Source organism: Bacillota bacterium, assembly GCA_018818595.1.
Classification (GTDB): domain Bacteria; phylum Bacillota_I; class Bacilli_A; order Izemoplasmatales; family Hujiaoplasmataceae; genus JAHIRM01.
On record JAHIRM010000009.1, the window covers coordinates 1 to 56341 of the forward strand.

Sequence of the window (56341 nt, forward strand, 5' to 3'; positions counted from 1 at the left end):
AAATAAGGAATCTTTAAAAATGAAAGATTTTCATAAAGAACTAGGATATTCATTTGAAAAGCCCTATTTATTTGAAAAAAAGACAGTGTATCAAAATTTAACGTATTACAGTAAACTATATCAAAAATCACTTAACATTGATTCGTTTTTAAAATCCGTTAATTATTCCAAGTTTCGGAACACACCAATCAAAAACTTATCTAATTCTTCAAAAATATTTGTAAATATTTTGCGATCAATGATTTCTGAACCAAAATTAATGATATTTGATAATTTGTTTGAAGATATGTTTTTAGATGAAAGAGAGTTAATTTTTGATTTCTTATTGAAGAATGCTAGAAATAGAAGTACAATAGTACTGTTAGATAGACATATGTTTTTTCCTTTAAAAATAGCGGATAGAATCACTTTTGTGGTTAATAATGAGATTCATAAAATCACTTCAACCGCTACTCTAAAATCAAAGTATCAAAATCAACAAGTTACCATTACTTATGAAAAAAATAATAGTTTATACGAAGAATGTTTTTCTAAATCAATTTTTCGCGAAGATACTTTTTTACAGTTTTTAAAAGAAGTATCCATTCAAGAAATAACGACAAAAAATATTATCGATGATGAATTATATAAATTAGAAACGGGAGTTGATCTAAATGAATAATTGTAAAATTTTAATCGTATCAGACTTAAAAAGACTCTTAGAGTATCGAATAATTCATTTTGTAATTATTTTAACTGCTCTATTTGGGGCTTCAATGGCATTTTTTCCTGATATCAATCCATCCAATTTTATCTATATAACCATTTTTATTTTACCGGTTATTATCTTTTCGATTTCCATGTTTATCGAAAGAGAAGAAAACACCTTGATTCCAATCCTAAAATCGAAATGTAATACCTTGACGATTGTAGTAGCTAAAATCCTTTCTTCCATGATCATTCAACTCATTCCAATTGTCACTTTTATCCTTGTTTTAGCATTTATTAATAAACTCCCCATAAATTACCTATATTTGTTTTTGGTTTATATCTTAGGGGTTCTGGTACACATTTTAATTGGATTGTCCTTATCGATTATTAGCAAGTCCAATCAAGTGTTATCCCTTAGTTATGTTGCCTATATCTTAGTTTTTTCGATGCTTCCAATTTTCTTTAGCAATGGATTCATTCCATTAAAATTTCAGTACTATTTGATTATTTCTCCTGCATTTTTATCTGGAGTTCTAATTGATAATATTATGGCTGGAATGGCTTATTCAAGCACTTGGCTGATTGTTTTATCTGTGGTGTTACAGTTTGTATATGGTTTCGTTTTGGTCTATTTTGTCATAAGACCATATTTTAAAACATTTCTACTTTCTTCTGAAAAATAAAAAATTATTTTCTTAAAGGCGGAGACAGACGATGTCAAAAAAATACTTTGTAGGAATCGATGGAGGAGGGACTAAAACTCACCTTGTTGTGATTGATGAATCAAGAAATCAAATTGCAGAAGGATTTAGTCAAGCGTCCTCGATTGATACAGTATCCTATCAAACATCTATTTCTCAAATTATAGATGCATTTTTAAATGCAAACATAAACGTTACCGTATCTTCCATCTATGCAGGAATCGGTGGAATTGCATCTATTCAAGATTCAATGGATTATAAAGCATTACTTCAAGAACTTTCATTTGTAGATCAAAACTGTGAAATCGAGTGTTATAACGATGTTGTCGGCGCTTTAGCATCAGGAGAAGGCAAACTGGAAGGAATAGCCCTTATTTTAGGAACAGGATCGGTTTGCTATGGTGCAATTGATCATCAAACGTGGAGATGTGGTGGCTATCACTATAAAGAAGGCGATGCTGGATCTGCATTTGATATAGGATTTCAAGCCTTAAAATATTATGCAAGAGTCCTTGATAAAAGATACCCTGTATCGAATTTTAGTGAAGCAATAAAAGACTATTTACAAATCGATGATTTTAGTAGTTTTGTTAAATATTTTGATTGCTTAAGTCGAACAGAAGTGGCTCAAATTGCAAAAATAGTTACAACATTTGGTACAGTTAATCAATATGCCTATAAAATATTAGTTGATGCTGCAAATGAAGTTAGATTACTTGTAGAAGGAGTCTATCGAAAGCTTTCATTTGATAAGACAAAACTTGTGGTAGTTGGCGGATTAGGAACCGCAAATACAATTTACAAACAGCTATATACTCAAAACATAAAAAAAATATCTCCTAATATTGAGATTATTTCTTCTATGTATACTCCTGCATTTGCTTTAGCCAAAATAGCAATGGAGAGTTATAACAAACATCATACAACTTCTCAAACAGGTTTGGAGGAACACAAATGATTATTTATAATGAATCTGAAAAATACTTTCATCTTAAAACTCAAAATTCCTCATATATCATAAATATACTGCCATCAAAACATGTTGGTCACTTATACTATGGTAAAAAAATATCTGTCGAAAAAAATGCTTTCAATTTAAATTTACAATATCAAATAGAAGTTGGAAATCAAGTTATTTATGATGAAACAGACAAAACATTTAATTTAAATCTAGCAATGTTAGAATTATCAACGTATGGAAAAGGCGATTTTCGAGATCCCATGCTTCATTTCCGGTTAGAAGATAATTCAAGCATTACAAACTTTTTATATAAAAGTCATGAAATATTGCCACAAAAGCCTAGTTTTAGTGAAATGCCTGAAACGTTTGGATCAGATTCAAATGAAATTGAAACATTAAAAATTACAGTAAGTGATCCGATTGCATTCATTGAAATCGATTTATATTACTCCGTGTTTTACGATATTGATGTTATTACTAGAAGAACTGTGATTCGAAACGGATCTTTTCAATCAATAACAATTGAAAAAGCGATGAGTTTTAATTTGGACTTATTGAATCAAAACTATCAAATTTTAAGTCTTGATGGTGCATGGATAAGAGAAAGACAACTCACAACCCATGACCTTAAATTTGGTCTATTAAAAATTGATTCAAAAAAAGGAGTTTCCTCAAACGACCACAATCCTTTTATCGCTCTAAAAGAAAAGCATACGGATGAAGAAGTTGGAGCTTGTTATGGATTTTCACTGCTTTATAGCGGTAATTTTGAAGCCACTTTAGAAGTTTCTCCTCACTCGATTTTAAGAGTATTAATGGGGATAAATTCGTTTGATTTCTCTTATTTACTAGAAAAAGAACAAACTTTTGTTACTCCAGAAGCGGTACTGACATATTCAGATACAGGATTGTCTACTTTAAGTCAACACTTTCATGATTTAGTAAAAAAACATATCATTTCAAAAACGTGGCAAAATAAAGTAAGACCCATTTTAATCAACAATTGGGAAGCCACTTATTTTGATTTTTCTGAGCGAAAACTACTAAAATTGGCAAGAAAGGCAAAAAACCTAGGCATGGAATTATTTGTGTTAGATGATGGCTGGTTTGGAAAAAGAAACGATGATACATCTTCTCTTGGCGATTGGGTTGTTAATCGAGCTAAGCTACCATCTGGAATTTCAGGAATTGCAAATAAGATTAATAAAATCGGACTTGATTTTGGAATTTGGGTAGAACCAGAAATGGTGAATCCAGACAGTGATTTATTTAGATCACATCCAGAATGGGCGATACAGCACCCATTAAGAAAACCCAGTCTTGGACGAAATCAATTAATTTTAGATTTAACAAATCCTGATGTCAGAAGGTATATTATCGGATTTTTAACTGATTTGTTTCAAAATGCAAATATTTCCTACTGTAAATGGGATATGAATCGAAATTTTTCAGATGTATATTCTTCTTATTTGCCAAAGAAAAATCAAGGTTCTTTTTTTCACTTATATACATTAGGACTATATGAGATTTTAAAAGAAATCACTTCGAAATTTCCAAATATTTTATTTGAATCTTGTGCAAGTGGAGGTAATCGATATGACCTTGGCATGCTTTATTACATGCCACAAACCTGGACAAGTGATAATACAGATGGCATCGAAAGACTTTCGATACAATATGGAACCTCATTTGTTTATCCCTTATCTACTATGGGCTGCCATGTCAGTAACATTCCGAACCAACAAACCTTACGGAAAACTCCTTTGGAGACAAGATTCAATACCGCAATTTTCGGACTGTTAGGTTATGAACTAGATTTAACTAAATTATCTCGTTATGAGAAAAAAGTCATTCAAAAGCAAGTCATTTTTTATAAGATGCATCGAGAATTATTACAATTTGGAACAATGGTTCGATTTATTAGTCCTTTTGAAACGAATCAATGTATTTGGGCGTGTATTAAAGAAAACAAAGAAGAAGCAATCATTGGTGTTTATCAATTATTGACTCATCCGAATGGTCCCTTAGAAAAAATACCTATGAGAGGTCTAAATGACGAGTTAACGTATAAAATTAGCAATCGAATTCAGTATTTTAATTTGGAAATGTTTGGTGATTTAGTAAAGCATGCACTTCCAATCAAATTGAATGCCAACGGGATTCTATTTCATTTGTTAAAGAACAGATATTTGATGAAGGCAGAAGAAGAGAATGTAGAATATTCAGGTTCAACGTTAAATCATTTTGGATTTGTACCAAAACAAAAGTTTATCGGCAGTGGATACAATCAATCTGTTAGATTAATGGGTGATTTTGGTTCTAGAATTTATTATATTTCAATTTAAAAGGAGTAAATGATGAGAAAAGACATACATTTAAATTTTGATTGGTACTACCTTCCTGATTTTGACCCTAAATATATCAAAAAGGACGCTTCTTTATCTGACTTTAAAAAAGTCATGATTCCGCACACATTAAAAGAAATTCCGTTTCAATATTTTAAAGAAACGGATTATCAATTTATTGGGTCCTATGTAAAGCATTTTACAGTGGAAAAAGAACTTCAAGAAAGCAACGTGCTTCTAAAATTTTTTGGTGTTATGAATGTATGTGAAGTATTCTTAAATGAAGTGTCACTTGGCATACATGAAGGGGGATATACTCCTTTTTCCTATGATATTTCTTCTTTAATCGATTTTGAACATGAAAACACTATATTTGTCAAAGTAGACGCAACTGAAATTTCAAATGTTCCTCCATTTGGAGATGTAGTAGATTATTTAGGATATGGAGGAATTTACCGAGAAGTTTGCCTCGAAATTAGACCAATTTTTTTTATTCATGACTTATTTATCACTACAATAGAATCTCCTAATTTAAGCGAAGAAGAAATGTTGTTATTAGCAAAAATCAGATGGAATAAAACCCCTGAAGCAGAACATGACATCAATCTTTCGCTTTACCTAAAAGATGAAGTGATTTTATCAAAAGTAATCAAAGGCGAACTAGCTTTTGAAAGTGGTATTCAAGAATTAGTTGTAAATATTAAACGATGGACATTAGACAATCCCGTCTTATATAAATTAGAATTAGTTGTTTTAGAAAACGGAAAAGAAATCGATCACATTACCGAATCCTTCGGTTTTAGAAGCGCTAATTTTACAAGCGAAGGGTTTATCTTAAATAACAAATTAGTCAAGTTAATTGGCTTAAATCGTCATCAATCTTATCCATACGTAGGATATGCAATGCCTTCCCGAATGCAAGCAAGAGACGCAGAAATTCTTAAATTCGAATTAGGTTGTAATATCGTCAGAACTTCTCATTACATGCAAAGTGATCATTTCATCAAGAGATGTGATGAAGTCGGATTATTGGTATTTGAAGAAATTCCAGGTTGGCAATACATTGGTGACGATCACTTTAAAGAATTGTCTTTAAAAGCGCTTGAAACGATGATAGAACATCACTTTAATCATCCATCCATTGTTTTATGGGGAGTTCGAATCAATGAATCTGCAGATGATCATGACTTTTATGAAAAAACCAATGAACTAGCCTATAAATTAGATAAAGTAAGACAAACCGGTGGCGTTCGTAATATGAAAAACAGTGAATTTTTAGAAGATGTGTATACTTACAATGATTTTTCTCATACCGGAGACAATCCAGGGCTTGAAAACCCAAGAAAAATCATCCATAAAATCGTTCCATATTTAGTGACAGAACACAATGGACATGTTTTCCCAACCAAAAAATGGGACTCAGAAAGCAAACGTTGTGAACAAGCTTTAAGACATTTAGAAGTGATGAATTCCAGTTTCCAATATCTTACAGTCAGTGGAGCAATTGGATGGTGCATGACCGATTACAATACCCATAAAGAATTTGGTTCAGGCGATCATATCTGTCATCACGGGGTCATGGATATGTTTCGTATTCCTAAATATGCAAGTTACGCATACGCCTCTCAACAAATGAAAAAACCAGTTTTAATGGTCGCTTCCAATATGATGATGGGAGAATATTCAAAAAGTATTGTTCCACCAACCGTCATTTTTACTAATTGTGATTATTTAAAAATTTATCACAACGACCAACTTGTTGGTACCTTTTATTCTGATTGGGAAAAATTCCCTTATATTCCAAATGCTCCAGTTATCATTGATGACTATATTGGAGACCGAATTTTAGAAAACGAATCCTATTCTAAAAAAGTAGCTAAAAAGATTAAACAAGTGCTTTTAGCTTACAATCGTTATGGAACGGATATGCCTTTAAAAGACAAATTAAGCATGGCTAATTTAATGAGTGTTCATAAATTCACCATGAAAGATGCAATGGATTTATATAGCAAATACATTGGTGGATGGGCAAAAGAAGGCTGTCTTTACAAGTATGAAGGGTACATGGATGATAAATTAGTTGCAACTTCAATTAGAGGACAATCCAAAGAAGTCTTCTTAAAAGCTGAACTTGACGATAAAATACTCTTACACGATATCACCTATGATGTGACAAGACTTGTGGTTTCATTAAAAGACGAATTTGATAATATTTTACCTTTTGCTAGCAACGTCATTGAAATTGAAACATCAAAAGAATTACAAATCATTGGACCTAATAAACTTTCGCTCCTTGGAGGCTCAACAGGAATCTATCTTAAAACAACCGGAATCCTTGGAAAAGCTTCCATTCGTATTCAATCAGTAGGATTTAAACCAATTTCGTTAAAACTTGAAATCAAATAAAAAAGGAGAAATTCTCCTTTTTTTTTAAATTATTCCATTATTTATTAAAAACATATAAATGATATAAATCGGTACGGAAAAGGAATACTCATCGGTTGTGCTATATCCCCAGGTGTTAAGACCTAACAAGTTACCATCGACATCAACCAATGCTCCACCACTTGAACCCTCATGAATGGAAGCGTTATGGAGAATCACTTTAAAATCAGCATTTTCAATCGTTTCCATGCCTCTAAATTCACCGAAGGTAACATTATTTAAAACAGACAAAGGATTTCCTACAGCTAAGACTAATTCCCCTTCTGTAAACTTTGTATAAAGCCTTGTGGATATATCCATTAAATGGATGTCTTGACGATCATTTTTTAAAAACTTAACTACAGCTAAATCCAAACTTTCATCAAAACAAACAAGAATAGCTTCTGATTCATCGCTATCTTCAAATGCTTTTATTTGATAGGTGGCATCGTAGATATCATTATCAATAACATGATGATTGGTTAAGGCATAATAATAGGTTTCATCTTCTAAGAAAATCACACCAGATCCAAGACTTGAGCCAACCGCTGTCCTTACAGTTTGCGTTGACCAAGGGTATACTTTTGCTTCTGTATAAAGAGTTGTAAGGATTTCAACATTGGATTTTCTTATCATATCTCTTGTGTTAAGTAATACATCATTGTATTCATCTACATTAGTAATGAGATAGGTGTCTGATTCATAGTAAGAAAAAGTAGAATACTCTAAGTCTCCTAAACTAATGGTACCATTAATTGTATTAGGCATTGTGGTTGTAAGTGTAGTTGTGGTTGTGGTAGGAAAATCAAAAGTCATTGTTAAAAAAGAACATCCACTTAAAAATGTTCCAAACAATAAGATTACAAGCAGTACTAGTAGTTTTTTCAAAATCATCACCTCAACTTATAATATACGTTTATTATATATCATTTTATTGGAAAAGGTTATACATTGACCTATTTATTTTCTTTTCAGGTTAATTTTTTGACAAGGTTGCTTTCATTATGGTATAAATGATATATAATATTAATATATATTTTTTCAGCACTTTAGTTAGAGGGGGAAAATTATGCAAATTCCTGAAAATTTAGATTTTGTTTTATATTTTAATATAGCCTTTTTTTCAATGCTCGGTCTTGGAATGTTTTTTGGATTTCTAAGAGGATTTAAAAAATCGCTATATTCTTTTATTACGACATTAATCTTCTATGTTTTCTTTTTCTTAACCATCAATATTGTAATTAATTTTCTATGGACATTGAGTATGCCGTGGCTTGGAGGAGCAGTTGGAGGATTTCTTCCTGCACTTGCGGATGTAACAAGTTTAAAAGATGCCTTGCCTATTTTACTTCAAAATTTTCTTCCCGAACAATTTACTCAAGTTCTTGAAAATGATGAATTCCTCGCTTTTACGACTGGAGTCAGTCTTTTTGTCATTAAAATTGTTTACACTATTTTATATTTTACCGTAATTCAAGTGATCTATAAATTGCTTTTCTTCTTTATTCGTATCATTTTCTTTGGATCAAGTAAAAAAGAAGATAAATATAGATCTAAAAATAGAGGATTTGGTGCACTATTTGGTTTATTAAGTGGAGCAATCAGTGTATTTGTAATGTTAATCATTGTTGGTGGACTAATCAGCATGGGTGAAAGTTTAGTATCTTTACTTCCTTCAACCGATGATACTCAAACCGTTTCAATTGATTTTCCAAGACAAAACATCTACGAAGCAAGTTATTCCGTTATTCCTCTTGCATCCCCAATCGAAATCCCGGAAGAATTCACTGCCGCAATTGACATGATGAACTCAATGGTTGAAGCTTTCAATACAAATATTGTCGTGTCTACCACTTCTCAATTTACTATAATTGATGAAGCAACAGGCATCGACTTGCCATTAAATCTATACTTGTTTGACTCGGTATTGTCTTTTACGTATCGAGATGAAAAAATTTCCGTTCGTAACGAATTAGCAGTTGTATCACAAATAGCAGGTATTGCTATAAATTCAGCGTATATGGATACAAAGAATGTAAGCGATATTTCAGGAGATGACGTTAGCTTAGTTTTTGATACACTTTCATACTCTGATTTATTTACTTCGATAATGCCTTTAGCTATCGAAGTTGCTGCAGATTATTTTGATACTGAAATTACTATTCCAACAGAAGAACTCTATGCAATCGATTGGCAACTGGAATTAGAACAATTAGGAGACATCGCTGCTATTGTTTTTGATTTAGTGAATAGCGCAGGAATCTTTAACGATGAAATGGATTTAGAAACCGTTACAATTGATGGAGATACCGTAAGAGATTTGTTTGATTCCTTAGGAAATTCGGAACTAATAACGCTTGGTGCCTACGTTGCGGTCGAGCCAGTTTTACTTCAAGCAACAGAACAAATTCAAGCCATAATAACCGTTCCAACTGACCTTGTTTGGGAAGATGAGTTTGTAGCAATTGGCGCTGTAATAGGAGCAATTCTTGATACAGATATTACAGTAGGTCAAATTCAATCTGGAGACGCTATGCTCATCATTGGTGCTTTGGCTCAACTTGATTTTACCGTATTACTCGATTCAAAAATTATTACAAACGCTTTGAAGAACGTTTTATCTGGTGCTGCGGGCATTGAAGGATTAGATATGCTTGTTATCCCAGATGATATTATTTGGTTTGATGAACTAGATGATGATGGAAACGTCATCTTAAATGGTGAATTGCGAAATATTTTACTTGCAGTTAATTCCATTGCGAGTCAAACAGAAGATATAGATATTAATAACATTGACATCTATATGATTGCAGATTTAGATGTAGAAGCAATTAATTCCTTGTTTGAGTCTAAAATACTTGTTGCTACCTTATCTAGTTATATTTTAGAACAAGATTTTGGTGACCTTGTCTTAGTGATCCCTGATTCTGTATTTGATGAGAATGACTATTTATTAAAAGAGGAATTACAAGCTTTAGCATCTTCTATAAAACTTGTTTTCACTGATTTGGCCTGTGAGGTAGAAGATACTACTTGTGCTGAAACTGGATTTGATCTTTCCAAAGCATTATCGTTAAGCGAAGCATCCATCGATACTTTATTAGCATCCGATATCGTAGCTGCTACGGTTGGCGATTTAGTTATCGATATGGGAGCGGATAATTTAACCATCCCAAGTTCTGCATTGATTGAAATCTTTGTTGGAGGAATCGGGCAAGATGTTATTTCCAAACCAGAAATTAAAAATGCATTTCTAGCCATTTCTGTTTTAGGAATTACCGACATCAACAATTTAGAAGTTGATGCATCTATCTTATCAAATTTAGGTACAGAACTAGATCCAACTATTCTTGATAATGATAAAACCGATAAATTATTTGCTTCAAGCATTCTTCATGCAACACTTTCCACTATATTATTAGATTTAACTACTGAAGATGAATCAGTGATTTTGGTTCCTTATAAAAATATAGACGAAGAAGACATCCGTTATACCAACGTAACCGATTCGATTGAATATATTTCAACCGAAGAATTGACTGCGCTAATAGGAGCAATCTTGGTGCTAGATATTACTGATTTTGCTAATTTTGATACATTGAATTTAAATTTAGTGATAGATAATTCAGATACTTTATTGGAATCTGCTATTTTGCATGCGACCATTTCCAAACAACTATTTGACATGGTTAGTGATGGATTTGTAACAGTACCTTATATTGATGAACACGAAAACCCAATTCGGGTCACTGTAGGTGACGCTGGATTTGAAACAGAATATATTGAAAAGGAAGAATTAACAAATGCTTTTGATGCATTAGGTGTACTAGGAATTACGGACATTACCTTGTTTGATGGAAACATCGATTTATCAGTAGTAGCACAAGATGATAATGCATCAATCTTGCTTTCGTCTTCCATTATTCAAGCAACCGTTTCTAAAACCATTTTGGATTTAGAAGTAGATGATACACTTGATGTGCCTTATGTTGCAGATGATGACATAACAGAGATTCGAGTGACGGTAGGTTCTTTTGGTTTTGAAACAGAATACATTGTATCTTCGGAAATCGAAGCCATTATTAAAGCACTTGATGTCTTAGAAATTACGGACATGGAAAGTTTTACTGGAACAATTGATTTAAGTGTATTAGCAGACGATACGAATTCACAAACCGTATTAGCATCTTCTGTAATTCAAGCAACCATTTCAGCTCAAATAATCGATTTAGACACAAATTTAACTTTAAACGCACCTTACGTTTCAGAAGATGACATAACACCAATTAGAATAACAGTCGGTCCTCTTGGATACGAAACAGAATATATCACAAAAATAGAACTAGATGCCATTTTTGAAGCATTGAACATTCTCGGAATTACTGATGTTGAATCCTTTACTGGAACCGTTGATTTAGGTGTACTAGCAGAAGGAGATAATGCTTCGATTGTATTAGAATCTTCTGTAATCCAAGCGACGATTTCTAAAACCATTTTAGACTTAGATTTGGATGGAACCTTAGACGTTCCTTATTTTGCACAAGACGATTCTACTTTAATCAGAATAACCGTTGGAGCCCTTTTGGAAGAGTTTGAATACATTTCAGCTCAAGAATTAGAATCGGTTATTTTAGCCCTTGATGTTCTTGAAATTACCAATGTAGAATTGTTTACTGGAAGCGTCGATTTAAGTTTACTTGCAGATGATACCAATTCACAAATCGTTTTATCTTCTTCCATCATTCAAGCGACGATTTCAACCCAAATCATTGACTTAGATGTTGCTGGAACGTTAGATGCACCTTACCTTGCAGATGATGATATTACCGCAATTCGGGTAACGGTTGGAACTTTAGGATTTGAAACGGAATATATTATTAAGACGGAATTAGATTCCATTTTTGACGCATTAAATGTTTTAGGAATTACCGATGTTGAATCTTTCACTGGAAGTGTAGATTTAAGTCTTTTAGCGGAAGGAAACAATGCTGCAATCGTTTTAGCCTCTTCAGTTATTCAAGCTACTGTCTCAACTCAAGTTTTAGAATTGGATGTAGCAGGAACCATTGAAGTTCCATACGTTGCAGACGATGATTTAACGCTTATACGAGTTAGTGTGGGCCTTGGACTTACCGCTACCGAATATGTGGTAAAAACCGAACTAGAAGCCATGATTTTTGGACTTGATATATTAGAAATTACCGATGTTGAAAGTTTTGATGGATCGATTGATTTAACATCATTTTATGATGAAACAAATCGAAATATTTTACTCTCATCTTCAACCATGCAAGCTACCATTTCAAAACAATTACTCGATTTAGGTTCAGCATCCCTTACTGTGCCATACGTTGACGCTTCAAGCGTTGTGATTCGACTTACCGTTGGCACGTTAGGATTTGAAACCGAATACGTAACTAAACTAGAAATTGGAGCTATTTTTGAAGCTTTAGAAATACTTGAAATCACAGATGTCACTACTTTCTCAGGAGACATTGATTTAACAAGTTTCTATATAGAAGACACTCGCACTGTTTTATTGACTTCAGCATCCATGCATGCGACTGTTTCAAAACAATTACTTGATTTAGGATCTGACGTTTTAAACATTCCATACACTGCATCAGATGACTCAACTGAAATTAGAACGACAGTAGGACCATTTAGTTTTGAGACTGAATTTGTTGTAAAAGATGAAATTCATGCTATTTTTGAAGCATTAGAACTGCTAAATATTACAGACATTGATAGTTTTACTGGTTCGATTGATTTAACAAGTTTCTATATAGAAGAAAATAGGACCATCTTACTTACTTCAGCTTCCATGCACGCAACCATCTCGAAACAATTATTTGATTTAGGTGATGAAGTTTTAACGGTTCCATTTGAAGATTTTGATGAAGCAGCTATCAGAGTAACCGTAGGTGAGTTAACTTTTGAAACGGAATACATTACAAAAGCAGAAATCTCAGCTATGTTTGAAGCGTTAGAAGTTTTACAAATTACTGACATCAATACTTTCTCTGGAACAGTCAATTTAACAAGAGTATATGGAGATACCAATCAAAACATTATCTTAGCTTCTGCATCCATGCATGCAACCATTACAAAACAATTAGATGATTTAGGATCAGAAGTTTTAGTTATTCCTGATACTGATGTCGATTCTATTTCGATTAATAAACTTGTTTTAGGATTACACTTCATTTATAAAACCGAATTAAAAGCGATTATTAATGCATTAGAGATACTTGGAATTACTGATATTAACTCTTTTGATGGTTCAGTATCTTTAGTCAATCTATTTGATGATACCAATCAAACTATCTTACTATCTTCTGCATCTATGCACGCAACCATTACACAACAATTAGATGATTTAGGACCTTTGGTACTTACGATACCTCTTACCGACGTAGATAACGTTTCTATTCAAACAATCATTCTAGGATATCACTTCATTTATAAAACCGAAATAAAAGCCATAATCAATTCTCTTGAAATATTAGGAATTACAAACATTACTTCCTTCGATGGAACGGTATCTTTATTAAATCTATTTGATGATACCAATCAAAATACATTATTATCCTCAGCATCTATGCACGCAACCATCACCCAACAGTTAACTGATTTGGGATCTGAAATTCTGTTAATCCCAACTCACGATGTCGATAGTGTTTTGATTCAAGCCGTTGTATCTAGCACACTCTTTATTTACAAATCTGAAATCAAAGCAATTATTAATGCACTTGAAGTGTTAGGCATCACAAACATTACTTCGTTTAATGGAACGGTTTCATTAACGAACTTATACTCCGAGGCTAATCAAATCACCTTACTTACTTCAGCATCGATGCACGCAACCATTACCCAACAAATTGATGGTTTAGGTTCGTCAGTACTGTTAGTTCCTGAAAGGGATATTGATTCTAACTTAATTCAAGGAGATGTATTTACGACTCACTTTATTTACAAGTTCGAGATTAAAGCACTTATAAACGCACTTGAAGTTCTTGGAATCACCGATATTACTGCTTTCTCAGGAACATTTGATTTAAGCAAAGTTGCATTAGAAGCCGATCAAATTACGTTATTATCATCCGCTTCCATGCATGCGACCATCTCAAAAACATTATTTGAATTAGGAAGCGACGTTTTAATTGTTCCAACATTCTCACAACTAGGAGAAATCGAAGCTAATCGCATTCAAGTTCTTGTTAGCTTAACTAATTTCATCATCAAAGGAGAGATTAAAGCATTAATTAATGCCTTTACAGCGATGGGATATACCGACCTTAATAGTTTTGGTGTTTCCATTGATTCTTCTGAATTCTTCAATGATCCAGATACCTTATTACTTTCTTCATCCATTCAAGCAACACTTTCTGATAAATTAATTAATGACACAGATGGAAACTTAATTGTACCAAATACAAATTACTTAACCACACTTACTATTCGCATCGTTCAAGCAGATGTAACGTATGTAGAATTAAATGAAATGAAAGCCATCCTTAATGCATTAGAATTACTTGGCTTAACCGACTTCTCAAATATTGATATCAATCCTGCAAATGTCTTTTCTGCAGACTTTGATGAATTACTTACTTCTTACTCTATGCAAGCCACCATTTCGAAAACTTTACTTGATGGTGCAGTACTTGATGGTTCTGGAACAGGAGAACTCATCGTTCCAAACTTCTTTAGAGAAACCATAAACGTAGGACTAGGAACCAATGTTCAAATTGAAAAAGAGGAATTAAAAGCATTGCTTACTTCACTTGAAACATTAGGAGTTTTAGACTTTGATGGAGCAATGGATCCTACAGTAGTTACATCAATGACAGATGAAGATTTAACAACCCTTCTACTAAGTGGTTCTATGCAAGTCACCATAGACGATATGCTTAAAGATAATCCAAATATTGTCGTACCAGATCTTGCAACAGAAGATGTATTTAATTTAACATCTATTACGACAAAAGTAGAAATAAAGGCCTTTATTATCGCTACTCAATTAATGGGTGCTACCGATATTTCAACTGTATCATTCAATTACATGGTTATTGCAGCATTAACACCAGAACAAAGAGATGTTGTATTAGATTCCATGATTGTTAGAAATCTATTAACCGATCAATTAGAAGCCACAATGCTAGCTGATGATCCATTTGACTTATACTGGCCACTTGATTCCGAATATGAAGATCCTTTGGATCCTTCTGGAACTTTCTTAACCGAAGTCGGAATTAATAATGTCTTAACACACTATGGTTTTATCTAACAAAATAAAATGAAGTTGGGAACATTCGTTCTCAACTTTTTTTTGCTTGCAGGATAAAAATTAAGATGCCAAGAAAACTAGAACATGCAAAACAAAGAGAAATCAAGCATCACAAAGAATTCGTTAAGTCATATTCCAAAAAATAATAATACAAAAATGAGTAAACAAAGAACTCTTAATTATGAGATGAATTGTTTCTGATTTTTTTATATAAAAGTATTAATGTAAATTCTACCAATAATATATTCAAAAAAAACGTATAAATTATGAAGTCTACTCGATTGTAATCTACAAAAAATAAGGTATAATTAAAGTGAGACATTTTTAAGGGGGGGATTATTTTGGATTTAGGGTTTTTAACATCCATCAATTTGTTGTTATATATCATCTTAGGACTTGGAATATTAATGGGATTATTAAGAGGAATGAAAAAAACACTTTTTGCATTTGTTACCATGCTAATTTTTTACATTGTCTTTTTTCTAACCATTAATCAAGCATCCTTATTTCTTTGGAAATTGAATATGCCTTGGCTTGGAGGAATCCTTTCAAACATTGATTCTTCTTTATCTACTTTTACTTCCTTTGAAGCAAGCATAGGACAAATCGTTCAATTCATTTTAGGAGAAACGGTTGACGTGTCAGCCAACGCTGAATTACTCGTTTTAGCGAGTGGAATAGGGTTGTTTGCCGTTAAAATTATCTACTCTATCTTATATTTCACTGTTATTTTATTAATCTATAAACTTATTTGTTTCATCCTTTCATCTATTATCCTTGGGAAGGCCCAAAAAGGCGAATCTAAAAATAGAGGATTTGGAGCGTTATTTGGTGCTTTAAATGGAGTTATGGCCGTATTTGTAACTTTAATAATGCTTGGTGGAATCATGAGCGTTGCGGAAAGTGTCACAACCTTGATTGCATCAACTGAATCAACTACGCCACTTGCATTCCAAACAAGAGACGAAATCCTTCAATTAGATTATTCTGTTATTCCTCTAGCTGATGTTCCATCTTCCGATGATTTAAATCTCATCATCGAAGATTTACAAGCAATGGTCACAGAATACAATAATAATTTTTTAGTCAAACTAGCAGATTCGATTACGGTTACTTCCGCAAGTACTGGAGAAGAAATTGCGCTTCACCTTAATTTGTTTGATAGTATTTTATCTTTTGAATATAACGATGAAGTTATTGCATTTCGCTATGAATTAGCAGTTTATGCAGAAGTACTTGGTATCTTTTTAGAATCAGATTACTTTGACACTCAAGTATTGTCAGATATCACAGGTGATGAAATTAGAGATGCGTTTGCATCCCTTTCTAAATCAAATTTAATTATTTCAGTTTTGCCTTTGGCCATTGAAGTTGGGGCCGATATGTATGATCAAGAATTACCAATCACCACTCTTGAATTATATGCAATCGATTTTGAAGCAGAACTTGCAAATCTTGGAGTCATTGCAGGAACTTTATTTGATATTCTAAATGGAGCCGGAATTATAGCCGGTGATGGCGGAGTAGAAGATATCGTAGTAGGTGGAGATATGGTTCGAGGTTTATTTGGAGACTTTTCGGATTCATCTTTAATGGTGTTACTAACTTCAAGTGTACTCGTTCCAATGCTCGAAGATTCAGACTCTGGCATTTCAGCCATTATTTCTGTTCCTGCTGATTTAGATTGGGAATCGGAATTTATTGCCATTGGAGAAGTATTAGGAGCTGTTCTTGACGCGGATGTTTCAATCGCTGATTTACAAGAAGTAAATATGACTATATTTTTAAATGCAGCAGCTTCCATTGATTTAACCGTACTAATGAATTCGGTTTTAATTACAAATGCTTTGGTCAATATTTTGTCAGGCAATACCGACATTGAAGGCCTGGATATACTTATTATACCAAGTGGTGTAGAGTGGTACGATACATTAGACGCTTTTGGTAATGTAATTGAAAATGGCGAATTAAGAAATGTCTTAATTGCTTTAAATGCCTTAGCAACTGTAGCCGGAGATGTTGATTTTGAAAACTTCGGATTAAATACTATTTCAGAAATGGACGATGATACGATTGATGATTTATTTAACTCAAGAGTATTTGTCGCAACGATTTCTGACATGCTTTTATCTCAAGATTTAGGAGATACTCCACTAATTATTCCAGATACTGTTTTTGATATAGAAGGTTATTTATTAAAAGAAGAACTAAAAGCTCTTTCAAAAAGTATTATTTTGATATTATCTGACTCGGAAACTGAAACAGGTTTTGATGTTGCAAAAGCATTAACACTTTCTTCTTTAGAACTTGATACGTTCCTAGATTCAGAAATCATTAGCGCAACCATTGGAAAAATGGTTGTGGATATTGACTCCGATCAATTAATCGTTCCAAGTGAAATTATCGTCTCTATTTTAGTAAATGAGATTAGTCAAGATGTCGTTTCAGCCACAGAAATCAAAAACTTTATTTTAGGACTTCATGTAATGGGAATTACAAATTTTGATACAATTGATTTAGAAGATACAAGCGCACTAATGAATAATATTGAAGAGATTATTCCTTCGAAAATCATTCACGCTACTATTTCAAATCAAATTTTAGGAATTAGTTCTTCCATCATTACGATTCCTTATGAAGATGAACTTGGAACACCGATTTCTTATGATGTTTTTGAAACTACATATATTACCTCGGATGAATTAACTGCATTTATGAATGCTCTTGATTTAATCGGGATTACAAATCCAACCGAATTTTCAAACGTTTTCTCATTAACCGATTTAATACTAGAAACAGATCAAGATACACTACTTACTTCTGCAATCATGCAAGCAACCATTTCCAAAACACTATTTGATTTAGGAGATGAAGTTTTACTAATACCTCAAACAAAAGATGATGCAATCAGTTTGTTAAGAGTGGAATCAGGCCCTCTTGGATTTGAAACAGAATTTGTTGTTAAGTCTGAAATTAAAGCGCTAATTAATGCGCTCATAGCAATGGAATATTCCGATTTAAGTTCTTTTGGGACTTCCATTGATTCTGCTAAATTCTTTGAAGAATCAGACACGATATTATTATCTTCATCCATGCAAGCTACTTTATCTTATAAAATGTTAAACGATACTTCAGGAAACTTAGTAGTTCCTGATGAGGATGTTTTATCGAATACGATTCGCATTCCTTTAGTGGATGTTGAATATATCACAATAGATGAACTAGGGAAAATCATCGATGCACTCGACTTACTTGGATTAAATGATTTAACCACATTCACGATTTCTCCTACATTACTTTTCACAATGGATTTTAATGATTTACTAGATTCTTCGACAATGCAAGCAACCGTTTCAAAATATCTTTTAGATAATGCATTAGACGAAACAGCGCCAGTAGGGTCTACTTCTTTACTAGTTCCAACCATCTTAAGAGAAACTATTAATGTGGATTTAGTCGCAACAGAACAAATAGAAAAAACTGAATCAATTAAACTGTTAGATGGTTTAAAAGTTTTAGATATTGAAAATTTTACGGATGATGTCGATTCCTCATTAATTACGACCTTGACACACGCTGAATTAATTACATTATTATCTAGCGGTTCTATGCATTCGACCATTGATAATATGCTTCGTGGAAACACAAATATTAATACATTCATTCCTGCACTTGCAGAAACATCTTTATACGGAATACCAGTTATTACTTTGTCAGATGAAATTATTGCCTTTATTGAAGCTGCCAATATATTAACAGGACCTGGAGCGGACTTTATGACCGTTGAGGTTGATTATTTAACCATTGCAGGACTTAGTGAAACAGATCGAAACATCGTGTTAAATTCTATGATTGTAAGAAATATCACAACCGATCAATTAGAAGCTGTTATGTTAGCGGACCCAGACCCTTATTGGCCAGCGGACGCTGATTACGAAGATCCTTTGGATCCAGCAGGAACCTTCTTAACCGCAGCCGGTATTACCAATGTATTAACCCACTGGGGATTGATTTAATTATTCAATAAAAAGAAAGAGGTTTCATTTCTCTTTCTTTTTTTATCTTTATTGTTTATAATAGAAGGGCACAAAGAAACGAGGACTTTCTATGAAAAAAATACTATCCTTTTTTATAATTATTTTGACAACTTTTCTATTGGTTGGTTGTGCTTTCTTTTCATCTTCCACGACGACCTCTTCAAGCGCTTCAACCACCACTACAACGACCACTTCAACTGTCTTTAGTTCTACGGATACATCTATTCTTGGGACAGAGACAATTGATCTTTACTCCATAAATGATTATCATGGAGGAGCTTACTCGGATTTATCTGATTTTTATGAGATGAGTGAATTTTTATATAATCAAAAAGCGACAAATGAAGCAGTAATTATGGCAACGGGTGATATGTTTCAAGGAACCGCTTTATCTAATTATTATTATGGGTTACCTTTCGTTAAAGCTTTTAATTATATTGGCCTTGATGCATTCACCATTGGAAATCATGAATTTGATTGGGGAATCGATATCATTAAAAATTACGCCGATTCAGATTTAGAAAATGGCGAAGCAGATTATCCTTTTTTAGCCGCAAATATTGTGTATAAAGATACACAAGAAATGCTTCCTTGGACAACGCCTTACAAAGTCGTTACAGTTAAGGGTGTAAAAGTTGGAATCATTGGGATCATTGGAGATGTCATAGGCTCCATATCGGCTTCTAAAGTTTCAAATATCGAATTTTTAGATCAAGCGGATACCGTGTACCAATACGCTGAAATATTAAGAACAACAGAAGATTGTGATATCGTAGTTGCTTCCATTCATGACTATAATTCTTCTATGAACGAAGAAATTGCTGGATTCACAGGAGTTCATTTAGTAGACGCTATTTTTAATGGACATACTCATACAGATGTTGCTTCTTTTATATCAAGAACAGGTGTTCGTATGCCTTACGCTCAAGTAAGCAGTAAATACTTTTCCTTAATTGCTAAAATTTCACTTGTATATGATTTTCAATCCGAATCAGTGATAAGCGCAGAAAGTTACATCATTGGCACAAGTGTTTTAGGCGATGAAAACGCTTATGTTAATCAATTAATTAATGTGTTTGCTGATGACGAAGATTACGTAGACTATGTTACAGAAGTCCTTGCTATTGCGGATGATTCCATCGACACAGAATCAAAGAACGATTTGGCTAATTGGGCCGCAACCGTAATTAAAGACTACTTAGAACTTGATTTTGGAGTGCTAAATTATTCAGGAGTAAGAAAACAAATTTATCCAGGGGAAATTACTATGGGTGATTTAGTGGAAGTAATGCCTTTTGATAATTACATCAAAACAGTTTACTTAACAGGAGAAACCATTTTAGACTTGATGAATGATGATTATCTTGCTTTTAATTATCATCCGGATACTTTTTTAGTAGCTTCTCAACTTTACAAAGTCGGAGTGGTTGATTTCGTATTTGACATGGTAGATGACTATGGTAATCCTTCCTTTGATTTTGCTTATGGAGAAAACATTGTCACCACAACCGTATTAATTCGCAATTTATTAGCAGAGGATCTTAGAAATACCACAGGAGATTTTGATCCAATCAATGGGACAAGTTATGATACCTTAAATCCTGTAACGTTTTCTTTTCGTTCTTCGTTTTATTTAGATATTTTAAAATCCATTCTGTAAAAAAAGAAGACCCTAAACAGTGAACTTGCGCTTGTTTAGGGTCTTTTATTTATTCAACTAAAGGGTTGATATTGAATTGATTCACTTTAAACATTTTGTTTTTATAGGATAAGTAATTGATACTACAATTTGATAAGAAAGAAGTGTAAGTAAATTCTTTAACTAAATGTACCAAAATAGATTTAATGACATGAGAGTGAGTGACGATAAGAAGTCTCTTATTTGGATACTGTTCACAAATATCCTTTAAAGCCGCAAACACTCGTTTTTCTAATTCTGGATTTTGTTCCATATGAGGAATCGTACCTCTTTTAATTAAATCCGAATAATCTTCATCAATTTTTTGGCCATCATAATCTCCAAAATTTCGTTCAATTAAATTTTGGTGGACTATAATAGGTTTTTTCAAGTCCATCTCTTGGATAATTAATCTTGCGGTATTAAAGGCTCGTTTAAGAGGAGACGAAATGACTAAATCAAATTTCTCCTGATTTTTCTTAAAATATTTTCCTGTTTTGATTGCTTGAGACTCACCGAATTCGTTTAAAGGATTATCCATTCTTCCTTGAACAACATAATTACGGTTTGCATCGGTTTCACCGTGTCTTACTAAGATTATTTCATTCATTAAAATCACCAAAAACAATTATACTACAAAAACTGAAAATATGATATAATTTGTTTGATGAGGTGGAACAATTATGAGAATGGTAGACATTATCGAAAAGAAAAGAGAAGGGATTGCTTTAACAGAAACTGAAATTGAATTTGTGATTTCAGGATATGTAAAAGGGGATATACCCGACTATCAAGTTAGTGCATGGCTTATGGCCATTTATTTTAAAGGAATGACAGACGAAGAATCAAGTTTTTTAACAAAGGCTATGTTATATAGTGGCGACATTATTGATTTAAGCAAAATAGAAGGCGTAAAAGTAGATAAACATTCAACAGGTGGAGTAGGCGATAAAACGACGTTAATTTTAGGGCCTTTGGTTGCTTCCGTTGGAGCGAAAGTCGCAAAACTATCTGGAAGAGGACTAGGTCATACTGGTGGAACTCTTGACAAACTTGAATCCATTGATGGATTATCCATTGATTTATCAGAAGAAAAATTTATCTCTCAAGTAAATAAAATTGGTATTGCTGTTGCAGGTCAAACCGGAGAAATCGTACCTGCCGATAAATTACTATATGCTTTAAGAGACGTAACAGGAACCGTTCCATCCATTCCTTTAATTGCATCAAGTATCATGAGCAAGAAACTTGCAAGCGGGGCAGATGTTATCTGTTTAGATGTAAAAATTGGCGATGGAGCCTTTATGAAAACGTTAGAACATGCAAGAGAACTATCCAAAATTATGGTAAACATAGGAGCGTCCTTTGGGAAAAAAGTAGTTGCTTTTATTACGGGAATGGATCAACCCTTAGGCTTTGCAGTTGGAAACCGACTTGAAGTAAAAGAAGCAATTGATACACTTTCAGGAAACGGACCCAAAGATTTAGAAACTCTTTGTATCGAAATCGGGTCTAGAATGATTTATTTAGCAGGAAAAGCAGATTCTCTTGAAAAGGCAAAACAAATCGCAAAAGCAAATCTTCATAATGGAATTGCCTTAAAGAAATTTAATGAATTCATTTTATCTCAAGGAGGAAACATATCCAATCTTGATGATTTTGTGAAAGTTAAAGAAATCTATCCATTCATCGCCGTAAAAGAAGGATATATTTCTCAAATAAAAGCATTAAATATTGGTTTGGCTTCTATGAAACTAGGTGGAGGAAGAGCTACGAAAGAAGATATTATTGATCCAATGGTTGGAATAGTATTATCAAAAAAAGTAGGAGATTATGTCAAAAAAGGTGATACATTAGCACAAATTTACGCCAATACCACTGTGACAAAGGAAATACTTGATTCGTTACTTGAAGCATTTGTTATTGTTAAAGAAGTTGTAAAAAAACCAGAAATTATCTTAGAAATCATTGGATAATTTTAAACTGAAAATGAAAAAAAGTTTTTATCTATTTATCAAGGTAAAAACTTTTTAAATTGTTTAAAATATAAAAATAATATGATATAATATAAACGTAATAAAAATAAGGGGAGCTTAGAGAACTAGGCTGAGAGTATAACTAATCTGTTATAGACCTTACCTGATCTGGATAATGCCAGCGTAGGAGTATCTTTCCTTTAATATCAGGCAACCACTTATTTTTTGGTTGTTTTTTTTACCTAAAAATTTAAAGGAGAAACGAAAATGAAAAAGAAAAATCAGATTCAAATTATTGCCGAAATTGGTGTGTTAACTTCTATTGCTTTGGTATTAGATTTGCTCGCAAATCTATGGGGACCTCTTCTTGGTTTTGTCAATGGAGGAAGTGTATCGATTGCGATGCTGCCTATTTTTGTTATTGCCTTTCGAAGAGGTATTCTTCCAGGACTAGAAGCTGGATTAATTCTTGGAGTGTTGCAAATTGCGTTAGGGAAATTTTACTACTTAAATTTCTTTCAATTTATGTTAGATTACATCCTCGCTTTTACACTTGTAGGATTTGCAGGTCTTTTTAGAAAGGGATCTTTTAAACCAAGTCATTTAGTCTATGGGATGCTTTTAGGTAGTTTTTTACGATTAGTGTCAGCGTATTTTGCAGGAGCACTCTATTGGTCTGCCTATATTCTAGAAGGAATTCAAGGAGTAGATAGTACCCTTCACAGTAATTTTGCTTCATGGCTTTTAACGCCAGAATCTATCACTTGGGTTGGGTCATTTATTTATAATGCAGCCTATTTAATTCCTTCTGCTTTGCTTTGTATTTTATTTGGATTGATCTTACAAAAACGAGGAATTTTAACGGTCAATCATTAACAAAATTATTACAGCGAAGAGAGCAGTTTTTTTCAATTCTTAGCACTCAATACTTGACAGTGCTAATGGATGTGGTATAATAGAAAAGAACAATACATAGGAGGTAAACACATGAAAGAAAAATTAGAATTTAAAACCGAGTCCAAACGGTTACTTGATTTAATGATTCACTCCATTTATACAAACAAAGAAATCTTTTTAAGAGAACTCATCTCAAATGCATCTGATGCAATCGATAAGTATCACTTATCAAGTTTGACGGATGATACACTTGAAAAAACCAATGAGTATGAAATTCATCTTGAGATTGATAAAAAGCATCGCAAAATTATTATAACTGATGATGGAATTGGCATGACCTATGAAGAATTAGTTAATAATCTAGGAACGATAGCCAAAAGTGGTACACTTGATTTCTTGCAAAAAATGAAAGGTAAAGACGTACAAGAAGCAGACTTAATTGGTCAATTTGGAGTTGGCTTTTATTCAGCTTTTATGATTTCAAAGAAAGTCCAAGTTATCTCAAAATCCGCTTATAGTGAAAAAGCTTATAAATGGGTTTCTGAAGGTGAAGATAGTTTTACCATTGAAGAGACAGAAAAAGTAGATAGAGGAACAGAAATTACTTTAAGCATCCGAAAAAACGAAAACGAAGAAAGTTATGATGAATTTTTAGAAGAATACAAAATTCGAAGTTTGGTTAAAAAATATTCTGATTACGTAAAATATCCTATTACCATCGATGTTGAGTCTAATAAGCCAAAACTTGATGAAGAAGGAAATGAAATAGAAGGCGAATTTACTACCCTTTTTGAAAGCGAAACATTAAATTCAATGGTGCCCATCTGGAATAAAAACAAATCAGAAGTTACCGATGAAGAATTACATACTTTTTACAAATCACAATATTTTGACTATACAGATCCCTTATATACCATCTGGACGAATGTAGAAGGCGCATTAACTTACAAATCCTTACTATTTATACCTTCAAAAGCACCTACAAACCTTTATTCTGATAAGTATGAAAAAGGATTACAATTATACGCAAAAGGCGTATTTGTCATGGATAAATGTAAAGAATTAGTTCCAGACTATTTAAGATTTATAAAAGGACTAGTTGTCAGTGCAGATTTGTCCTTAAATATTTCAAGAGAAATATTACAACACAATCGTCAACTATTAAAAATAGCTTCCAATTTAGAAAAGAAAATCTTAAATGAACTTGAAAAATCTCTAAAAAACGAAAAAGAAAAATACATCCAATTTTTTGAAGAATTTGGCGTAAACTTAAAATACGGAGTCTACGATAATTTCGGAGAAAAAAAGGAGTTAATCAAAGACTTATTACTGTTTAAAACAACGAACAAAGAAGAATGGGTAACCCTTAAAGAATACGTAGAAGCAATGCCCAAAGAACAAGACTCCATTTACTATGGATCTGCCTCGTCAAAAGACGCTATTCTTATCTCTCCTCAAATGGATTTAATCAAATCCAAAGGATATGATGTTTTAGTATTAACCGATGAAGTTGATGAATTCATGATAAATATTTTACATGAATATGAGAAGCATTCTTTTAAATCCATTAATCAAGGAGACTTGAATATTGTAGATGACAAAGAAAAAGAATCCATCAAAACACTTGAAACCGAAAATAAAGATCTTTTAGAAAAATTAAAAGAGATTCTGAAAGGCGAAGTAACAGATGTCAAATTATCTACAAGATTGACCGATTCTCCTGTTTGTTTAGTCAGTGGAGAAGGGCTTTCCTTTGAAATGGAAAAAGTCATTAATCAAATGCCAGGAGATAAAACGCTAAAAGCTGAAAAAATCTTAGAAATCAATCCAAAACACGAACTATTCAAAGCAATTGAATCAGTCTTTGAAAATGATGAAGCCGAATTGTCAGATTTTGCTTGGATTTTATACAATCAAGCTTTACTCATTGAAGGATTACCGATTAAAGATCCCGTTTCTTTCTCCAATAAAATGGTTCAATTAATGATCAAATCGACAGCGAAGAAAGTTAGTGGTGGTCAAAATGACCAAAATCCTAAAAACGATTAACCAAGAATTACTTTGGATAAAAAAACAATATAAAACTACAATGATTGTAAAAAAGCATTCTATTGGAGAAGAATTAAGATACACGTTACGTCTTGAAAAGAAAAACCTTCAAATGGTGCTTAAGTTTATCTATTATGTTGAACAAGACTCTTTAGCTTGTTTTTATGATTTTCTTTATCAAAAAACAAAAAAAGAAATGTATCACGAATCTTTTAGTTTGTCAGATGAAAAAACGCAAGAGTTATTGCCTGGAATACTAAAAGAGGATCAAGAAAAACTAAAAGAACTAGTTAAGTATCAATTAAAAGATGGCATTATAAAAAGTGCAGTCAATCCTTATGTTCAAGCAGATGGATACGTTGAAATTCTCAAAAGAAATCTTGTTTCGATGATTGAGTATGCCCATAATATTAAAAAGAAGATGTAAAGCCTTGGGCTTACATCTTCTTTTTTCCAGAAAAATAGATTGTATCAAGAACCTTTAAATAATCCAAGCGTTTCACATAAGCTTCTTTAATCTCATGGCCATTTTCAACTACTTCATCAAGTGTTATGGATTTTCTTCCTGTATCTTTTCGATTGTAAAATAAGCTGACATATTTAGAATCAAGCAAATAGGTTTTTCCAAGTTTTGAAAAATGGATGATTACAAAACCAATTCCTCCATGTCTTACTACATTATCTAAGTGAGCTACTTGATGTAAATGAATATTCTTAAGTGGAAATGAAGTTTTATTCATTGTTTCTTTTGCCTCAAAATCGATGTATCTTCCTTTATAGATTCCATTGTAATCCGTCGTAGAAGGAATTTTATAATAAGCTTCAGAAATTTTTGCGGCGCTTCGTCTTTCGTAATCAACCTTCACTACCTGAATGGGAATAGGTTTCTTATAAATATATGCGATATCGTTTTCAATATAATACTCATTTGTTTGATTAATTGCAGCTTCTAAATCCATTCCTCTGTTTGAAGTAGATGTTACTGAAGTAGAAGTCATTGATTTTTTAATTGGATAATTAATCATAGTTATCACCTACATCTATTTTATCATATTTTAATTTAATATAAGAAAGAAACTCATTGAAAAAATATTATTTAAATGAAACATTGACTCAAATGGTAATTTAGGGTAAAAGGATTTCCAAAACAGGAGAAGTAATGTATAATATGAGGGAATAGAAAATTCCATTATTTACTTGGAAAGGAGATTTACCATGAGTCAAATAAAATTTTATGCATTAGGTGGGCTTGGAGAAAATGGGAAAAACCTCTATTGCGTGGAAATTGATAAAAAAATATTAATTTTAGATGCAGGGCTTAAACATCCTTCCGGTGATTTACTAGGAGTTGATGCGATTGTTCCAGATATTAGCTATTTGGAAACAAGAAAAGACGATATCATTGGGATATTTATTTCTCATGCACACGATAAACACATTGGAGCCATTCCTTTATTATTATCACAAATCAATTCAAAGGTCTATGGAACAAATTTTGCAATAGCGGTAATTAAAGATTTATTAAAAGAAAATAAAATGGAACCAGACCATTTCCAACTAGAAGTTGTAAATAGAGATATTCCACTTGATTTTGCATCCTTTAAAGTCATCTATTATTCTACAACTCACTCCATTCCTGAATCTTCTGGTATGGCTATTTTGACAAAAGATGGTGCGATAGTGTATGCTACTGACTTTACATTCGATCAAAATGTGGGAACTTTTTACGCTACGGATTTTCATAAACTTGCTGCTTTTCAAGAATATGGAGTTTTAGCTCTTTTAACAGAATCATCTGGGGCATTGTCTATCGGACATTCCACTAGCAATGCAAATCTAACCCATATCATCCGTAACACCTTTCAAAAAGCGACACATAGAATCATTGTTGGAATGTATTCAACGGAATTATCAAACATTCAAAAAGTGATTGATGAAGCCATTCGCTTAAATAAAAAGATTTCGATTATTGGTAGAAGAGCTCAAAGATTAGTTGATATCGGAGAATCGATGGGTTACATCCAAATTCCTGAAGATAAGTTAATTAATTTAAAATTCATCGATGAATCAAATAAAAACGAATTTGACGATGTTGTATTTTTAGTGACAGGCGAACGACATGAGCCTTTTTATATGTTACAAAGAATGGCAAAAGGCTATGACAGACTCATTCATTTAAAAGAAGATGACACCATCTTAATGATGTGTCCTCCGATTGTTGGAACAGAAAAAATAGCCGCAAAAACTTATGATGTTCTTTATCGACTTGGAACGAACCTAATAAAAGTCGATAAAAAGAATCTTTCAGCTTTTCATGCAGCATCTGAGGATTTAAAGTTACTATATAGTTTGTTAAAACCAAAATATCTTATTCCAATTAATGGAGAATATCGCTATCAACTTGCACAATATAACTTGGCATTAGAATATGGATTTGATGAAGAGCATGTTATTTTAGTAGATAACGGAGAAGTGATTACTTTTGATGATGGATGTTTAAATTTAAAGCATGACACGGTAATGAATGGATCTGTAATGGTAGATGGCAATTTTGAAAGTGATGTCAACGATACCGTTTTAAAGGAAAGAGAATTGCTTTCTCAAGATGGATTCTTACTTATCATTGCAAACATTGATGCAAGAGAAAGAATAATGCTAAATAGTCCTGAAATTGTAAGTAGAGGCTTTATGTACATGAAAGACAATGAAGAAGTAATCAATCAAATTGAGCTTATCTATCAAAATATAACAAACAAACAATTCAATCAAAAATACATTGATTGGAAAGTCTATAAAGAAGCCATTCGTTTTGAAGTGTCAAAATACTTGTATAAAGAAACCAAACGAAAACCAATAGTTATACCTGTTATTATTGATACTCAAAGCGATAAAGTTTGTAAAGTATTATAAAAAAGACGAACCACGTGGAGTCGGTCTCATTGCTTACTCTAAAATGACCTTACTTTCCTGCTGACGACCTATTCTCGTTTTTGATGATAAACAATATAGGTTAAGAAAACATGCCGTCGGACCCAATTTCAGGGATTCCGATGGCTGTTTTTTTGATTATGAGTCTTTATCTAATTATACTGGAACATTGTTATAGAATGATTAAACGGTGTTTCAAGAACTCATCCTCTAACTTTGAAATTTTCTCATTGTTATCTTTGATAACGAGAGTGTTTTCCAAGTATTTAGAATTAAATAGTTCTTCAGAAATCGTTTGATGTTTAATTCTTGGATTGGTATAGAAATTGAACTGAGGGTAATTTCATCATATGCATACGAATTGTTTTCGAAAGAAGAAACGAGGTTATCTAGAGAATGTACGGACATTGCGATATGAAGTTAAAAAGTATTGATTTTGTGACGAAATATGTTTCTTCGGAACAATTTACCATACAAAAGTCTTGTGTGGGTAAACATAAATAGGGCTAAAAATATGTTACTTCGGGAAAGTCGAGGCACTTTTGTATAGCACTTCGTACAACTCGACGCAATCGGTTCGCCTTACTCTTTTCTATTTAAAATTCTATTTTTTTCTTAATGAGTTTTGAATGAAGAGATACTGTTCTTTTAACATATTCTCAAGTTTTGAGTGAGTTTGAGGTATATAGTATTCCACATCTTTTAATTCATCTGGAAGGTATTGCTGTGAGACAATATGATTTAAATAATCATGAGCATATAAATACGCCTTTTTATCATCATAGGTTGGGTTATTAATTAAGTGAGAAAGCACTTTATATGTTTTGCCTAGTAAGACATCATCTATGGCTTTATTTACTGCAAGATGTGCACTATTTGATTTTGGAGAAATACACATCTCAATCGTAATAGCCCCTAAAGCATTAATGGCTTCTGGAAATCCAATGTGTCGGCAAATATCACAAACAGCTGCAACTTTTGGACCCATTGCAGGATTAGCTAAACCAATGTCTTCATAAACAATTGCGCTGATTCGTCTTAGCAAAGATTCTAAATCTTCAGCAACGATAAGTCTAGCCAAATAATGAAGAGCAGCTGATGTATCGGAGCCTCGAACTGATTTATGAAATGCGCTTAAAATATCATAATAATTGTCTCCAGATTTATCAATGGATAACGCAGGTTTCCCAACAATCTCTTTTGCAAAGTCTAAAGAGATGACTTGTTTTTTCTCTGCTTGAATCATTACTAATTCAAGCATGTTTAAAGCCGTTCTTACCTCGCCATTACAAGCAACACTGATGTACTCATATATTTCATCTAATAATTGAATTTCTTTTTCAAAGATATTTAAATCTATTTTTTTTAAAAATTCATTGATTTCTAAAGAACTTGGTCGTTCAAGTTTAAAGATGGAAGCACGACTTCTAATTGCTGGATTACAAGCAATGTAAGGATTTTCGGTTGTGAGACCTATCATTATTATTTGACCTGTTTCCACATAGGGTAATAAATAATCTTGAATGTCTTTATTCATTCTATGAATTTCATCTATGATTAATAATACATTTCCATAATGCTTGGCAGATTCAACAATTTGTCTTAATGTTTGTTTGGAATCCGTTGAAGCATTAAATTTAAAATGGTTTAAAGGAAAGGCATTCGCAATTAACAATGCAATGGTCGTCTTTCCAGTGCCTGTTGGTCCATACAAAATTAAAGAAATCATTTTATCTTCTTTTATTAGTTTTTGAATAATTGAAATCACTTTTTTTTGACCTATGACTTCTTCAAAAGTTTTTGGTCTACAAACACTAGCAAGTGGTTCGTACATGGGTTCACCTTCTTATAATCTTACAAACTTATTATATCATATTCTTTGCAAAAGGATAAAAAAAGCATATAATAGAATGAGACAATACTTACGTAAAGCGAGATGATTTTATGATTCAAGATGACATTAGAAAACTCAAAATAGAAAAGAAAGCAATCATACTAGCTCATTACTATCAAGATAAAGCGGTTCAAGACATTGCCGACTTTGTTGGAGACTCCTTAGAACTAAGTAAAATAGCGGCTTCATCTGATGCAGAAATGATCGTTTTTTGTGGTGTGCATTTTATGGCGGAAACTGCAAAGATATTATCACCTAATAAAAAAGTATTATTACCAGTTAAAGAAGCAGGCTGTCCGATGGCGAGAATGATTGATGCAAATAAACTAAAATCCTATAAAGCCTTACATCCAGAACGAATCATTATCTGTTACGTTAATTCTTATGCAGAGGTTAAAGCTCTTTCAGATATTTGTGTAACAAGTTCAAATGCTGAAAAAATTATGATGACCTTTAAAGATAAAAAAATGCTTTACATTCCGGATAAAAATTTAGGAGCATATTTAAAAGATAAGTATCGACTAGATATTGACCTTTGGCCAGGGTTTTGTTGCATCCATAACAATCTAAAAATAACCGAGGTTATTCATTTAAAAAAATTACATCCAAACGCATTAGTGCTCATTCACCCTGAAGCGCCACTAGATGTATTAAAAATGGCTGATTTTATCGGAAGCACCAAAGGAATTTTAGACTTTGCGACCACTTCATTGAATCAAGAATTTATCATTGGCACCGAAATGGGAATTCTGCATCCATTGAAAAAAAATAATCCAAATAAAACATTTTATATTCTTTCTAAAGGACTTAAGTGTTTTGATATGAAACTAACATCTATTCAAGATGTATACAATGCATTAAAATTTGAAACTTATGAAATAACAATTGATCCGCTAATTCAAACGAATGCAAAAAAAGCGTTAGATAAAATGCTGGAGATGAGTTAAATGACAAGATATACGGACGTATTAATCATTGGATCTGGCTTAGCTGGATTATTTGTCGCACTAAACATTGATAAAAAATACAGCGTTCTTTTAATCGCAAAAGAAGAAATAAAGAATTCGAATTCCATGCTTGCTCAAGGAGGAATTGCGGCAGAATTAAATGATGACCCCATTCTTCATGAAAGTCATTTTGATGACACTCTTAAAGCGGGATCGTATTTAAATGACAAAGAGGCTGTTTCGTTTCTTGTAAATAACGCTAATGATTCTATTAAGAAATTAATTGAATTCGGAGTCCATTTTGATATGGATGAAAAAAACCACTATCTTTTAACCAAAGAAGGAGGACATTCTCATAATCGAATTCTTCATAGTGGTGGAGATGCTTCCGGGTATTACACTACGACAAGCCTAACCGATATTTTAAACGAGCATAAGAATATTACGGTCTTAGAAAACACCATGGCACTTGATTTAATAAAAGATGATAACTCTATATGTATCGGGGCTACTATTTTAGAAGATGAAGCTTTTTACGACCCTGTCTATGCAAAAACAACCATTCTTGCCACAGGAGGAATCGGGTCTGTTTATGGAGCAACGACAAATGATTTATCCGCAACCGGTGATGGAATAGGTATGGCTTATCGAATAGGCGCTAAGATTGAAAACATGGAATTTGTACAATTTCATCCAACTGCCCTTTATTCAGAAGATACTTCATCAAGAAGACGTTTCTTAATTACAGAAGCGATTCGTGGAGAAGGAGCTTATCTGTTAAACATTGAAAAAGAAAGGTTTATGGAAAAATATAGTCCAACCTTATTAGAACTTGCCCCAAGAGATATTGTTTCTCAAGCAATCTATAGAGAAATGTATGATACCTGGACAGATCATGTCTATTTAGATACAAGGCATTTAGATCCTAAATACCTTGAAAAGCGCTTTCCTACCGTTTTTAAGCGATGTTCTCAAGAAGGGTATATAATGGGAATTGATTTGATTCCAGTTGCGCCATGTGAGCATTTTATCTGCGGTGGGATTAAAACTGATCTTTACGGCGAAACATCAATCAAAAATCTCTATGCCGTTGGTGAAGTTGCATCAACTGGTGTTCATGGAGCCAACCGATTAGCATCCAATTCATTGCTTGAATGTATTGTGTTTGGATTGTCATCTGCCAATAAACTCAATCATGAGTTAGATCATATCAAAATTACTCAAGAGATGCAATTCCCAGAAAAACCAAACTACAATTACAATTACAAACCAATTCGTAAAAAGATTGGCGATTACATGGATGAACATGTAGGAATTGTAAGAAATGAAGAAGGACTTCGTTTAACGAAAAAAACCTTGGAACAAATTTATAGAAGTTTACGAAAATCGCCTAATTTAACGAGATACTATTATGAAACATTAAATATCGTTATCACCGCTCTTCAAATTACAAAAAGCGCAATCGAAAGAAAGGAATCCATCGGATGCCATTTAAGAATCAAATGATGAAAAATAATTATCATACACATATGTATTTATGCAGACATGCGGTAGGTGATGTAGAAGACTATGTAGTAGAAGCCATCAAGCTTAAATTTACATCTCTTGGAATGAGCGATCATGGTCCCTTCGAAGAGTTGAAAGATCGGTCCGTGAGAATGAAACCAGCTGATTTTGAATTGTATTTAAAAAAATGTGATACGGCGATTGAAAAATACAAATCAAAAATCAAAATCTATAAAGGCCTTGAAATTGAATATTTTGAAAATTATCAAGAAATGTATCAAAATCATTTATCAAAATTAGATTACTTAGCTTTGGGTCAACATTACATAAAAGATGAAAAAGCATTAAATGGATTGAGGAGTTGTTATACATTAAGTACAACCTCACATCTTGAAACATATGCGAACACATTAATCGAAGGAATGAAAACAGGATATTTTAAATTTGTATGTCATCCTGATTTGATGCTTTATAACATAAATCATTTTGATGAAACCGTAAAAGCCATTTCAAGAAAAATTATTGAAGAAGCAGTTAGGTTAAAGATTCCTTTAGAAATTAATTCAAACGGAATCAAAAAAGGACTGCGTACTTTCGAAGATGGAAAAAGGTATTTGTATCCTCGACTTGAATTTTGGGAATTAGTCAAAGAGATGAAAGCATTGGTTATCATCTCCTCTGATGCACATGACCCAAAACACTTGTATGATGAAGACGTTTTGAAAGCATACGATTTTGCAAGCTCTCTTGAGCTAGTAGTAGAAGAGGCATTGAAATTTTAAAAACATGGGTTTAGAACCATGTTTTTTTAATTTTCGGAATCCTTTCACTAACGAATTTTTATTGATTCAGTGGGTGGTTATGTATGGTTTGCCAAAAAAACGCAAAATTTTGCCCGATTTTTGAAGAAAATATGGAAGTGTCAGTAAAACGAGTATTACCATAAAATTATCATATTCATTGCTCTCAAATGAACGCGTTTAAAGTAGAAGAAGAAACAGTTTCACTCCTAACTAATGCACCAATTTTTTGATAAGGTATGGTTTGGTGGATAAATTATAGAGAAACGAACATCTCCGTCAACTTCCTATAATGTATATTATGTTAACCAATAGCTGATATCTACCTTTGGCCATTTGAAATGACTATGTTAATAATGTCAATAACGAGGGTAACTCCTTTTTCGCTAAAACACATGGTAAAAAACGGACGGATTCAAAACAGGCTTAAAAATTGCCTTACAACCATGGTTAAATTCATTTAGATACTAGGTATGATTTCACTTGATTATGATATAATAGATTTATAGACTTGAAAGGATGAATATTATATATGAGTAAAGTGTGCCTTATCTTTACAGGTGGAACGATTACAATGAAAATTGATGATGTGAACCATTCTGTCATTCCAGCATTTTCTGCAGCCGAAATTATGGCAAGTTTATTGAACTCCGAGATTTACAAAGAATTGGAAATAATTGAATTTTCAAAAGTTCCTTCCCCTTCCATAACCCCACAATTGATGTTAGAAATTTCTGAACTTATTAAACAACTTGTTTATCGTGAAGATGTTTGTGGCATCGTGCTAGTTCATGGAACCGATACTTTAGAAGAGACTGCTTTCTTTTTAGATATCATTTTAGAAACAAAAAAACCAGTCATTGTTACTGGTTCAATGAAGTCAAGTTCCGAACTTGGATTCGATGGAATCAATAATTTAGTTTCTTCCATTCTAGTTGCGAAATCTGTTTACGCTCAAGACAAAGGTGTACTTGTTGTTATGAATGATCAAATCAATGCAGCAAGTGAAGTAACAAAAACAAACACGCTATCTCTTGACACATTTAAATCTTTGGATTATGGTCCTCTTGGAATTGTCGATAATAGACAAGTTATATTTCATCGAAATGTTTCATATACTAGAACACATGTTAATACCAATTCTTTTGTTTTAGACGTATCTCTTCTTAAAGCCTATTCGGGAATGGACTCTTCTGTCATTAATTATTTGGTCGAAAACCATCTTACTTCCGGAATTGTGATTGAAGCATTGGGAAGAGGAAATCTTCCTCCTTCAACTCTTGAGGGAATTCAAAATGCAATTTCACATCAAATTCCTGTTATTATTTGTTCTCGTTGTCCATCTGGTAGAGTTTTAGATACCTATGGATATGTTGGTGGAGGAAAACATTTAACTACCCTAGGATGTATTTTAGCTCCTAATTTAAATGGTCAAAAAGCAAGAATATTATTAATGCTTGCACTTTCCGTTTCAAAAGACACATTATACTTAAAATCTGTATTTGAAATTTCATAAAGCTTCTTCTGTTTTATTTAATAAAAAAATCGCCTTTTTCAATTGGCGATTTTTCTTTTATTAAGTTATTCTTGATTTACATTCTTTTTTTCTAACATGGAATTTAATTCATGTGCTTCTAATTTAGCTTTCTTTGAAACTACGATTACCGCGATACCATAAATGATTGCAATTGTGATTAAAAAGAGATAGATAATGAATGTATATCGGAAAATAATGTAGTTAAATATGTTTCTCATAATAAATAAAGTAGGAAGTATAATGATAAATCCAAATAAAGCATTTAACCAAGATTTTCCTCTTTCTGATTTAAACACAACAATTGCAAGAGATATAAACAAAGAAATTAATAATACACCAATCGCTAATTTGATATAAGGTAAGGTTAAATTTAGTCTTTGCAGAATAATATAAGATAGTATGATGAAAGCTAGACTGACGATTAGGAAGACGGTTTTAAAGATTTTGTAATATTTATTCATAATGTTTTCCCTCCTAAAATCAATTTTAGAGCACTAACATACGTTCGTGACACGATAATTGTTTCATGATTTTTTAATGTGACTTCCATTCTGCCATTGATTGTGGACTTAAAATGCATCATCTTTGAGGAATTCACTAAAGTATTTTTATTAACACGAATAAAAAATAATTCTTTTAAATAGTTTTCTAGTTCGTATAGTTTATACATCGTATCAAAGACTTCTTTTGAAGTGTATGCAAAAACCTTATTATCGATGCTCTCAAAATAAAAGATTTCATTGGGAAACAAAGAGTAAGTTAATTCGTTTTTTTTACAAATTAACCGCTCATTAAACATCTGTAAAGTAGAGACGATTTTTTTGATTTGATCATCTGCTTGATTGCATTTAATTATGACTTCTGTTTCATCTAAGTTTAGTATCTCTTCAATTTTGATTTTCATGTTATGTCTCCAGATAACCTGCTATAATTTCATTTGCTTCCATTAAGATTTCATTGATTCTTTCTATGCTAGTTAATCGAAGTTCTAAGACATCTAACACGTCTTTGTATGTATCAAGAATCAAATCTAAATTTTCAATTTGATACATTCCTCTTAAATCTCTCATTTGACGATAAGCAAATCCGATGGTGCCTTTTAACACAACGTTAATCTCTTTAACTTCGGATATAAGTAATTCAAGTTGAGTTTTATCTTCCTCAGATAAAGTCTGTTCGGATTCTCGAAAGATAGTGATTTGATTTTTCAAATCTTGATGAGAAATTCTAAGAGTTGCTTTTGCATCCGCAATTGATAAGTGTGTTTCGAGAATTAAAGCATGTAGTTCTCTAATTTGAGTAATTTTTTCACTTGGAGTTAACAACAAAGCAAACTCCATTTCCATTACTTGTGATTCATAAGTGCTTAAAGATAATGTTGTTACACTTGTTTCAGATAAATCCTCATCTGAGATATTATCCAAATTATCTGTTGTTTGAATTCCATCTTGAATCATTAAATCAAGTCTTCTAAGCTCATCTTGACTAGTACATCCTATAAGTAAAAAACTTAGTAAAAATAAGAATAGAAAGCTTAGAATCCATTTGTTTTGTTTTTTCATAATTAATTCTCCTCTCAATTTTAATGTATTTTCATTTTTGCAAAAAAGATGAATACACAAATAGTATAAACACAGATGGTTTTAGAATCAAGTTTTGAAGCACTAAGTTGCATATTTAATAAAGTAAGTGGCACTCACTTGTTCGTTTGAATAGCCCTTTAATTAAAAAAAGCAGACATAAGCTGCTTTTTATATAATTTATTTTAACATCAATTTTAATGCATCTTTTATGAGTTCGTTAGTTGTTTTAGAGGAATCTAGTTTTGTAATGACTTTTTTAATTTCTTTCGCGTTATAACCTAAGGCTTCAAGAGCTTCAGAGACTTCTGCTAAAGAATTTGTCATTTCAATGTTTGCATCAAATTCAATTTTGCCTTGTAAATCCAAGATGATTTGTTGGCTGGCTTTTGGTCCGATACCTGGAAACTTTTGTAAATACTTTGCGTTTCCAGATTCAATGGCGGAAGCAATTTCCTTAACAGATCCTGCAGCTAAAATAGCGTTAGCACTTTTTGGCCCAATTCCATTTACGCTAATCAGTTTAATAAACAATTCTTTTTCTTCAGGAAAACGAAAGCCATAAAGATGGATTCCGTCATCCGATACTTTTTGATAAGTATAAATAGTGGTTTCTTGGTTCAAAGTAAAAGCGTAAGGATTAGATGTTAATATTAAAAAACCAATGTGATTGACTTCAATGGTAATATAGTTCGCTTTTATTTCCGTAATAATTCCTTTAAGATAGCTATACACAAAAAATCACCTCTAGAAATATTATATCATTTTAACCTTTTTAATTCTATAAAAAAAGGTACTCTTATTAAAAAGAATACCTCATGTTCTAATAAATGAATCTATTCTACAAACTCAAATTCAAAATCAGAAATTTTGATTAAATCTTTATTCTTAGCTCCAGCTCTTTTTAAGTCTTCATCGAGTCCTATTTTTCGTAGTTGTCTTAAAAATCTTAAAACAGCCTCGTCAGTCATGAAATTAGATCTTGATAAGAGTTGATCTATTTTTTGGCCTGTTACTTCAAACGTGGTTTCATTTACTTTTACAATTGTAAAAAGAGGACCGAGACTTTCCATTTGATACAGAACATTTTCAGAAATTTCTAAATCTTCAAACAATAAGAACAAAGGTGTTTGATCTAAAAGAGTAACCGTCTTTTGCATTAAGAATTTACAACCTTCTTTTGTGATAGCTGAAATAGGAATAATTTCAATATCTTCTTTGATTTGTTTTTTAAATTTTTCTAAGTTTTCATAAGCCCCAGGAACATCCATTTTATTTGCGACAATGATTTGTGGTCTTGAGATTAAATGATATTTATAGGTTTCCAACTCTTTATTAATGATCTTATAATCTTCGTAAGCATCTCGTAAAGAATTAGGAGACATATCAATCATATGAAGCAATACTCTAGTTCGTTCAATATGTCTTAGAAATTGAATTCCAAGTCCTAAACCAGAGGAAGCTCCTTCAATAAGCCCTGGCATATCCGCTAGGACAAAACTTTTAACCCCATCCATATCTACTACACCCAAATTAGGGACAATCGTTGTAAATGGATAATCTGCGATTTTAGGCTTTGATCCCGAAACAACACTAATTAAAGTTGATTTTCCTACACTTGGAAACCCGATGATTCCAACATCGGCTAATAATTTTAATTCCACTCTTAAATTTAAAGCAATTCCTGGTTCTCCGTTTTCTTGGATTCGAGGTGCACTATTTCTAGGAGATGAAAAGGTTGCATTCCCTCTTCCACCTTTTCCGCCTTTTGCCACTACCTTTTGTTCTTTATGTAACGTAAGATCACATAGAACACGGTTGGTATCTTCTTCGTAAACAATGGTCCCAACAGGAACCTTAACGATTACATCCTCAGCATCTTTTCCACGCATATTTTTGTTTTTACCATTATCTCCTGCACTAGCAAAAATATGTTTTTGGTAACGCAAATCAAAAAGAGTCGATAAGCCGTTATCGGCTTCAAAAATGATACTTCCTCCTTTTCCGCCATCTCCACCAGATGGTCCTCCAAGAGGGACATGTTTCTCACGACGAAAAGCGATGATTCCATCTCCGCCTTTGCCTGATTTTATTATTAACGATACTTCATCGATAAACATTTATTTCACCTTCAATTCTTCCATGATATTATATCATAGATTTCAGTTAAAACAAAAAAAAGAGTGTTTATTCTCTTTTTTAGATAAGCAGTAGTTCATAAGCAATTCGGTTAATTGATTCAATGTATCCTCTTTTTTCAAAATGATTTGCAAGGATAAAACGTTGCATTCTTAAGTTGTCAGGATGAGTATCAATTTTAATAGAATCAAAATGATTTTTTATGGCATTTTCTATCGCAAATTGCATTAGTTCAGATGCAATTCCTTGACGCATAAAATTGGGGTCAACCATCAAGCGATGTATCACTTGAGCGTGATTAGAATGCCAAGAAAGACAAGTATATGCAGCTTCATTTTCTTCTAAAATAGTAATAGAGGCTAATACTTTATTCTCTTTTACAAAGACAAATAATCCATTTTGTTTTAAATCGTTTTCAAAATTTTGATAATTAGGATAAGTATCAGACCATTGATCAATTCCAAAAGAATGAATGTTTTTTGCGACGACTCTAGCAAGCTTCGTGATCTCTTCTAATTCACTAAGAAAGGCTGTCCTGATCATATTTGACTCCTTTTAATGTCACTTGACAATTTATATGGATATAGGATAAAACGGTCATTGAAGCGGAATCATTGCTATTGATATGTATGTAGGTAGTATCTTCGATGGATACCATTATATTTTCAGTATACACTTCTCTCATTTCAATTCTTGAATTGATTGCACTTATTTGAAGAGAATTCATATTGGATGTGTAAAAAAAGATATCTGTACCATTGGATGAATCAATCAAAACTGTCTCATCAACTTGATACAACCGTAAATTTGTTAATGTGTCATCTAAAGTTAAAACGAGATTGGTTGCTTCATCAATCGTCATTTTTAACGTAGAAGAAATGGCTTCAATTTCAAATTCATTAATTCGATTTTCACTTTCAGTAAGAGTAGCAGTTCCGTTATTAATCTTTAAAGACAGTTTATTTGCATCCACATATTCCATCGTGCAATTTCCAACATTTAGAATTTGAACGTCAATTTCGTCAAGAAGTAAAGTTGCAGGTAAATAAATTTCTACCGAGGGCATTACATCGTCTTGATATAATTCATAACTGGTAATTGATTCATTAAATGAAATAGAAATTAAATTTAATGTCTCATCTATTTCTAAAGAGTAACTATCCTTTTGCAAAAGAGTATCATACAAATAATAGATTTTTAAATCTGTTTCTGAAGTTAATTGATATAAGTGTACGCTTCCAACTCCTGTTGTTACTTGAATTTGATAGGGTTCTTCAAGAGCAATTTCAGAAGTGAAATCAACAAGTGTTTCATCTGAATATAAATTGAGTTGTTCATAGGATCTAAAGACATAAGATTGAGTTTGTGAAAGAATGGCTTTACCTAAAAGTCCAGAACCCCATACCAAAGCAATTATTACAAAATAAGCAATTAATCCTCTTTTTGGAGTATTAATTTTTATCACCCGAAATAAAGTAAATAACGAGATTCTCTTTTGAATAGTATAGTATTTTTCCAAAGAATTATTTTTTATTTTTTCAATGGCTTTCAAACTAACCTTAATCATCGTTCTTAAAAGAAATAAAACAAGCTCAAAGAAGATAAGACAAAATAAAATATAAAATCCAACTGCAGAACCAAGATACAAAAACAACCATAGTTTTTCAATTCCAACACCGGAGGATACTACTTTTAAAGTTTGAAATAATTCAAAATTAAGACCGAAGTAATTATAAAATAAAAAGATGGCAATTACCATAAATACTCCTAAAATTAATTCTAGGAATACACCTAACAGAATTGCTTTAATTGCTGTTTTTCTCATAATATTCTCCTTAGATTTCTTTTGCACCATCACTTGCATAACTGATTAAAATATCTGGTGTAATTCCAAACAGTCCAACATATGCTCTCGAAACATTTTTTTTAAATTCTTCCACTCTATCTTTTGAGACAATATTGATTGTGCATCCACCAAACCCAGCTCCGGTCATTCTAGAACCAAGGCTGCCTTCGTTTAATGCTAAATCAACTAAACCATCTAGTTCTTTACAAGATACTTGAAAGTCATCTCGTAAAGATTGATGAGATTGTGTAATTAATTTTCCGAATCCTAAGATATCATGTTTGATAAGAAGTGAATAAGCTTCAAGCGTTCTTGAATTCTCACTAATCACATGAGTCGCTCTTTTTAATAAAATGGGATTTTCAAATAGATTTCGGTAAGGATTAAATTCTTGAATAGAGATATTACATAAAAAATGAATATCTAATTTTTGTTGTAAGATAATTAAAGCTGCTTCGCATTCTTGCCTTCTTTCATTATAGGCAGAATCAACTAAACCACGTTTTACCTTTGAATTACAGATGACAATTTCGTAATCTTTTAAATCAAGTGAAACCAAAGAATACTCAAGTTTAGCCGTATCAAGCAAAAGTGCATGACCTTCTTTTCCGTTTGCGATTACAAACTGATCCATAATGCCACAGTTAACATGAATGTATTCATTTTCTACTTTTTGAGATAAAAGTGCAAGATCTGTTTTACTTATACCTAAATGAAAACATTCATTCATCATGGTCGAAATCAATAATTCGATGGAAGCACTGCTCGATAATCCCGCGCTTACAGGAAGATTTCCAAGAATCGCAATGTCAAATCCTTGATTGATTTTATATCCTCTTAATAGGAGTTCTTTAATGACTCCTTTTGCATAATTTGCCCATCCATGTGAAGATTGATAATTTAGATTGATTAAATTTAGTGTGATAATACCAAATTCAGACAAATTTTCGGAATATAAACGTATCAATTTATCGTTTCTTAAAGAAATAGCACCATAATTTCCAATAGACAGTGCACAGGGAAAAACGTATCCACCATTGTAATCGGTATGTTCTCCAATTAAATTAATTCTTCCAGGTGAAAAAAAGAATCTAGTGTTTGGATTTGGTTCGAATTGTTTTTCAAATATGGTTCTTAAAGTCTCTTTCATAGTTAACACACCCTAACTCTTTTAGTATACCTTAACAACCGCCATTTATCAAGGTAAATCTAAGTTGAAAAAAAGGACTTCCGTCCTTCTTTTTTAATTTAAACCAAATAGACTTTAATAAGTTTATACAAACCGTTTCTAACATTTTCTGCAAACGTATCTGAAATAAATTCAGAAGAAACTAAAGTAATATATCCGTTATAATCTGTAAGTTCATATTTTTCGATTTTACAATCAAATCCATTTAAATGATTTGGATTGTAATAGAGTAAACTTGTATGCATGAACGTTGTAACTACAATATCGTCTTTAAAGAAATCAGCAGTTAAAAGGGGCTTTAATTTTAACCGTAAAGTGTTATCTTCATAAGTGAAAATTTCTTTCCCGTAAAGTAGTACAGACCAAATACTAATGATTTCAGCCGTTGAGCCACTTAATCTAGATACAAATCCTTGCCCATGTAAGTTTGGATTTGGATTATTTGAAGTAGCGATAAAAGAAGAATTTTCAAGGGTAGAACGGCCATAGATTTCTGGATCCATAAAACAAACTAAATTATCCCTTGCCTCTTCAAAAAAAGCATCGATTTGTCCAGATTTTAATATTCCAAGTAAATATTTATAGGTCATATGTAAGAAATTGGCTTCTCGTTCCAACCACCCTTTGGTGAAGGCTCTAATTCTGCCTATTTCATAGCCATATTTATCTAAATTTTCACTGGTTTTATACATTTTAAGTTTTTTATCATAAATCCCTGAGTTTTTCACTTTTTGGACTAAAGTACTATTTTGTTCTAAATTGGAATTGTATTTCAAAAATCTTGCTGGAGCCTCTAAGAACAAAGGCAGTTTTTTCATAGTAAAATGTTTTACGTGAACCAAAGGCAATCCATAATGTCCAATGATTGGTTGACCTGACTTATCTGTTTGAACTTCGTAATCATCGGCTTCATAATAGAGATAGGTAGGAATAATTCCTTTTCCTAAATCGAGGGCTTGTTGCAAAGAACGTTTTAATTTTTTTTGCATTTTGTTAAGGATATCTAATAATGATTTAACAGGAAGCTCCACCATTCTTTCGATAGGGGTTCTTAATGTCTCTCGATAGATTTCTCTTAGAGTAGAGATACTATCCCAATAAATAAATGCATCAGAATCATCTGCTTTTTCCATGTTTTGAAAAAACGTGACAAAAGAAATAGGAAGCACTATTTTTTTGGAAGTATCGATATGTTTTAATAAATAATCTACTAACCTAGCAAGTTCAATTGTTTCGCTTATTCCACTTGCAAATAATCCTGGAAGACCATTCATTGCATCGTTCCAACCGGGTTTATTGGCTTCCATTTCAAGCCCAATTCCTAACGGATCTAATAAAGCAAATTTGTTAATGGCTAAAACAAATAATTTAGAATACAAAGTAGCTTTGATGATAGATTTATCTTTTAATTTAAGCCAATTTGTACCATGTTCATTCATTTCAAAAGTGTTGATGACTTCTTTGTCAGGATGATGCAAGGCACCATATTGGCGAATCTTTCCAAAACGATCTTTAACATATTTTTCACTTCTTGGATAGACAGATGCAGGACTATTAAAATAAGTATAGGAAGAGTCACCATATAACAAAGCGTTATTTCGATCTGGAAAAATATGATCATAATTTTCAATTAAATCTAAAAGATAAGTCCAATGATCTACCCAATATCCTTCATTGAAACTTGCTTCTATGTTTTGAAAAGAAAGACTAAAGATTTTGTTAAAGATTGATTCATCAGTTAATTTTGTCGAAAGATTTTCTTGATGCATCAAGTTAATAATACTTCCTGGAGTAAACTTTCCATCAAGGAGTTTTTCCATCGCTTTATTTTCAACTAAAAAACACTCTTGAATTAGTTCTTTTGCTTTTGTAGGATTTTTTAATTGGAAAGTGGAACCATTAATACCTAATGGATTAAACCCATCTGCTTGGATAAGAGACGCAAATACATGGATGTTATAGTTATCAATTTCTGGATGGAAAAGAATATCATTTCTTCGGTTTTGACACACATCACGGAAATTTCCATTTCCTTGAGAATAGAATTCTGGTGCAATTGAAAAGAAATTATAGTCTCGCTCTAAATCACCATGTTTTCGACTATAAAGATAATACACGAAATTTTCATTGGTTGTCTCTATGGTTAAAGGATATCCTCCACGAATTAAATTATCAAGATAACTTTGACGAATGTATTCATCAAAAAGAGGATAATTTGTCGTAGTTAAAACGTCATCAAGTAATTCATCAATGATTAACTTTGCCTCAACTTGTTTTTTCGTAAAATAGTTTTTTTCTTGAAAGGTACTTAGTTTGTGATTAATGATATTAATGTCTGATGTGTAACCAATTAAGGTTTCAATTTGAATAGATTCATTTACGTTTAACTTTTTAATGACAGGTGTAAAACCGCAAGGAATCTTATTTTCAGTGACTTGAGGTTCTAACAAAAGTTCTTCCAAAGTATGTTCTTCAAAAGAGCGAGCAAAATTTAAAGAAGTATCATAGCCAAATACTAAATCCATATCGGTAATTGGTAAAACAATTTTATGATTAACAAAAGTAGCGTAAAAATTTCCGGATTTGGTTTCTTTGGTTTCCGCTTCATCCCCAATGGAGGAGCGAAGTTTGTAAAAAGCAATTTTTTTATCAAGATTTTCAACATTCATCCAACTTCTTAGTAAATTAGATATGGCTTTATACCCACCATAGTCCACTCCAGAAGGAAGGATTTGAGCCAATCCATCCAAGACTTCGAAAGAAATGGGTTCTTTTGAAACATTTTTAATTTCTACTAATCGAGTCAAAGCTGCAATGTCCTCGTTTGGTAAGCCAAAATACGTTACGCTAATACTAAGGCCTAATGTATGGTTTTCTTCTATGATTTTTAAAGAACTTTGTGTAATATGCATTTTACGAGTTTGTGTTTGATCTGAGTTATCAAAAAATTCATGGACAACACCATTGACTTTAATAAAAGTTCTAAATCCGATTTTTGAAACATACATATATGCTAGATTTGCAGGGTAAAACTCTAAAATAGCACCATTTTTATCTCGTATACCAAAAGAAGAAACTCCTTGACCCCGGTTTACATAAAAGGCCCACAAAGGAATTCCTTTTTTCCCCGCAAGTCCAGGAAGAAAACTTGCGAAGGTTTTTTTTCGATCATATGAATTAATTTCAAATGTTTTATCAAAATATAGATAATCTTTATTCATTAGGAACCTCTCTTTATGTAACCAGTTTCACAGTTTAATTATATCTTACTTAACAAAAAAAAACAATAAAAAAAAGCATTGAAATAAAAATTCAATGCTTTTCGAAATTAAACAATCGTTAAGGCTAAGATATACATGATGATTGCAAAAATCTCGGTTAAGATGTACAAAAGAATGGCAAAGTATGGCTTTAATTTTCCTGACAAAAAACGAAGTAAAACAAAAAATATTGTTTCAATGAAAAAGATAAGAATTAAAAAATAGAATTCATCATAAGCCGATTGATTAAATACCCCTTTTGAATAGATCATCATTAAGATATTTAAAGGCATTATGATTTGACTGATAAGAACTGGAAATCCTTGTAATAGAAAAATATCAGGATTTAATTTTGGTTTTATTTTCGGTAATTTAAAATTATAAATAGAACCAAATACCATCGAAATAAAAGGAAAAACAATCATAATAGATCCATAAACAATATCATTACGAAAAGAAAAAAAATGTAAGATTGAAAATACAATAAGCCCTATAAAGAGCCAAAAGTCAAAATATAAAATCGGATATTTTACTTTCATTTTAGTCAACCATTTAGGTAAACGCATTATTTTAAGAATTAAAGTTGTAATCACGTAATATCCTCCTTTAAAAAAGAAAAAAACAGGTTTTATCCTGTTTTATGCTTGCGGGTACACAGATGCTTGTTTTCTATCTCTACCTAATCTTTCGTATTTTACAATACCATCGATTAATGCAAATAAAGTGTCATCTTTTCCTAAACCAACATTTTCTCCAGGATGAATTTTAGTTCCTCGTTGACGATAAATGATCGATCCGGCAGTACAATATTGACCATCAGATAATTTAGCTCCTAAGCGGCGTCCTACTGAGTCACGACCATTTTTAGTCGACCCTACCCCTTTTTTTGAAGCCATACATTCAAGTATATTAAGATTTAGTATCACTTGTTACACCTCCAAATTAGATTTTTCAAAAAATAAAATTACAGTTGAATTTCGGTTATCGTTAACTTAGTATATGGTTGACGATGGCCATTTTTACGGTGATAATGCTTTTTAGGCTCGTATTTAAAAACGATTATTTTAGCACCTTTACCATGTTTGTTTACTGTGGCAACGACACTTGCACCTTTAACATAAGGTTTGCCTATTTTAGTTTTTTCGCCACCTACCATTAATACTTTGTCGAACGTATAAGTTGATTCAACTTCCACTTCTAATTTCTCAATGTAAATTTCTTGCCCGACTTCAACTTTTAGTTGTTTTCCACCAGTTTCAATTACTGCATACATATTTTGTTTGCACCTCCTCATAAGATTAAGACTCGCCATCATGGTAACGAATTCGTTTTAAGACCATTCCTGTGCGGTATGCGTTTTACATACGGAAGTAATTATACAGTATACCATTCAATAAGTCAACTAATATTTACCCTAATTCTTGCGGATAAACTAAATTCCATTTTTTTCGTAAATGATCCATTTGTCTTAAAATTTCAATGGAATTTTCATGAGTCATAAGCGGACTTTCAATGCTTTTTTTCTTTATACATTTTATAGTTTCAAAAATCTCATATTCTAAACCATTCACAATATGCTTGTGTTCTATTTCTCGCAATGCTTTATGATTATTGTTGTAAAGAATTGCAAGATTAGCTGAATGAAACGAAGGAATATGAAAATACCCTTTGGTACCATAAATATATGCATCTGTTCCTAAATCTTCTACCAAAGAAGCCATCAAAACAGCTTGTGCATGAGGATAAAAATAAGTAATTGTTTCTGATAAATCGATTCCTTCTTTGCTCATAACTACTGTGCTCTCAATATTATCAGGAACACCTAAAAACAGATTTGCAAGTGTTAATGTATAAAGACCTACGTCTAGTAAAGCACCCCCACCAAGATTTAAATTAAACAATCGATTTTGTAAATCCATTTCCGCTTTAAAACCAAAAGTTGCATCAATTTGAATGATTTCTCCAATTTCGTCTTGATCGATTAATTTTTTTACTTCTAGAAGAGTAGGTAAGAATCTTGTCCACATCGCTTCCATTACAAAAAGATGTTTCCTTCTAGCAAGTTCATAGATAATGATGGCTTGTTTATGATTTAAAGTAAAACTTTTTTCACAAAGTATATGTTTTCCTTTTTCTAAACATAATTTCATTTGATCAAAGTGAAAAGAATGAGGGGTCGCAATATAGACACAGTCCACTAAAGGATCGTCTAACATTTCCTCATAACTTCCATAGGCAACTTGATAATGATATTTGTTTTTAAAGGTTTCTGCTTTTAACAAGTTTCTAGAGGCAATGGCATATAAATGTTCATTAATACCATTTACTGCACTTGAAAAGGAAGCAGAAATTCTGCCAGCACCCATGACACCAAATTTAATCATATTATCACCTTCTAAAATTATTATACCTTATTTTGAAATAAATATATACCCTTCAACATATTTCTCGAAATGTTTGATTATACTAAAATATATTCTTCAGGTTTCAAAAAATATGTTAAAATATTATTAGGAAGGTGATTACATGGATCCAAAATACATCTATTTAATAGTAGCATTAACAATTCTTATTATTTATTTAACCATATCCTATTTCATCTATAAAAAAATCTTTTTGATGAAAGGAAATAGACAATATAGTGTAGTCAATCAAGAAGATCCTTTTTTTAATCCTTCTTGGAAGTGGTACGAAAAAGTTCCAAAAGAAACTGTAAAAATAAAGGCTTATGATAATACAATTTTAAAAGGTGTCTATATACCAAGCATTGATGAGAAATCTTTAAATACAGCTATTATCTTACATGGATATCATTCTGTTTCAACGGATATGGTACTTGTCGCAAAAACGTATAGTGACTTAGGATTTAAAGTTCTTTTACCGGATTTAAGAGGTCATGGACTTAGCGAAGGAATATTTACAAGTTTTGGCCATTACGAAAAATATGATTTGAAACGTTGGATTAATTTTGTGTTAAGAACGTATGGCTCAACGGATAGCATTTTACTAGATGGCGTTTCGATGGGAGCTTCAACTGTTATGTTAGCTTCCACGTTACAATTACCTGAAAACGTCAAGTTTATTGTCGCAGATTCTGGGTTTCCAAGCATGAATGAAGTGTTTATTAAAAGTTTTAAGCCAAAAATAGGACTGTTATTTTTACCTGGAGTTAGTCTCATTACTTATTATTTTCATCATTTTTTTCTAGGACAAATTAAACCAATTCATGAAGTTAGAAAAAGTAAAATCCCCATTTTTTTCATCCACGGGACACAAGACGAATTGATACCTTTTGATATGGCAAAAAAACTATATGCCACTTCAAAATCTCCCTTTAAAGAATTGTATTCGGTTGAAAATGCAAAGCATGCTTTAGGATATAAAGATGACAAAGCAGGAATTGATGCTAGATTAAAAGAGATTCTACCAGATTTTTTTGACATTAAAAAATCGTTTTTAAAACAAACAAAATGAGCTTAAATTAAGCTCATTTTTATTTTATTTACAAAAGAGTTATTCTTTACTTTTCAAATACACTCTAGCTTCATAAGGCCTAAACATCGCATCTTTGGAATCTAATGGATAATTATGTAAGATACATTCATCATTTGTTAAAGTTATAAGTTGTTTTACGTTTAAAGGTTTCTTTGAGAAATTACAGATTACGATTAATTCTTGTTTTAGATAATTTCTTTTATAGGCATATATTTGTCTATTATAAAATTCAATGTCTTCATAATCTCCACACACAATAATTTCGTGTTTTTTTCGAAGTGATAAAATCATTTTATAATAATTTAAAATCGAATCAGGATTATTTTCATTCGATAAAACATTTATTTCTTGATAATTTGGATTCACCTTTATCCATGGAGTACAATCAGAAAATCCTGCATTTTTCAAGTGATTCCATTGCATAGGCGTTCTTGCATTGTCTCTTGACATCATTTTAATCTTCTTCATCATTCGTTTATGAGATAAATGCCACTTTCTTCCCGTTTTATAAATGTTTTTGGTTTCAATATCTTGATAGTCCTTTAAATCTTCAAAACTGACGTTGGTCATTCCTATCTCTTGACCTTGGTAAATGAAAGGCGTACCTTGTTGAAAATAAAGCATTGTCGCAAGTAATTTGGCTGATTTATCATAAAAGGCCATATCTCCAAATCTCGAGATACTTCTAGGTTGATCATGATTTTCAAGATACAAAGAATTCCATCCTTTTCCTAGAAGACCATGTTGCCACTTTGATAAAGATTTCTTTAGATTTTGAGGTTTAAATTTTTTCATGAACCACTTTACAAAGTAGTTATCTGCGCCCATATGTTCGAATTGGAAAACCATATCTAATTCTCTTTTACTTTCTTCGATATAACTAAGCGCAGAGGAAGGGTTTATTAAAACAGTTTCTCCAACAGTAAAACAATCATATTTAGAAAAAACATCTTCTTTTAATTCTTGAAGATAAGCGTGAATTTTTGGATTGTCCAAATAATGTTCTCTTCCTACTAAAGCAAGAGAACATTTTCCGTTAGGAAGATTGTCTGCTTTTGCGATGATATTTATAACATCACATCGAAAGCCGTCTACGCCTAAATCCAACCAAAAAGTACAAATATTTTTTACTTCTTGCCTAACTTGAGGGTTATTCCAATTCAAATCAGGTTGCTTTTTTGAGAACAAATGTAAATAGTATTCTTTTCTTACAGGGTGATACGTCCAAGCATCTCCTCCAAAGAAAGAAGTCCAATTTCCTTTTTCTTTTTTCCAATAATAGAAATCTTCGAATCCTTTTTCTTTTAAAACAGATTTTTGAAACCAAGGATGTTCATCCGAAGTATGATTTACGACCAAATCCATCACAAGTTTTATGTTTGCTTCATGTAATTTTTGAATGAGTTGTTTCATTTGATCTAGGGTGCCAAATTCTTTTAATATATCAAAATAGTTGGAAATGTCATAACCATTATCATCGTTTGGAGATTCGTATACAGGAGATAACCAAACAATATCAATTCCAAGTTCTTGTAAATAAGGAATTCTAGATATGATCCCTAACAAATCCCCTATTCCATCAGAATTGGAATCTTGAAAACTTCTAGGATAAATTTGATAAACTGAACCTTCTCTAAACCAAGTTTTTTTCATAATTAGTCTCTTTTCACAAAAGATTTGAATGCTTTAAAAAATCTTAGGTTGCATAAATCGATAAATCCTTGCATGGTGTGCATTTTTACTAAACCACCACTAAATACTACAATACTTCTCAAAGGTGTCTCAGTTACCGATTTATCGACCATTTGTTGGTACTCTTGAGGTTTAGAGTCCACTTCTTTCCGACTGGCTTTCACAATAATTTTTTTAAGAAGTTTTCCCAACAATGTTGAAGAGATATCCTCTAAATTATTATCAAGGCAAAACGGTCTTTTATGAATCAATGTTTCTTGCTCCATTTTTCTTCCAAGTAATTTTTCGAAATCGGAGTCTTCAAGGGTTAACCCATTATTAATGTAATAACTTTTTGTTTCTTCGAATGAAGTAATCGGCAATATAAGTGAATTTGATTTTACTTCAACACTCTCTTCTAATAACTCATCTCTTGCATTCTTTCGGATTTGAACTTTATACTCTCCTGAAGATACAACAAATGTTGAAGAATTAACATCATAATAATTAAAATCATTTTCAGTTAAAACAAATTCAACCGTTTTTTCCTGAGAAACATCTAATTCGATTTTTTTAAATTGACGAAGTTCTCTTCTTGGCCTAAATATTCCTGTTTGAGGATTTTCAATATAAAGTTGAATGACTTCTTTACCACTATACTTACCTGTATTTTTAATCGTAACCGATACTTTCAATTTTTTCGGTAAAGTGATGTTTTTTGAACTCACCACAAGATTAAAGTACTCAAACTTCGAATAACTTAATCCATATCCAAATGGAAATAGTACATCTTTGTGTATCGATTGATAAAAACGGTACCCAACATAAATTCCTTCTTTATAAAAAACTTGATGGTTCCCTTTTGCGAAATGCGCCATAGAAGGGACATCTTTTAAGCTTAAAGGGAACGTTTCAGCAAGTCTGCCAGAAGGGTTTTCTTTTCCAAATAGAAGATCACTTATCGCAAGAGCACAAGCTTCTCCTCCTAAATAAGCATTTAGAACGGTTTTAACTTTTGAAATCCAAGGCATCTCAATGGGAGAACCAATTTGCAAAACAACAATAATATTTTGATTTACTTCTGCTAAAGCATTGATTAATTCAAGATGTCCTTTTGGAAGAGACAAATGTTTGCGATCGTATCCTTCTGACTCATAAACATCGGTTAAACCAACAACCAAAACTACTTTGTTTTTTGACGAAGCCAATTTGATTGCTTCTTCAATTAATGAAGTATCATAGCCATCTCCCTCAAGTGTATATCCACTACAATAGCCAAAATCAATTTCATTTGGTATGACTTCAACTAAAGATTCTACTTTATAAGGATTGATGTGACTTGATCCTCCTCCTTGATAGCGAACATCTTTGGCTAAGCGACCAATAAGCGCAATCGAATCCTTTTTAGATAGTGGTAATAACTCATCAGTGTTCTTTAATAAAACCATCGATTCTCTTGCGATTTTACGAGCTTTTTGATGGGAAGCTTCCAAGGAAACTTCTAAAATTACATTCTTCTTTTTTGTTTCAATTAATCGAAGAATTCTTTCAACGGAGGCATCAATTTCTTGCATAGAAATTTTTCCTTTTTTATAATCATTTACTAATTGATGTACACTATAAATATAGCCAGGCATCTCCAAATCAAGAGTTGCCTTTAAGGCATTAGTTCGGTTACTAACTGCGGTCCAATCCGATACAATCACATTTTTAAATCCAAATTTTTTACGTAAAATTGTATCTAAAAATAAAGTGTTTTCTGATGCATATACTCCATCAATTTTATTATAAGAACACATAACCAAATCTGGTGAAACTTCTAAAACATCTTGAAAAGCTTTTAAATAGATTTCGAAAATGGTTCGTTCGTCCGCTACGGAAGATGAGACCATTCGATAACTTTCTTGAGAATTCAGAGCATAATGTTTCACACAGGCACTTACGTTCTTTGATTGGACTCCTTTTATAAATCCTTTTGCCATTTCGCTCGTTAAATAGGGATCTTCAGAATAATATTCAAAATTTCTGCCACAAAGTGGATTTCTTTTTATATTAATTCCAGGTCCAAGTAACACTTGAACATCTTGAGAAAGACATTCCGATGCGATTGCTTCTCCCATTTCAAAAGTCAGTCGAGGGTCAAAAGAAGACGCAACGGTAACTGCGGGAGGAAAACAGACCGAAGGGATGCTTTCATCTGCTGAAATAGAATTAGTTGAAACATATTGTTTTCTTAGACCGTGAGGACCATCTGCCATAGTGATAGATGGAATAGAAAGTCTATTTACAGGGTAAGTATGCCATGAGTCAAGCCCAACTAACATTGCGCATTTTTCCTCTAAAGTTAAAGCTTGAATTAAATAGTTAAAATTCATAGTGCCTCCAATATAAAATAATTGAATTTATTCAATAAATTAATTATACCATTTTATACTTTTTTTGCTTTCAAAAAATAAAAAAAACAAACCATTCAAGTTGAATGGTTTAAAAAACATTGGCGACCCGAAAGGGATTCGAACCCACGACCGACGGCTCCGGAAGCCGTTGCTCTATCCAGCTGAGCTATCGGGCCAGCTATCAAATTTATTTTATTTTGGCGACCCGGAAGGGATTCGAACCCCCGACCGACGGCTTAGGAAGCCGCTGCTCTGTCCTGCTGAGCTACCGGGTCACGCATTATTATTATATCTTATTTTTACGAAAAAACAAAAGTTTATTTTAAATCCAATTACTAAAATAGATCAAAAAATAAAAAAGTCAGAAATATTCTGACTTCGTTTTTAAAATATGGCGACTCGGAGGCGATTCGAACGCCTGACCGACGGCTTAGAAGGCCGTTGCTCTGTCCAGCTGAGCTACCGAGTCTTAACGCATGTAATATTATAATACGTTCATACCAAAATGTAAAGAAAAATTTGCCATTTAAGAAAAAAATACAATCGCCAATTTTTGCGATTGTACTTGATTATTTTTTGAAACCAACTCGATTCATTTGACCCCAAGCATTTGTTTCTCTAAGAGAAGATAAAAACCCTTTTACTCGATAGATACTGATTAATTGTCGCCATCCAAAATTTTCTAAAATAGCGTAGAATATTAATTTAAATGTATCTCGATTGCTTAAGTAAATGGAGTCTCTTTCGTTAATATAAAGTGCAAGCAAAGACAAAACAATTCCCATTCCAACAGTAACCAATAAAAGCAAGAATAAAACTTCTATATTTAAAATGCCAAAGATAAAGCCGATGATAATCGCAATATAAGCTTGAATCTCAAAAAGAGGACCAATCATCTCAAACAAAAAGAAATAAAACATTCCAATGATGCCAGGTTGTTTGTACTTGTGATTTAAAATCATTTTTCTGTGATAAGACAAAATATCAATCAAACCTCTTTGCCACCTATTTCTTTGGCGGAAAAAGGATTTTCTTTCCTCAGGAACTTCTGTATAACACTTAGCATTTGCGATATAATCGATTCGAAATTGAAGATTTTGTTCGTACGCATTCCTAGTAATTCTTACCACAAGCTCCATATCTTCACCTACGGTATCCTTTTTCAAAGAATCAACGGTTAAATACCCACCAGACTCAATAAGAATTCTTTTTTCAAAAAGTCCAAATGCTCCTGATACGATTAATAAGGAGTTCAGTTTTGCAAAACCTAGCCTACCTATATTAAAAGCTCTTAAATATTCAATGGTTTGAAATTTTGCTAAATTTGATTTTGGCAGTGAAATCGTTTCAATTTTACCATGATCAACTGAAGAGCCATTTACAGGGACAATACTTCCTCCAAGTGCAAGAGTAATTGTTTCATGATCTAACATAGAAGACATTAATTTTAACAAAGAATTTGGCTCTAAAATGGAATCGGCATCGATTCCACAAACATAGTCATTTTTCGAAAAGTTTATGCCACAATTTAGGGCATCTGCTTTTCCACCATTTAATTTATCTACGACAGTTAAATTAGGAAAATAACGGTTTTTGTATACAGCTTTAACGTTTTTTGTTTTAACATTTTGAATCACAGGAATATTTTTTCTTTCTAAACTAAAATGAGTTATCATTTGTTGAAGCGTTGAATCTTTTGAGCCATCATTGACAACAATAACTTCAAAATTCGGGTAATTTAGATTTAACAATGACTGGATACTTTCCACAATGGATAATTCTTCATTAAACGCTGGAGCAATAATGGAAATTGATGATAACATTCCTTTTTCAAACAATAAATTCTTGCCTTTTATGTTCCACAGATTCAATTGATTTCTATTTTCAAAAAACGAAAGGAAAGCCAAGATTAAATAGACAAAATTAACAGTAAGGTAGTATACAATGAACCATTGGTTAATCGAGGTAATGTATTGAGATAATAAATCCAAAAAAGACATGTTTGAAAATTGAAACAAATGAAGAATAGAAAACAATAAGGGCAGTAATATGATTGAAAAAAATAAAATACCAAGTAACCATTTTGTCTTCCGAATTTCTGGAGTACTTGCTTCTTTTTTTGGTACTTTAATTTTAAAAGGAACAAATCCCATTTTTTGAAAAAGATCTTTGTTTAAATATTCATTTAGTTCGTTAAATAGAGACTCATCTTCATTGGCATAAACTTTTAATATTTTAAGAATAAAATTTTCGATTCCTTTGTCATTATTTTCATTTAAAAAATCGATAAGTTCTTCACGGTAACCATACTTGATTGTGATTTCAAGCATTTCTTGAAGACGAACGGGCTCTTTTATAATCATTTTAAGAATTAAATATTCAATCTTATGAGAAATGACTTGTGCAATAAGCGCAGATTGATACTCATTTGTAATTAAAGGGATGAATTCAATCAATTCGAGCAATAGTTCTTGTTTGCTATCGATCATTTCTGTGATGGATTCTGCTCTAATGTCATCATTTTCGGTTCCATCAGCATATGAAATAATTTTTTTCAGTGATGATAAAGTTTTTAATTTACCCAAAGAATTAGTTGCAATTCTTAGAACTTGTTTATCAGAATTTTGAAGATAAATTTCATTTGATAAATCGTATCCATATACATTTGATAATGCGATTAAAATTCGATAATATAGTCTTAAAATTCTGGGCTGTTTTAAATTTTGATAAGCGGTATCTTTTGAACCATTAAAGTGCGATTCAAGAGAAGATAATTCTTCGAGTAAAATAAGCTTGAATTCGGATTTATAATAAACGTTTGCTAAATCAACAAACACTTCTTTAATTTCAATTTCATTTCTTCTTGAAATGGAATGTAAGTACGCTTCACTGCTTTGTAAATATGTTTGTAATATACCTATAACACGTGATTGATAAAATCTTCTACAATTAATAAGACTATCTATGATACCTTGCAAAACCAATTGATCGATATTGTTTTTTAAGGCATTCACAATTAAAATCTTTATACTTTCTTTTTTTTCAACTTTTAATCGCTCAAGCAATGAATATTTTATTTTAGCGCTTGAAAAATAAGATAAATAAAAA

General features: G+C 32.1%; 38 protein-coding genes, 3 tRNA genes and 1 riboswitch. Of the genes, 18 read left to right on the forward strand and 23 right to left on the reverse strand.

The window, feature by feature from the left end:
* From KJ971_02375 to KJ971_02395, 5 genes are all read left to right on the forward strand, one after another.
* The coding region (locus tag KJ971_02375; GenBank protein MBU1144690.1) for an ATP-binding cassette domain-containing protein at nt 1–661 on the forward strand (661 nt) is incomplete at its 5' end.
* Entirely contained in the window at nt 654–1373 is a 720-nt protein-coding gene (locus KJ971_02380) for an ABC transporter permease (protein MBU1144691.1), read from the forward strand. The genes KJ971_02375 and KJ971_02380, both read left to right, overlap by 8 nt.
* 31 nt (nt 1374–1404) lie before the next feature.
* Nucleotides 1405–2349, forward strand: a complete 945-nt coding sequence (locus KJ971_02385) for a hypothetical protein (GenBank protein MBU1144692.1) — start codon at nt 1405–1407, stop codon at nt 2347–2349.
* A complete protein-coding gene (locus KJ971_02390; GenBank protein ID MBU1144693.1) occupies nt 2346–4697 on the forward strand; it encodes an alpha-galactosidase in 2352 nt (783 codons plus the stop codon). Before KJ971_02385 ends, KJ971_02390 begins: the two co-directional genes overlap by 4 nt.
* 12 nt (nt 4698–4709) lie before the next feature.
* On the forward strand, nt 4710–7103 hold the full coding sequence (locus tag KJ971_02395) for a glycoside hydrolase family 2 protein (protein MBU1144694.1): 2394 nt from the start codon (nt 4710–4712) through the stop codon (nt 7101–7103).
* A 24-nt stretch (nt 7104–7127) separates the two neighbouring features.
* Here KJ971_02395 and KJ971_02400 read toward each other — a convergent pair whose 3' ends face one another.
* A complete protein-coding gene (locus tag KJ971_02400; GenBank protein ID MBU1144695.1) occupies nt 7128–8009 on the reverse strand; it encodes a S1C family serine protease in 882 nt (293 codons plus the stop codon).
* 181 nt (nt 8010–8190) lie between these two features.
* Between KJ971_02400 and KJ971_02405 the strand changes: the two genes are divergently transcribed.
* The 3 genes from KJ971_02405 (at nt 8191) to KJ971_02415 (ending at nt 21105) form a co-directional block, all read left to right on the forward strand.
* Nucleotides 8191–15408, forward strand: a complete 7218-nt coding sequence (locus KJ971_02405; protein ID MBU1144696.1) for a hypothetical protein — start codon at nt 8191–8193, stop codon at nt 15406–15408.
* Nucleotides 15409–15749: 341 nt separating this feature from the next.
* Nucleotides 15750–19424, forward strand: a complete 3675-nt coding sequence (locus KJ971_02410; GenBank protein MBU1144697.1) for a hypothetical protein — start codon at nt 15750–15752, stop codon at nt 19422–19424.
* A gap of 91 nt (nt 19425–19515) precedes the next feature.
* Nucleotides 19516–21105 (forward strand): 5'-nucleotidase C-terminal domain-containing protein, encoded by a 1590-nt coding sequence (locus tag KJ971_02415; protein ID MBU1144698.1) that lies wholly within the window; start codon nt 19516–19518, stop codon nt 21103–21105.
* A gap of 49 nt (nt 21106–21154) precedes the next feature.
* On the opposite strand, the gene KJ971_02420 is transcribed toward KJ971_02415, so the two are convergent.
* Nucleotides 21155–21733 (reverse strand): histidine phosphatase family protein, encoded by a 579-nt coding sequence (locus tag KJ971_02420; GenBank protein MBU1144699.1) that lies wholly within the window; start codon nt 21731–21733, stop codon nt 21155–21157.
* Nucleotides 21734–21806: 73 nt separating this feature from the next.
* Here KJ971_02420 and KJ971_02425 point away from each other — a divergent pair, with 73 nt between their 5' ends.
* From KJ971_02425 to KJ971_02440, 4 genes are all read left to right on the forward strand, one after another.
* Nucleotides 21807–23099 carry a pyrimidine-nucleoside phosphorylase gene (locus tag KJ971_02425; protein MBU1144700.1) on the forward strand — a complete coding sequence of 431 codons (1293 nt, stop codon included), beginning with the start codon at nt 21807–21809 and terminating at the stop codon, nt 23097–23099.
* Between the two features lie 99 nt (nt 23100–23198).
* A riboswitch (TPP riboswitch) is annotated at nt 23199–23306 on the forward strand.
* 60 nt (nt 23307–23366) lie between these two features.
* A complete protein-coding gene (locus KJ971_02430) occupies nt 23367–23975 on the forward strand; it encodes an energy-coupled thiamine transporter ThiT (GenBank protein MBU1144701.1) in 609 nt (202 codons plus the stop codon).
* 111 nt (nt 23976–24086) lie between these two features.
* Nucleotides 24087–26045 carry a molecular chaperone HtpG gene (gene htpG / locus KJ971_02435; GenBank protein ID MBU1144702.1) on the forward strand — a complete coding sequence of 653 codons (1959 nt, stop codon included), beginning with the start codon at nt 24087–24089 and terminating at the stop codon, nt 26043–26045.
* Nucleotides 26020–26472, forward strand: a complete 453-nt coding sequence (locus tag KJ971_02440) for a hypothetical protein (protein ID MBU1144703.1) — start codon at nt 26020–26022, stop codon at nt 26470–26472. The genes htpG and KJ971_02440 overlap by 26 nt, the downstream gene beginning before the upstream one ends.
* A 10-nt stretch (nt 26473–26482) precedes the next feature.
* Here KJ971_02440 and recU read toward each other — a convergent pair whose 3' ends face one another.
* Entirely contained in the window at nt 26483–27070 is a 588-nt protein-coding gene (gene recU, locus KJ971_02445) for a Holliday junction resolvase RecU (protein ID MBU1144704.1), read from the reverse strand.
* A 190-nt stretch (nt 27071–27260) separates the two neighbouring features.
* On the opposite strand from recU, the gene KJ971_02450 reads away from it, so the two are divergent.
* A complete protein-coding gene (locus KJ971_02450; protein ID MBU1144705.1) occupies nt 27261–28955 on the forward strand; it encodes a ribonuclease J in 1695 nt (564 codons plus the stop codon).
* 622 nt (nt 28956–29577) lie between these two features.
* On the opposite strand, the gene KJ971_02455 is transcribed toward KJ971_02450, so the two are convergent.
* Nucleotides 29578–30807 (reverse strand): replication-associated recombination protein A, encoded by a 1230-nt coding sequence (locus tag KJ971_02455; GenBank protein MBU1144706.1) that lies wholly within the window; start codon nt 30805–30807, stop codon nt 29578–29580.
* A 110-nt stretch (nt 30808–30917) separates the two neighbouring features.
* Here KJ971_02455 and nadA point away from each other — a divergent pair, with 110 nt between their 5' ends.
* The 4 genes from nadA (at nt 30918) to KJ971_02475 (ending at nt 35636) form a co-directional block, all read left to right on the forward strand.
* Nucleotides 30918–31814: a quinolinate synthase NadA gene (gene nadA, locus KJ971_02460; protein ID MBU1144707.1), complete on the forward strand. Its 897-nt coding sequence runs from the start codon at nt 30918–30920 to the stop codon at nt 31812–31814.
* Nucleotides 31815–33320 (forward strand): L-aspartate oxidase, encoded by a 1506-nt coding sequence (gene nadB / locus KJ971_02465; protein ID MBU1144708.1) that lies wholly within the window; start codon nt 31815–31817, stop codon nt 33318–33320.
* Nucleotides 33299–34102, forward strand: coding sequence for a PHP domain-containing protein (locus tag KJ971_02470; GenBank protein MBU1144709.1), 804 nt, complete (start codon nt 33299–33301; stop codon nt 34100–34102). Before nadB ends, KJ971_02470 begins: the two co-directional genes overlap by 22 nt.
* A 550-nt stretch (nt 34103–34652) precedes the next feature.
* Nucleotides 34653–35636 (forward strand): asparaginase, encoded by a 984-nt coding sequence (locus tag KJ971_02475; GenBank protein ID MBU1144710.1) that lies wholly within the window; start codon nt 34653–34655, stop codon nt 35634–35636.
* 65 nt (nt 35637–35701) lie between these two features.
* Here KJ971_02475 and KJ971_02480 read toward each other — a convergent pair whose 3' ends face one another.
* The 13 genes from KJ971_02480 to KJ971_02540 all read right to left on the reverse strand — a co-directional run bounded on the left by KJ971_02480 (nt 35702) and on the right by KJ971_02540 (nt 48055).
* Nucleotides 35702–36118 carry a DUF3021 family protein gene (locus tag KJ971_02480; GenBank protein ID MBU1144711.1) on the reverse strand — a complete coding sequence of 139 codons (417 nt, stop codon included), beginning with the start codon at nt 36116–36118 and terminating at the stop codon, nt 35702–35704.
* Nucleotides 36115–36561, reverse strand: a complete 447-nt coding sequence (locus KJ971_02485; protein ID MBU1144712.1) for a LytTR family transcriptional regulator DNA-binding domain-containing protein — start codon at nt 36559–36561, stop codon at nt 36115–36117. Before KJ971_02485 ends, KJ971_02480 begins: the two co-directional genes overlap by 4 nt.
* 1 nt (nt 36562) lies before the next feature.
* Nucleotides 36563–37219, reverse strand: a complete 657-nt coding sequence (locus KJ971_02490) for a hypothetical protein (GenBank protein ID MBU1144713.1) — start codon at nt 37217–37219, stop codon at nt 36563–36565.
* 198 nt (nt 37220–37417) lie between these two features.
* On the reverse strand, nt 37418–37972 hold the full coding sequence (gene ruvA, locus KJ971_02495) for a Holliday junction branch migration protein RuvA (protein MBU1144714.1): 555 nt from the start codon (nt 37970–37972) through the stop codon (nt 37418–37420).
* Between the two features lie 101 nt (nt 37973–38073).
* A complete protein-coding gene (obgE, locus tag KJ971_02500) occupies nt 38074–39357 on the reverse strand; it encodes a GTPase ObgE (GenBank protein ID MBU1144715.1) in 1284 nt (427 codons plus the stop codon).
* Between the two features lie 79 nt (nt 39358–39436).
* Nucleotides 39437–39919 carry a GNAT family N-acetyltransferase gene (locus KJ971_02505; GenBank protein ID MBU1144716.1) on the reverse strand — a complete coding sequence of 161 codons (483 nt, stop codon included), beginning with the start codon at nt 39917–39919 and terminating at the stop codon, nt 39437–39439.
* Entirely contained in the window at nt 39897–41201 is a 1305-nt protein-coding gene (locus tag KJ971_02510) for a hypothetical protein (protein ID MBU1144717.1), read from the reverse strand. Before KJ971_02510 ends, KJ971_02505 begins: the two co-directional genes overlap by 23 nt.
* Before the next feature lie 10 nt (nt 41202–41211).
* A complete protein-coding gene (locus KJ971_02515; protein MBU1144718.1) occupies nt 41212–42372 on the reverse strand; it encodes a galactokinase in 1161 nt (386 codons plus the stop codon).
* 98 nt (nt 42373–42470) lie between these two features.
* Nucleotides 42471–45632, reverse strand: a complete 3162-nt coding sequence (locus KJ971_02520) for a cellobiose phosphorylase (protein MBU1144719.1) — start codon at nt 45630–45632, stop codon at nt 42471–42473.
* A 107-nt stretch (nt 45633–45739) separates the two neighbouring features.
* Nucleotides 45740–46264 (reverse strand): hypothetical protein, encoded by a 525-nt coding sequence (locus tag KJ971_02525; GenBank protein MBU1144720.1) that lies wholly within the window; start codon nt 46262–46264, stop codon nt 45740–45742.
* A gap of 45 nt (nt 46265–46309) precedes the next feature.
* Nucleotides 46310–46594: a 50S ribosomal protein L27 gene (gene rpmA / locus KJ971_02530; GenBank protein MBU1144721.1), complete on the reverse strand. Its 285-nt coding sequence runs from the start codon at nt 46592–46594 to the stop codon at nt 46310–46312.
* Between the two features lie 41 nt (nt 46595–46635).
* The gene (gene rplU / locus KJ971_02535; protein ID MBU1144722.1) at nt 46636–46944 is read right to left on the reverse strand and encodes a 50S ribosomal protein L21; all 309 of its coding nucleotides are present in this window, start codon (nt 46942–46944) and stop codon (nt 46636–46638) included.
* A 136-nt stretch (nt 46945–47080) separates the two neighbouring features.
* Nucleotides 47081–48055 (reverse strand): Gfo/Idh/MocA family oxidoreductase, encoded by a 975-nt coding sequence (locus KJ971_02540; GenBank protein MBU1144723.1) that lies wholly within the window; start codon nt 48053–48055, stop codon nt 47081–47083.
* A gap of 142 nt (nt 48056–48197) precedes the next feature.
* On the opposite strand from KJ971_02540, the gene KJ971_02545 reads away from it, so the two are divergent.
* A complete protein-coding gene (locus KJ971_02545) occupies nt 48198–49145 on the forward strand; it encodes an alpha/beta hydrolase (GenBank protein MBU1144724.1) in 948 nt (315 codons plus the stop codon).
* 39 nt (nt 49146–49184) lie between these two features.
* On the opposite strand, the gene KJ971_02550 is transcribed toward KJ971_02545, so the two are convergent.
* The 6 genes from KJ971_02550 to KJ971_02575 form a co-directional block, all read right to left on the reverse strand.
* On the reverse strand, nt 49185–50819 hold the full coding sequence (locus KJ971_02550; GenBank protein ID MBU1144725.1) for an alpha-glucosidase: 1635 nt from the start codon (nt 50817–50819) through the stop codon (nt 49185–49187).
* A gap of 2 nt (nt 50820–50821) precedes the next feature.
* Nucleotides 50822–53212: a glycoside hydrolase family 3 C-terminal domain-containing protein gene (locus tag KJ971_02555; GenBank protein ID MBU1144726.1), complete on the reverse strand. Its 2391-nt coding sequence runs from the start codon at nt 53210–53212 to the stop codon at nt 50822–50824.
* A 120-nt stretch (nt 53213–53332) separates the two neighbouring features.
* Nucleotides 53333–53409, reverse strand: a tRNA-Arg gene (locus KJ971_02560).
* Nucleotides 53410–53431: 22 nt separating this feature from the next.
* Nucleotides 53432–53508, reverse strand: a tRNA-Arg gene (locus KJ971_02565).
* Between the two features lie 117 nt (nt 53509–53625).
* A tRNA-Arg gene (locus KJ971_02570) sits at nt 53626–53702 on the reverse strand.
* A 100-nt stretch (nt 53703–53802) separates the two neighbouring features.
* Nucleotides 53803–56341, reverse strand: a 2539-nt coding sequence (locus tag KJ971_02575; GenBank protein MBU1144727.1) for a glycosyltransferase family 2 protein, incomplete at its 5' end; no start/stop codon positions are given.

Bases quoted from the DNA above. Each gene is read 5' to 3' on its own strand.
- KJ971_02380 (MBU1144691.1), top strand. From the start codon at position 654: ATGAATAATTGTAAAATTTTAATCGTATCAGACTTAAAAAGACTCTTA.
- KJ971_02385 (MBU1144692.1), top strand. From the start codon at position 1,405: ATGTCAAAAAAATACTTTGTAGGAATCGATGGAGGAGGGACTAAAACT.
- KJ971_02390 (MBU1144693.1), top strand. From the start codon at position 2,346: ATGATTATTTATAATGAATCTGAAAAATACTTTCATCTTAAAACTCAA.
- KJ971_02395 (MBU1144694.1), top strand. From the start codon at position 4,710: ATGAGAAAAGACATACATTTAAATTTTGATTGGTACTACCTTCCTGAT.
- KJ971_02405 (MBU1144696.1), top strand. From the start codon at position 8,191: ATGCAAATTCCTGAAAATTTAGATTTTGTTTTATATTTTAATATAGCC.
- KJ971_02415 (MBU1144698.1), top strand. From the start codon at position 19,516: ATGAAAAAAATACTATCCTTTTTTATAATTATTTTGACAACTTTTCTA.
- KJ971_02420 (MBU1144699.1), bottom strand. From the start codon at position 21,733: ATGAATGAAATAATCTTAGTAAGACACGGTGAAACCGATGCAAACCGT.
- KJ971_02425 (MBU1144700.1), top strand. From the start codon at position 21,807: ATGAGAATGGTAGACATTATCGAAAAGAAAAGAGAAGGGATTGCTTTA.
- KJ971_02430 (MBU1144701.1), top strand. From the start codon at position 23,367: ATGAAAAAGAAAAATCAGATTCAAATTATTGCCGAAATTGGTGTGTTA.
- htpG (MBU1144702.1), top strand. From the start codon at position 24,087: ATGAAAGAAAAATTAGAATTTAAAACCGAGTCCAAACGGTTACTTGAT.
- KJ971_02440 (MBU1144703.1), top strand. From the start codon at position 26,020: ATGACCAAAATCCTAAAAACGATTAACCAAGAATTACTTTGGATAAAA.
- recU (MBU1144704.1), bottom strand. From the start codon at position 27,070: ATGATTAATTATCCAATTAAAAAATCAATGACTTCTACTTCAGTAACA.
- KJ971_02450 (MBU1144705.1), top strand. From the start codon at position 27,261: ATGAGTCAAATAAAATTTTATGCATTAGGTGGGCTTGGAGAAAATGGG.
- KJ971_02455 (MBU1144706.1), bottom strand. From the start codon at position 30,807: ATGTACGAACCACTTGCTAGTGTTTGTAGACCAAAAACTTTTGAAGAA.
- nadA (MBU1144707.1), top strand. From the start codon at position 30,918: ATGATTCAAGATGACATTAGAAAACTCAAAATAGAAAAGAAAGCAATC.
- nadB (MBU1144708.1), top strand. From the start codon at position 31,815: ATGACAAGATATACGGACGTATTAATCATTGGATCTGGCTTAGCTGGA.
- KJ971_02470 (MBU1144709.1), top strand. From the start codon at position 33,299: ATGCCATTTAAGAATCAAATGATGAAAAATAATTATCATACACATATG.
- KJ971_02475 (MBU1144710.1), top strand. From the start codon at position 34,653: ATGAGTAAAGTGTGCCTTATCTTTACAGGTGGAACGATTACAATGAAA.
- KJ971_02480 (MBU1144711.1), bottom strand. From the start codon at position 36,118: ATGAATAAATATTACAAAATCTTTAAAACCGTCTTCCTAATCGTCAGT.
- KJ971_02485 (MBU1144712.1), bottom strand. From the start codon at position 36,561: ATGAAAATCAAAATTGAAGAGATACTAAACTTAGATGAAACAGAAGTC.
- KJ971_02490 (MBU1144713.1), bottom strand. From the start codon at position 37,219: ATGAAAAAACAAAACAAATGGATTCTAAGCTTTCTATTCTTATTTTTA.
- obgE (MBU1144715.1), bottom strand. From the start codon at position 39,357: ATGTTTATCGATGAAGTATCGTTAATAATAAAATCAGGCAAAGGCGGA.
- KJ971_02505 (MBU1144716.1), bottom strand. From the start codon at position 39,919: ATGATCAGGACAGCCTTTCTTAGTGAATTAGAAGAGATCACGAAGCTT.
- KJ971_02510 (MBU1144717.1), bottom strand. From the start codon at position 41,201: ATGAGAAAAACAGCAATTAAAGCAATTCTGTTAGGTGTATTCCTAGAA.
- KJ971_02515 (MBU1144718.1), bottom strand. From the start codon at position 42,372: ATGAAAGAGACTTTAAGAACCATATTTGAAAAACAATTCGAACCAAAT.
- KJ971_02520 (MBU1144719.1), bottom strand. From the start codon at position 45,632: ATGAATAAAGATTATCTATATTTTGATAAAACATTTGAAATTAATTCA.
- rplU (MBU1144722.1), bottom strand. From the start codon at position 46,944: ATGTATGCAGTAATTGAAACTGGTGGAAAACAACTAAAAGTTGAAGTC.
- KJ971_02540 (MBU1144723.1), bottom strand. From the start codon at position 48,055: ATGATTAAATTTGGTGTCATGGGTGCTGGCAGAATTTCTGCTTCCTTT.
- KJ971_02545 (MBU1144724.1), top strand. From the start codon at position 48,198: ATGGATCCAAAATACATCTATTTAATAGTAGCATTAACAATTCTTATT.
- KJ971_02550 (MBU1144725.1), bottom strand. From the start codon at position 50,819: ATGAAAAAAACTTGGTTTAGAGAAGGTTCAGTTTATCAAATTTATCCT.
- KJ971_02555 (MBU1144726.1), bottom strand. From the start codon at position 53,212: ATGAATTTTAACTATTTAATTCAAGCTTTAACTTTAGAGGAAAAATGC.